Origin of the sequence: Campylobacter volucris (genome assembly GCF_008011665.1) — a bacterium.
Taxonomy (GTDB): domain Bacteria; phylum Campylobacterota; class Campylobacteria; order Campylobacterales; family Campylobacteraceae; genus Campylobacter_D; species Campylobacter_D volucris_A.
In genome coordinates this window covers 1-57,113 of sequence record NZ_VOWJ01000016.1, presented here as the reverse complement: position 1 = coordinate 57,113, position 57,113 = coordinate 1, and the positions used below count along the sequence as shown (strand labels likewise).

Below are 57,113 nucleotides of genomic sequence, written 5' to 3'. Positions count from 1 at the left end.
ATTTTTAAGTAATTTTCTATAGCTTGGGTTTGATTTTCTAAAAATTGTGCAATTTCAAGTCTTGGTTGAATTTTGTATTTTAAATTTAGCCAATTATAAAGCAAATAAGAAAAAGCTTTATACCTATGAGCTTCTTTACCTATAAGCAAAGCTGCATCTTGTCCATCTAGTTTTATCAAAACACAATTTTCATCCCAAACACTCACTTGTATCACTTTAATATCAAAATCAAAAGTAGAAAGTAATTTTTCGAGTGAAATTTTTATCTCATAAATATACAAAGATATATCTTTTTTTTCATTGGCTTCTTTGTGAAAAGAAGTAAAGATAGCATCGTCTTTAACTTTATAATACTCTTTTTGTGGAGTTTGATGAGGTTTTGTAGAAATAGTTTCTTTGTATTCTTTTTTTATTTCATTTTTTTCATAATTTTTATTGTGGGTATGTTTAGTTTTTTCATTAGAATTTTTCTTATTATTATAGTCTTGCGAAGGATTTTTTTTGCGACCTTTGACAAAAATCACTGCATTTTTTTTAAATAAGCCAAAAAATCCAATTTTAGAATGCTGAATTACTTCATATTCTAAATCTATGACAGAGCACTCAAAGTGTTTAGATGCTTCTATAAGTGCTGTTTGTAAATCTTTAGCTTCTATGTTCATGTTTAGTTATTCCCTCTTGCTTGTGATTTTTAAAAAGTTTATTAACAATTACTTGTTGGATTAAAGAGCAAATATTATTTACACACCAATATAGTGTTAATCCAGCAGGGAAAGTTAAAAAGAAAAATGTGAAAATCAAAGGTAAAAATTTCATAATTTTTTCTTGCATAGGATCTTGTATAGCCATTGGAGTTATGAGTTGTTGTAAGAACATTGTAAGTCCCATAAAAATTGGTAATATAAACCAAGGATCCATCACTGATAAATCTGTAATCCAAAAAGCCCAAGGAGCAGCCTTTAGCTCTATAGCATTAAGTAAAACTCTATAAATAGCAAAAAATATTGGAATTTGTATGAGTATAGGTAAGCATCCACTCATAGGATTAGCACCATGTTTTTTATATAGTTCCATCATATGTAAATTCATTTTTTGAGGATCGCCTTTATAGCGTTCTCTAATTTCTTTCATTTTTGGAGCTAAATCTTTGAGCTTATTCATAGATATCATTGATTTGTAAGTTAATGGGAAAAGAATAATACGCACAATTAAAGTCATAACTACAATAGCCCAACCCCAATTTCCCATATATCCATGTAAGAAATTTAAAAATTCAAACATAGGTTTTGCTATAAAGGTAAACCAACCATATTCAACTACATCATCTAAATTTGGATTAATATTTCTTAAAACATCATGTTCTTTTGAACCTATGTAACCACTCGCTTTGAAATTTCCATTAGCACTTGCAAAAATGATAGAATTCTCATTAGTATCTTTTGTTGCTACTGCATTGAGTGGGTTTTCAAAATTATAAAATAAAGCAGCATAATAGCGATCAAAAGCTGACATTAAAGTAACATTTGAAAAACTCTCATCATTTTCTACATCACCATCTTCTAAAATGGTTATTTTATCTTCTTTATTAAGGATTAAAGCACCATGGACGGTGTAGCTATCTACTGCTATATTTGGGCGATAACCAGGGGTTATAAAATATGGTATTTCTTTGCTTAATTGCACTTCTATATCATAATTTCCATATTTATAAAATGTAAGTTTTTTGGTGATTATTACATCGTTTAAATGCTGAGTTAGTATAAGAGTGCTATTTTCGTCGCTTACTTGTATTTGTTTTTGATTTGCTGTATAAGAAGTGTTAAAAGCTTCTTGGTTGATCTTGCTATCGCTAAATCTTATTTCTAATGGTAGTGGCGATAAAGAAGTATCTACTAGATTGATATTGTTTCCATTTTCATCTTTGTATTTTTCATCACTTAAATAAAATTTAGAAATTCTACCTAAAGAATCAATATGCGCTTCAAAATGCTCACTTTTAACAACAGCTATTTGTTCTTTTTGATTGATACTTAATTCTGTTTTTAGTGCTTGTTTGGTGTTGGTACTAACTGAAATTTGTGGAGCTGAATTGTTTTGTTCTATTTGCGTTATATTTTGTTCTACGATAGGAGCTTTTGGAATAAAAAAATAATCATAAACTACAAAAAATAAAAATGATAAAACGACAGCAATTAATATGCGTTTTTGTTGAGATAAATTATCTGACACGGATTGTCCTTTGAAAATATAATCTTAATGAGAAAAAATTGATTATCCTTACAAGGGATATATAAATATTTTAGTTGTTTTAAGGCATTGATTTTAGGTTTAAAGCAAATACCTGAGTCAAAGTGTTTGTTAATTTTTGGATAATCAATGCCACCTTTAAAAAATGGATTGCATTTTAAGATTCTTAAACAAACTGCACCAAAAGCTTTAAAGATATTATTTTTTTTAAATTGCCATAAAGCATATTCAGAGCAACTAGGATAATACCTACAACATCTTGGTTTTAAAGGGCTTATGAAGAGTTGATAAAATCTGATGAGTTTAATACAAATTATTTTATGCATCCTATTTTTTTAAAACCCCATTTTAAATTTTTTTCTAATTTTGAAAAAGAAATCTCATTAATACCTATTTTGGCAACAAGTATGTATTTTCCGTTTTCAACTTGATTTCTAAGCTGAAAAAAAGCTGATCTTAGCAGTCTTTTAGCTCTATTTCTTACCACAGCTTTTCCAACTTTTTTACTAGCTACTACAGCAAATTTTTTTTCTAGGCTAGGTGTATAAAATATAATTACACCTTCGCAATGCCATTTTTTACCATCTTTATAAATCGCTGAAAATTCACCTAAACTATTTATGCTTAGAAAATTTTTTATACAGCTAATTTTTTTCTACCTTTAGCGCGTCTAGCATTGATAACTTTGCGTCCATTTTTTGTTTTCATACGCACACGAAAGCCGTGAGTTCTTTTTTTAGGAGTATTGTGCGGTTGGTATGTTCTTTTCATATTTTTTCCTTAAACTTAAATTAAAAACAAATAATAAAGCTCATATGCTATCAAATTCTTACTTAAATCTGCTTTTAATTAAGAGTTGTTTTTAAAAGTTTTTGATAAATTTTTGCGTTTATTTTTTGGAGGTTTTAAAAATGGGATTTGAAATTTGTGAAAGCAAAAAAGAAGATTTAGAACAAATTTTAGAGCTGATTAAAGAACTTGCAATCCATGAAAATATGCTTGAAGATGTAAAGTGTAGTGTAAAAGATTTAGAGCAGTCTTTTTTTGAAAATAACTATGCAAAGGCTTTAAGTTTAAAAGTAGATGGAAAAATCATAGGCTATGCGATGTATTTTTATACTTTTTCATCTTTTTGGGGTTTGGGTGGATTGTATTTAGAGGATATTTATATACAAAAAGATTATAGAAATAAAGGCTATGCAAAAGCTGTATTTAAGTATCTTGCAAAAATTTGTAAAGAAAAAAATCTCAAACGCTTAGAATGGGTATGTTTAAATGATAATGATTTAGGTATAAATTTTTACACAGCTTTAAATGCCAGACATATGAGCCAGTGGAGAACTTATCGTTTAGAAGGAAAAAATCTAGAAGCTTTGTTTTGATGGATAAAAGAAATTTACATTATCTTAAAGCTTTTGGCTTTGAGTATATAGAAGAAATTAAAGATGTTAAAAGATTAAATTTAAGTTTCAAACAATTGCAAAATGTGGTGAAAAACTGCACTCTTTGTAATTTTTCAAAATTAAGAAAACATTCTTTAATGGAAGAAGAAGCTAAAAAGGCTAAAATTTTGATTTTTCAAAATTATGCCGATAAAGAAGAAAATGAAAGTGGAAAACTTTTTGCTTCTAAGTTAAAACAGGATTTTTTGCATAATTTTCAAGGAATTTTAAACTTAAAAGAAGAAGAAATTTATTTTTCTTATATGTTAAAATGCTTTAGTAATTTTAAATTTGATGAAAATGCTGTGAAATTTTGTTTGCCATATTTTTATAGCGAGCTTGAAATTGTAAATCCTAAGATGATTTTTTGTTTAGGTGAAGAAGCTTTTTTAAGCTTAGGATTTGAAAATTTTAAAGTGCATATTGGCCAATGGCTTAGATTTAATCAATATTTTATCATGCCACATTATGATTTAAATTATTTGAGTAAAAATCCTAGCTTGTATGCTAATTTTATAGAAGATGTTAAGAAAATTAAAGGTTGTTTATGAAAAGAATTTTTCTTTGTATGATGGTGAGTTTTACGCTAGTTTTAAATGTTTTTTCAAAAGAACAAAAGCTTTCTTTTGTGGAACCAAGCGAGGCGTTTTATCCAAATTTGGAATTTCAAAATTGTGACAATGAGTGCTTATTTACTCTTTTAGAATCGGGATTTTATTTTAATTTTTTATCAAGATTTAATCCACAAATTAGCAATGAACTTTTGGTAAATATCTATGCTAAGCTTTTAAATTCTATCGTTGATTTTGAAAAAAAGATACAAAAAAATGCAAGCATAAAGCTTGCTATTATCATACCTGAACAAACTATAAAAAGCTATTCAAATACCATTATAAATTCAAGTATAGCTTATCTTTTAAGACAAAGAGCACAGATTAAAGTTAAAGTATTTTTAATAGGCACTGAAGAAGATAAAAAAATTGCAAAAGCTTTAAATGACATTCAAAGTGAAAAATTTAATTATGTCATCGCAGGTTTTACAGAAAAAGGAACAGATATCTTGCTTAAACAAGATTTGCCATCAAGTGTCAAATTTTTCATCCCTACAACCCATAAAAAACACTTTGATGCACAAAAAGAAAATGTGTATTATGGAAGCATAGATTATCAAAAACAAATTCAAAAACTTTTAGAGTATTCTAATGGTAGAAATATTATTTTTTCTGATGGTACTAGCCTTGCAAATCGCCTTGATAAAGAAATTTTAAATATGGGCAATGGTAATGAAAAAATTTATACTATAAATACTGCAAAATTTGATTTTAGAAGTGTATTGCATAAAAATCAAAGTTTTAACAATGCAAGTATATTTTTAAATACTTCTTTGATTAAAACAGCTTTGGTCAGCTCTCAAATTCGTAGCTATGATTTAGAGCCTTATGTGCTTTTATCTACTCAAATAAATTATAATCCTGTGTTATTAAGTTTGACACAGATTAATGATAGAAAAAAACTTTTGCTAGCTAATTCTATATCTAATGAAGATCAAACCTTGTCTTATCTAAATGAACTTTTTTCGCAAAATATTAATTATAATTGGATAGCGTATGCAACTAGTGTAGGGCTTGATTATTTTTATACACAATTTTTAGAAAAAGATGCTCAAAGTATTTTTGAAGAAAAGCTTAATGAAAATCAGTTTGATTACAAAGTAAAAATCATTAGCTCAAAAGGATTAGGTTTTAATCCTTTATAAAAGTAGTAAGAATTTTTATAAATTTATCTTCGATAGGAGCTACTTTGCCAGCTTTGATAAAAGCAAGGGTAAATTCAGCTTCGAAGATTTTGTCTTCATTTTTGTAAATTTCTTGTTTGATGATCATAGAAGCTTTTTTTAGTTTGACAAGATGAGTTTTTACTTCTAAAATATCGCCTAAAAAAGCTGATTTTAAAAAATTACAATTAGCCTTTGTCAGTAAAAAGTGCCCCAAATCTTTGTCAAAAATTTGCGTATCGTTTTGAAAAAAAATCTCACTTCTAGCTCTCTCACAAAATTTTAAATAATTACTATGATATACCACTCCACCCGCGTCAGTATCTTCATAATATATGCGTATTTTCATACAAACTCCTTTTATTTTGGAATGATAGTATTTTTTCTAGCAGTTTTTTGCAATGAAAAAAGCACTAAAATAACAAAAGCAAAGTATATTACCGATAAACTAAGCATTAAAGGATAGTCTCCTTTGATATTTTTTTCTAATAAATTTCCTAAAATTGGTATCAATATACTGGCTTTGACAAGTAAAATTAAAACACAAGAAATATAAGCACTTATTACTACACAAATTCTTGCTAATTTATTTTTTTGGATATTTAGCATAGCAAAGGTTAAAATAAAAGCTATCAAAAGACTGATTACAAAAATATGGGCAAATAAATTAGATAGATTAAAGCATTTAAATAACAAAAAAGAAGCATTGCTAAATAAAAATAATTTTACAAAAATATCAAATCGCATTAAAAGCATTAAAACCACCAAAGCACTAATGATGAAAAAATTCACAAAAGTTTCATTTTGTAAAATATGCTCTAAATTTGTAAAATCTTTTTTTATATTAAAATCTAAAAAATTATAAGTGATTTTACTTGCATCTTTGATGATGTATTTTTCATTAAATGTCGTATCTATAATGCTGTATTTAGCTTGTTCTTGGAAATTTGGTATTTTAAAGTGATTAATAGCAAAAGAAAAAAATCCAAAAAGCATAAAGATTATAAGTAGATTGTGAAATGCTTTTAGTAAATCTGTGTGATGATCGCAAAGTTTTCTATAAAACATTAATTGGAATTTATCCATTTTTTCTTTTATAGTCCTATTTTTTTTAGCTGAAAGCTCTATCTCTTTACAATAAAGCTCGTATTTGTGAAATTTGGAAGCATCTAAAAGATTATTATCTTTTATGAGAGCATTTTTAAAGGTTTTAAAAGAATCCCTAAAGTCGTTAGCTCTATACTCGATTTTAGAATTTAAATGGATATTGTTTTGATTATAAATATTTTCTTGTAGCTTATCAAAGGTAAAGTCTAAATTAGTATTTGTGGTGTTTAAATTTTCTTTGATATTGTTTTGGAAAAAAACAAAGCATTGTGAAAATATACAATTATAAAAAGATAAAGATTTTTCAAAAGAATTTTTAAAAAATACACATTCTCTCTCAAAATTGTTTTTTGCAAAATAGGCATTTTCTTTGAAGATATTGTTGTAAATGCTAGTATTTTTTACTTTATTTTCTTCAAAACAAAAATTTAAAAATTGATTTTCAAATATAGAAACATTTTGGAAGTTATTTTGCCCGATGTGTATTTTACGTAAAGGTTTTTCTACCCATAAAATTTGAAAGTCTTTGTAAAATATACTATCTTTTATGATTACACTACCACTGAAATTTTTCCTTATCAAAAAGCTATCTTTAAATTCGCAAAGTTTAAATTCTATAAAGTGTATAGGGTTTTCTAAAATGAAATTTTGTATTTGACAATTATAAAAAAACAAATGATATTTTTCAAAAATTTCTATGTTTGTTTTTTTGATAGCACAATTTGTGATTTGATATAAATCAGAATTTTCTATATATGAAATTTCATTTTTAGCTATGTTTAATTTTTGTGCGATTTCTTCTTTGATTTGCTCGTGATTTTGCATTATTTTCCTTTTAGTTTGGCACGATGGAATTTTTTCTAATCGTTTTTATGAAAGAATACACAACAAAAGCAAAAAGCAAAGTATAAATTCCACCAATCGCACTTAGTGGGTCTAGCAAAGCCCTTTTGTCTGTGAAAATTCCTATTGCTTGTATGAGAATTTTTGGAGAAATTATCATAATGCAAACAATCACTAGGTAAGATAAAACTATAAAAATCTTTCTCATAAATTTAACGCACAACGCCAAAATAACCAAAAACAAATATGCAAAAATTATCAGCAAATTTGTAAAAAATATAAATAGATAATGATTTTGTATCAAAGATTTTATGTGCTTATCATAAAAATCTAGTGAAAAATACAAATGATTTATGCTAATTTTATATCCAAGATAATGATTAATGCTAATAATCGTTAAAAAGCTTAATATACCAAAAATTCCTATGATAATAATGAGCGAATTTAAACTTTGTAAGATATCAGTATGATGATCGCAAAGTTTGCGATAAAAGAAAAGTTGCCATCGCTCGATTTTTTCTTTTAAGCTTTTATTTTCTTTATGTTTTAGTTCTAATTCTCTAGTGTAAAGCTCTTGAGCTCTTAGTTCTGAAGCGTCGATTAGATTATGATGGGCTATACGATTGCTTTTTAATTTTCTAAATAAATCTCTAGCATCAAGCAATGCTTTATATTTATCAGTGATATTATTTGTTCTATTTTGTAAATCTTGAAAATTATATTCTATATATTTATGCTCTATATTAAATTGATTAGAAAAAGTGCAGTTTTCAAAATTTGGTTTATTGTTAAAATTAACTTTATCAAAAGTTACAATATTTTCAAACACAACATTATAAAAAATCAAATCATTAATATTTAAATTTTCAAAATTTGCAATACTTTTAAAAGTGGAATTTGAGAAATAATAAGAGTTTAGTCGTTCAGCGGTATTGACAAATTTTACTCTATTAAATTCTACTTGATTAAATTCAAGTATATTGTTAATGGATAATATATTTGCAAATAATGTTTCGCCCTTAAATCTTGAAACAGCAAAACTAACCTTTCCTTCAAATTCAACTTCAGAAAAATAACATTTGTTTTCAAAATGTGTTTCTATAAAGTTATTTTTTACTTCTGTATTATTTACATCAGTTTTTGCTAAAAATTTAGTTTGCATAAATCTTGCTTCATTTTTAAATTTGGCTATATAAAAACTAACTCTTCCCTTAAATTCAACTTCGGAAAAATAACATTCACTTTCAAAATGTGCTTCTTTAAAATTATTTTCTACTTCTATATTTTTTATATCAGCCTCTGCTAAAAATTTAGTTTGTATAAATCTTGCTTCGCATCTAAATCTAGCAATAAAAAAACTAACTCTTCCTTTAAATTCAACTTTAGAAAAATAACATTCACTTTTAAAACACACTTCTTGAAAAATACTTTGTGCTAAAAAATTAACTTGTGTAAATCTTATTTCAGATTTGAATCTTGAGCAAGAAAAATTTGCTATTTTGTAAAATGTTATTCTTGAAAAATCAATCATATTTTCAAAAATACAATGTATGATTTTAATTTTTTCTTTAAAAGATAAATCCCTAACAGCTAATTGATTTTTAAAAATACAATCTAAAAAAATAATTTTTATATTATTTTCTTTTGCAAAATGAATGTTTGAAATTTCACTATTTTTTATTTCAATTATTTTGATTGTGGTTTGTAATTTTTCAAAGTCAATTTTTTTTATAGTAGAATTTTTTATGCTAAGTTTGTATTTTTTTATAATAGGATTATCATTTATTTCATCTATATAAATTCCAATTTTTTTTAGTTCTTCTATTTTATTTTTTTCCATTACTTTCCTTCAATGATTTTTATTTCTTCTTCGGTTAGGTTGTAGAGTTTATAAACTATAGAGTTTATTTTGTTTTCTTGTTCTTGGGTGTTTGCGTTTTTATTTTGCTCTTTGGCTTTTAAAATTTCATCGACTAAACTTACTAACTCATTTGCTAATTTTTCATTTTTGGAATTTATTTTTGGTATAGGAAGTTTTTCTAAAAATGCTTTTTTATATCTAAACCCACTTTCACCCAAATTTCCACCCGCATAAAATGATTTAAAGATAAAAGCTACAAAATCATTATTTAAAAAAGCTATTAAATATTTTAAATTTTCACCCGTTAAAACAAAGCTAGTAGCTTCTGCGTAAAAATTTAAATTTATATCTAAATAAAATTGTGGCTTTCTTACTATTTCACTATATACAATCTTTTCCTTTTCAAATTCTTCATAATAAGCTATGTTATCTTGAGTTTCAAACCATTTATTACTTGTTTTCTTACGACAGCCTTTTTCTCCACTTTGCTCTATGCGTGGTAAAAAATTAGATAGATAAGATTTTAATGATGGATATTGCTCTATATCGATTTTTAAACTAGGGAAAGTTCCTATCACCCAAAGTCCTGCCCATTCATAGCTGTATCTTTTTATATCTCGTCCGCGTAGCATTTTGCGTATGAGTTTTGCGGTGCGTTCTTTTTCGTCTTCGTCTTTACAATTAGCTAAAATTTCATCTTTTTTCTCGGTAGTGATGATGAAGGCTTCGTTTAAACCTGTTTTAATGCCATAGTTTATATTTAATCCGTGCCAATCTTTAAGCGGAGTGCCGAATTTTTCTATCTTGGTTTTTAGTGCATTTGTGCTTTCATCATTGAAAGTAAAGCTTTCTTTGCTAAGTGAGTTTTGAGAGATATTTAAAAATTCTTTTATAGCTGAAATTTCAAAGTCATAGTCTTTTAAAAGCTCGTTGTTTAAGCTTAGATATTTAAAGGTATTTTCTTTGGTTTTTGATTTTTCAAAGCTAAGTATGGAAGTATCTACCGTAGCACTATCGAAGACTTTTATGCCGTTTAAGTCGATGTATTTTAAAATGCAAGTATTTTTTAACAAAAATTCACGCAAAGGTTCTCCATAACCTGCACGGGTGTATTTGTTTGAAGTGATGAAAGATAAAATTCCATTTTCTTTTAATACATTAAAGCCTAGCTCGTAAAAATAAGTATAAATATCTGCTGTGCCTTTATAGACTTTATAGTTTTTGTTTAAAGTGTTTTTTAGCTCTTTTATCTCTTCTTGTCTTATATAAGGTGGATTGCCAATGATGAGATCAAAACCTTTGAAATTTCCACTCTCATCTAGCACTTCAGGAAATTCAAAACGCCACTCAAAAGGCTTTGAGCTTTCGAGATTAAAGATGCTATCGTAAGTTTTTTTAAGCTCGTTAAATTCTTTTTGTGCTTGTTTTTTGTCAAAGTCTAGTTCAAATATATTTTTAGAAAATAAAGATTTAAATTTAAGATCGCTTTCATCTTGTGCTAGGTAGTCGCCGTATTTTTTAGAATACTCATTTGCGTTGTTTGTGAGAGTTTTTATCTCTTTTGCAAAGGTATCTTTTAGGCAGAAATTTTTAAAACTTTCTTTGATATGGAGTATTTGTTTTGCAAGTTTGCTTTTGTCTTCATAAAATCCTTCTTTATAGTCTTTTACTACTTGTTTGTAATGGTTTATGCCTTCTTTGATGTTTGGATAGTTAGTAAAATCTTTGTTTGTGTTAAAATAGCTTATGAGTGAATTTCCGCATTTTATGTTTATATCGATGTTTGGTAGGGTTTGGAGTGAGTTGGTGTTTGTATCATTTTCAAAGATATAAAAGCTGTATTTTAAAAGCTCTATCCATAATCTTAGCTTAGTGATCTCACAAGAATTTGGGTTTATATCTACTCCAAAAAGACAATTTTCTATGATGAGTTTTTTGCACTCAAAAAGCTCTTGTTGAATTTGGTGTAAAGGATCGTTTTGAAAATTTGGCTTTTGGTAGTGAAAAATTTCTTTATCATTGACAAAAACTATAAATTCATCGTTTTCAAGTTTTGCTTTTGATCTAAGTAGAGCATTGATTAATCCTAATTCATACACTATAAGCATAAGCTCATTTAAAGCTGAAACTAAAAAATGCCCACTTCCTACAGCTGGATCGCAAATTTTTATACTTAATATAGTGTCTAAATACTCTTTTTGTTTTTGGGTAGAAAAATTTCTATCTATAAGCATTCTTAGTTCTTGTATGCTTTTGGCTTTAAAATCATAAATTTTTTCAAATTTGTCTAAAACTACTTTGCTAATGCTTTCTTTGCACATATAAGAAGTGATAAAGCTTGGGGTATAAAAAGAACCTTCTTTATAGCCATTTAGTTTTTCAAAGACATTTCCTAGGACGCTTGAATTTATAAGCTTGTCGTGGTTTGTTTTTAAATTTGCTTGTATGTCTTTGTTTGTGGTGGTAAAGTCATAGGCTTTTAAAAAGGCAAAAAGATATTCTAAAAGCAGCAAGGAGTTTTTGTCTTTATAGAAAGGATCTTTTTTAAGTATGGAATTGGTAAAGATTTTTAAAGGCTTAGAATTTAAGAGTTTGATTTCTTTACCTTGGGCTTCTTGTGGTGTTTTGTCAAACAAAGATGAATTTAAATAAGGCACAAAAGCAAAATCGCTAATATTTCTTTGATCTTCTTTTTTGGCTAAAACTTCAAAGAAAAGTTCTGATAATTTAGCAAAATTTGGAATTTTTTCTTCATCTAAGAAAGGCTTTTTTATGTGATTGAAACTTAATAGCATGGATTCAAATAATCTTAGAAATAAAATTCTATTATTCCACGCGATTAAAAGAGCAAAGATGTCATCAAAGCTTATATCTGGGTAGCTTTCTTTGATGGCGTGACTGATTGTATTTGGTTCTTTAGAAAGAATGATTTTTCTATCATTTTCTTCTAAACCTAAGATGTAGAGTAATTCTTCGTAAAATTTTTTATTAAGTGCGTTAGCGTCGTAGTTTTGCTTTTGATTTAGCAAGGTAAAGGGTGATAAAATTTGATAAATATAAGACAAGCTTTCTTCGTCTAAATTTTCTTTTAAAATAAAATGAGTGTAGTTTATACTAGAGTCTAAAGTGGCTAGATAATCATAAGTTTTGTCAAAAAATTCTTTTGTTTTGGTGCTGGTGCCTTCTTTTTGCTCGCAATTTTTAAAATAAGTTAAGATGGTTTTGTCATTGGTAAATAATTTTTCAAATTCTTTTGCGTTTATGATGAAGTATTCACAAGCATTACAAATGATGATGTGTTTGATGGAATTATTTTTTAAAATTTTTCTTTCTCTTAGAAAATACAATATGCTTTCACAAAAGGCTTTGGAGAGTAAATTTTGGCTTGATTTTGGAAATTCAGTTTTGTTTATAGTGGATTTTACTTCAAAGATGACATTTATTTTTTCATCTTCATATATGGCTAGGTCTATTTTGTTTTTAATGTTTAAATCGTAATGATAAACGCTTTTTAAAAAATTTGAAATTTCATTTTTTTGATACTCTTCTTGGGTTTGTTTTAAGGCTTTGCTTAAAAAATTTGAAATTTGTGTTTTAAAATTTTCTATGGTGATTTTTGATGGAATTTTTATAGAGTATTTTTCGATGAATTCTTTGGGTGATAAACGATTAAAATGCATATTTTTCCTTGATTTAAATAATAAATATTTTATCTAAAATGCTATAAGAAAATCATAAAACAATACATAGTAAATACTTTTAATATAGTGCAATTTTTTACAAGTGTATGTTAAGATTATAATTTAAATCATTAAAATTAAGGAAAACAATGAAAAATTTTAAATTTTGTTTGAAGTTTGTCGTGATTTTGGCTTTTGTTTTTAGTGTGAGTGCTCATGCACTTAGTGAAGGTAAAGAATATATAGTGCTAAAAAATCCTATACCAAATGCACAAAATTCTTTGATAGAAGTTTTTTCTTATCGTTGTATTCATTGTTTTACTCATCATAAGTTTAATACTTTAGCTCAAGTAAAAAAAGCTCTTCCAAATTTAAGGTATGAGATATTTTCAGTGAGTTCTATGAGTGAAAATGGATGGGCTTTAAATGAGATGCTTGCTTTGGCTTCTTCTCGAGAAAAAGCTTTGGGTAAGGATAGTGCCAGTGAAGATAGTTTGACTCATAGTTTGGCTGATGTGTATTTTGTAAGTCATTTTGAGCAAAAGCAAGATCTAAGCGATGTGGATTTTTTTTATAAATTAGGTTTGAATGCAATTAGTGCGAGTAAGCAAGAATTATACGAGTTTTTGCAAACGCAAGAAGCTAAAGAAAAATTAAATGCTTACGCTTTGGCAAATGAAATCGCTAAAAATTATGGCACCCCTGCATTTGTAGTAAATGGAAAATATCAAATTAATCCTGAGTATATCACTTCTTTGGAAGATTTGATAAAAATTACACAAGAATTAAGCAAAATGTGATTTTGGTTGGTTGATGAAATTTATAAACAAAATAGCCACTTGGCAAAATACCACTACACCATGGATCATAATAGCTTTTGTTTTTATAGTTTTGGTTTTTATAGCGCATTTTTTCTTTCAAGAATTTCTTTATATGAAGCCTTGTGAGCAATGTGTTTATATAAGATTTGCAATGTTGATTGTGGCTATTGGTGCTATTTTAGCTATGATTAGCCCTAAGAATAATGTTTTAAAAATATTTGCCTATGTATTTGCTTTTTGGGGTATATGGCTTGGGGTTGAATATAGCATCGTTTTAAATCGTATTTATGATGCGGTGCATTCTGAAAATCCTTTTTCTGGGATTGTTGGATGCAAAGAAGTGCCTGTGTATCCTTTTAATCTACCATTATATGAATGGGCTCCTAGGTGGTTTTTACCTACGGGTGAGTGTGGTATGGATATGCCTGTAGTTCCACAAGAAGTTTATAATAATCTAAATGCTGTGCAGAAATTTTTTATAGGCACTCCGCCAAAATTTGAAGATGGATTGTATAGCAATGGATGGTATTTGATGCCAAATACGGAATTTATAAATATGGCTACTTTTTGTCTTTTGATTTTTATAGTGTGTTTGGTTGTGATAGGGGCGATGTTTTTTTCGTACATTTTGTTTCAACCTAGAGCGAAAATTTGTGCTTTGGTGGTTGTGATTATAGTTTTGACTTTAAAATTTTTAGGATAATAAGCATATAATTTAAAGGGCTTAAAGCCCTTTTTTAATTTATATATCCTACGCCTAAAGCTAAGAAATATCCTGCTATACAAGAAGTTATAACTCCTATTAGTCCTGGTAATATAAAACTATGATTGATGACATATTTACCTATTTTTGTAGTGCCTGATCTATCAAATTGTATAGTAGCTAGATCACTTGGATAAGTTGGTAATATATAATAACCATAGCAAGCTGCTGCAAAAGCCACAATTACTCCCGAATCTACTCCAATACCTAAAGCAAGTGGCACAAAAGCTGATATAGCCGCTGCTTGAGAATTTACAAATTTAGATATAAGTAAAAGCATCAACGCATAAGTCCAAGGGTGCTCTTTTACGATATCTCCTAGGGTTTGTTTCATCATAGGTGTATGCACTGCAAACATAGTATCTGCCATCCATGAAATTCCAAAAACCGCAACAAGCGCTATCATACCTGATTTGAAAATTTCATTTTTAGCGATTTTACTAGGATCTAATTTTGTAAAAATTATCAAGGCTGAACCTGCTAAGAGCATAAACATTTGTATGGTGGTTACCATACTCATAGGTTTAGTAATGCCTTTTGTGTTTGTAAATTGTGGTCTAAGTTCTGGAAATGCACCTAAAATAGCTACTATAACAATAGCACCTAAAAATATCCACATGGCAAGCCATTGAATTTTAGGCAATTTTTCTCCAAGTAAAGTTTTGCTTTCTCCATAGATGTATTTTTTAATTTCTGGATTTTGTAATTTGGTTAAAAATTCTGGATCTTTGTTTAAATCTTTTCCTCTAAACCATGAAAAAATTCCAATAGCTAAAACCCCAATTAGCGTAGAAGGTATGGTAATGGCTAGTAAATCCACATATCCATCAAATCCTACTAAAGGATGTTTGTTGATTTCTGGATTTAAAAGTAGGGCTGTTAAGCTAACCACTGCTACTGAAACTGGACTTGCTATGATACCAAGTTGGCTTGAGATGCTTGAAGCTGCCGTTGGTCTTTCTGGGCGAATTCCGTTTTTAATAGCTATATCATAAATGATTGGCATCATGGTATAAACTACATGGCCTGTTCCACAAAGCATAGTCAAAAAGCAAGTGGTAAATGGTGCTAGGATAGTCAAAAATTTTGGGTTTTTTCTCAAAACTTTTTCGGCTATTTGAAGCATTACATCTAAACCGCCGCTTGCTTGTAAAGTTGCACTTGCGACAACTACTGCTAAAATAGTAAGCATTACATCAATAGCAGGTTTTCCTGGTGCTACAGCAAAACAAAAGCTTAGTATCAATAACCCTATACCGCCTAATAAACCCAAAGCAATTCCGCCTTTTTTTGCTCCATAAAAAAGACAAATCAAAACAACAGCTAGTTGAATGCTAAATTGCACACCCTCGCTAAGACTAGTTAGCACTTGCATTTTTACTCCTTGACTTGAAATGAATTAAAGTATAATGCAAGAAATATTAAGAGTAAATAAAATATAAATTATTTTAAATATCTATATTTACCAATATTTATTATAAATATTGGTAAAAAAGTTATTGGTATTTTTTTAGGATATTTTTTAGAATTTTATCGATCTTTTCAATTGACGCTATTTCGCATTTTTCATCTGTAGAATGAGGACTAAAAATATTTGGTCCTATGGAGCAGCATTCTAAAGGTTGTTTAGCACTTAATATACCACATTCTAAACCTGCGTGGATAGAGTAAAGTTTGGCAACAGCATTTTCTTCTTCAAAACATTTTAAAATTTCTTCTGCGAATTTAGTATCTGTGTTTTCCCAAGGAGGATAAAAATTTGCACTACTAATTTGACAATTTTGCATTTTAAAATAAGCCAATGTTTCAAATTCTATATTTTTTAATTCTTCAAGATTATTTGATCTTGCAAAAAGCTCAAAATGAAATTTATCTTCTTTTTCATAAGCTAAAGAAAGATTAATACTAGTTTGAACTAAATTTAATTGAGAATTAAAACTCCTAACACCTTGTGAAAAAGCATTGATGAGATTTAGAATATCTTTTGAATTTTTGTAGTATTTTCTTTTGATTTTTCCTAAATTTTTGATTTTAAAGTGCTCATTTTCTTGTGGTTGATTTTTAAAAAATACAACAGCTTTTGCATGTTTTGGAATAGAATTAATTCTTTCTCCACCATTAAATTCACAAATTTCACCATCGTTTTGACTAATAAATTTAGCCATTTCTTTTATGGAATTTTTTATATTTTTGACTATATCAATTCCTGAATGCCCGCCTTTAAAATTAATCGCTTCAATCTCATAGCAATTTTCTTCTTTTTCGTCAAAAATAATGGCTAAATTTGCAAAAATATCCACTCCACCAGCGCAGGAAATGACAATCTCGCTATCGTTTTCATGATCTAAATTTAAAAGTTTTTTTGAAAGGAGTTTTAACTCTAAATTATTTGCTCCATTTAGTCCAACTTCCTCATCGTTTGTAAAAAGACATTCTATATTTTCATAATCTTTCAAAGCTTGCATCATCAATGCTACACCTATGCCATTGTCTGCTCCAAGACTTGAATTTTTTGCTTTTAAAAATCCTTGATCTTCATAAACTTCTACTTTAGGAGCTTGACCCATGCAAACCATATCATAATGACTTTGCAAACAAATTTTTGGTTTGCCTTTGTAGGCTTGGATATTGCCTGCTTTATCTACATTGACAATGCAATTTTGCTCTTTTGCATAGGAAATTAAAAAATCTTTTAATTGTTCGTTTTCATAGCTACAATGTGGTATTTTAGAGATTTGCTTAAAATTTTGTATAATTTGTGTCATATTTTCTCCTTTTTTGGTATTATGACATATTTTAGGTGTAAAATGAGAATTTCAAAAACACAATTAAAACTTATATTGGATTTGGCAAAAGATCCTAGAAAAATTTTAATCATAGGCTTTTTGATTCTTTTTGCTTATGTGTTAAATTATGATCCAAATTCTTATGTAAATACAAAAGTGATTAGAGTGGTTGATGGTGATACCATTGAAGTTAAAATGAATGATAAAGAAGCTATTGTAAGATTATTTGGTATAGATGCACCAGAAAAAAATCAAGCTTATGGACAAATGTCAAAAAAATTTTTAAGCGCTATTGTTTTAAATAAAGATATAGTTTTGAATGTCAAAGATGAAGATAAATATGGTAGAATTTTAGCTATAGTTTATCTTAATGATAAAGATATTAATCAAGTTATGGTTGCAAATGGTTATGCTTGGGCGTATGAGCATTATAGTGATTTATATGTTAAAGATCAGCAATTAGCCCAAAGTGCTAAAAAAGGATTATGGGAAGAAAAAGATCCTATAGAGCCATATAAATGGCGCAAACAAATAAGATTTAATCAGGAATGATATGTTAAAAATAAGTTTATTAGTGGTGATTGGGTTGTTTTTAAGCGGATGTTTTGTCAATGAAAGAGGTATTTCAAATCGTTTTTATGATGATTGCAAAGAATACTATGATGCTAGTGGGACATATCATAAAGAATGTCCGCAAAATTGGGTTGATTTGCCATTAACCCCCGAGGCTTTTAAGGACGGCATTTAATTCTGCAGTTTGTGAAGCATCTTGTTGAGAATTTTCTTGAGCTTGTTGTGTATTGGTGTTTGAATTTACTTGGGTTTTTAGTTTGAAAATATGCTCTTCAGTGGTAATCACTTGAAATGAAGCATCAAAGATTTTAATTTCATTTACAAAACCTACTACCTTTACTTCCCTTTTTTTAGAATCATCGCTAAATAAAGCGCTTGCTTCAAGATTTAAAATATCTCCAACTTTTAAAGGTGCATAAAAAAAACTTCTTGAGCCTATTAAAACACTAAATTCTTTATTTATCGCAGCTTGTGCAATGTAGTTTGCAGCATTAAAAACAAAACCACTATGGACTAAACCAAGTTCATCTACAGCCATATCTCCAGTGGTAATTAATATACCTTTGGCAAAATTTTTTTCTATATGAGATATGCTCCCTGCTAGGTTGTTATTAATATTTGGACAAGTAATGAGCTCAGTTTTGATACGATTTAATTCTTCAGGATCTATTAATTCTTCTATATTAACTATACTCGTACTTTTTGCCATTTTAAACCTTTAATCTTACATAAACTCTTTTAGGTGCAGGATAGCCTTCGCAAGTTAAATTTGAATCTTTTTCATCTAAAAACTGATCTAAAGAGTAAGAATCAATCCATTGAGTTTTTCTTTGTTCTTCTAAATCTGTTTGTTTAGTAGCTAAAATTTCAAATTCACTAAAACCAGCTCTTTGACACCAATTTCTTAAACCTAATATCGACGGAATGAAAAAAATATTTGGTATTTTTGAGTAAGTTTTTTTAGGAATGAGTGCAATTTCTCTTTCATCTTCTATATACATAGTGTCTAAAAATACTATACCATTTTTGTTTAATGATTGTTTGAGTTGTTTAAGCATCATTACAGGATCACTTCTGTGATAAATCACTCCAAGACAAAAAATAACATCAAATTTTATAGGATAATTTGGCACATCAGCCACTCCTAATAATTCATATTTTATAGAGGTTTTTGCCAAAGAATTAATCAATAAAAATTGCAAAAAATATTTTATAGATGGATCAAAACCTATGATTTTAGCAGGATTAAATTCAAGCATTTTAAACATATAATAGCCGTTATTGCATCCAATATCTGCCACTATTTTGTTTTCAATGCAATGCATATATTCTTTTAAGATATTAAATTTTATAAAACTTCTCCATTCTGTGTCTATAAAAAGATCATTAATTCTAAAAGGTCCTTTACGCCAAGGTTTAAGTTCTATGGCTATATTTTTAATTTCTTCATTAAATTTTTCACCACAAAATATATCAAAACTATCGTTAATCTTTATTGTTGAGTTTGAAATTTTATGGTGTAAGTTTTGAATTTTTTGATAAAGCGGATGGATTTGAGCTTGTTTAAGTAAAATATTTTCTTGCATTTTTTACCGGATAAAAACTCCATTATGGAGTTTTTATTATTGGAGCAAACTTGCTATTTTTGTTTGTAAGACTACATTTGAGTGAGCATTAGCAAATAAGTATGCATTTTCCTTTAAATAATTTGCATTAAAATCATTTATATTTTTAGCTAAGTCGTTGTTTTGTAATTTACTCTCTGCCTCTTTTGTGTTGATACTAGTTTGCAAAGATGAATTGATATTAGAGTTGATCCCGTTGATTCCTGCACCTATATCTGCACGCAAACTTCCAACTTGATCAAGAAAATTACGAATTCCGCTTTGATCATCAAGATTTAAATTTGCAGTGCTTGGTTGGTTTAAATTTATGTTTTCAACACCAGATCCAACAACGAAATCCATGCTTTGGAAAACATTTTTTCCATTAAAAGTTGCACCTGCAAAGGCATCATTTATAGAATCAACTAATCTTGTAGCTTCAGTATTTAACATGCTTTTTTGTCTTTCATTTAAAGCAGCACTATTTGAACGCACCGAAAGCTCATTGAGTCTATCTGCTGTTGCTGAAATGTTATTGAGTGCTGAATCTGCAATTTGTAATACACCTATAGAATCATAAGCATTTAAAATACCTTGATCTATAGTGCTTGATTGACTTCTTAAAGAATCAGCTATTGCTAAATTTGCTCCATCAGTGCCATCAAGAGCACGGAGCGCTGCTATGTTTTCTAGAGCTTTTTCTTGATTTTTTTGAGCTTGACTTGCATATTGATTTGCTTGAATCGATCCTATATCATTTATTTTCATCTTTGACTCCTTTTAAAGACTTAAATTATTATACTATAGTTTTTTTAAAATTTAGGAAAAACAAAACAACTTGAGCAAACATAATGATTTTCATCACTATTTCGCTAGCTCCGTGAATTTTTATAAATTCTTGGGTTTGAGTTGCTTCTTCTCCTAAAGCTTGTGCTTGTAAAACATAAGCACTAAAGTAAAAAACAAAAAGCAAACTTAGTGCCAAAATGATTAAAGACAACATAAATTTAGAAAAATTTATTTTAAAAGTAAAATTTTTATCTTTAAAAGAAAATATTTCTATTAGCAAAGATAAAGCACTGATTGCAAGCAAAACATAACCAAATTGCACAAAAATATTTGTCATTAAAAGTCCACTTTGAAAATGACTTAAAACCCCTTCTCCTATGAATTTTTCAGGATAAAAAATGGTAGGAGCTAAAAAAGCACCAATGCTAATTTCTATACCAATTAAACTTGCAAGTAAAAATAAATATACGGCTTTCATACTAAAATTCTCCAAAATAAAATTATAATCTAACATTCTAAATTATATGCAACAAAAGTTCTATCAAAACCATTATAATCAGTAAAAAATTCGCACTTAAATTTATAAAAATTTAAAATTTGATTTAAAATTTCTTTTTGATCAAAACCAAATTCACAAGCTAAAATTTTACATTGTTTTTCTTTTGCAAAGATGATTATTTTTTCTAAAATTTCCCATCCTTTTTCTCCTCCATATAAGGCATTGTGTGGTTCATTTTTTACCCATTTATCTAAAGGATAGTCATTTTTAATATAAGGAGGATTAGAAAAGATAAAATCATAATTGTTTTTTAAATTTTGAAAATCACAAAGTTGAAAATCAATATTTTTTAAAACTTTATGATATTTTGCATTTGTAATAGCAAGCTCTAAAGCTAAAGGATTAATGTCGCAAGCTTGGATAAAAATATTTTGTAATTTTGCTAAAGTAATACTTAAAATTCCACTTCCAAAGCCAATTTCTAATATATTTTTAAAATTATTTGTATTTAAAATTTTTATACATTGTTCTAATAAAATTTCACTATCAAAACGAGGGATTAACACGCCTTTTTCAACAAAAAAATCCAAACCATAAAAATTTGTTTTTTTAAAAATATACTCAAAGGGTTCTCCATCTAAAAAACGATCAACAAAAGCAAAGAAAATACCTTCATCAATAAGAAAATCTGAATTTAAAAAAATCCAAGCTTTATCTTTTTGCAATAACTCACAAAGTATAAAAACAATATATTCTTTTTGAGAAGGATCTTTTTGGTAAGCTAGGTTTAAAGCTTTTTGAATTTGCATCATTGCAAAGCTTTAATTCTATCATCGATACTAGGGTGGCTTAGGTGAAAAAATGCATAAATTTTGCTTGTTTTAACAAAGGCTTTATTTTCTCTTGCCAAAGCTATTAAAGCATTTTTCATATCTTCTTTAGAGCTAAGCTTGGCTCCGTGTAAATCAGCATTAAATTCATTTTTTTGACTCATTTTGTTAATCAAAGGAGAGATAAAAAAGGTAAAAATATTTCCAAATATTAACAACAAAGCAAAAACTCCAGCATTTACGCCATCTAAATGACTTTGTTCATAAAATAAATTTGGCAAATGTGCAAAAATAAAAAATAAAGCAAAGAGCATCAAAGCACTTGCTATAAGCATTTTGATTAAATCTTTATGCACAAAATGTCCAAGTTCATGGCCTAAAACGGCTATGAGTTCATTTTCTTTTAAAGCTTTTAATAATGTATCAAACAATACCACTCTTTTGCTTTTAAACAAACCTCCAAAATAAGCATTTAATCTCTTATCTCTTTTGCTTGCATCAATAATATAAACTCCATTAGCGCTAAAACCACATTTTTGCATTAAATTTGTGATTTTTTCTAATAAATTTTCATCTTCTAATTTTGTCATTTTATTAAAAATAGGTGCGATTAGAGTAGGGTAGATTAGATTAATAACAATAATAATACTAAAGCTTAAAGCAAATGCAACAATCCACCAATAAGCTCCAAAAAATTCACAACAAAAAACTAAAGCATAAATAATCAAAAATCCAAAAATAAGCATCAAAACTAAAGATTTTAGACTATCTTTTATAAATAAGGCTAAAGTCATATTAGAAAAGCCGTGTTTTTTGTCTTTGACAAAACTTTCATAATATCCTAGTGGTAAATTTAAAACACTAAGGATAAGCAAAAATGAAAGTAAAAATAAAGTATTTTCTAAAGTAGAATTTTCATTAATCCAAAATTCTTTTAAATATAAAAATCCAAAATTTAGCCAAGCTATATTGATAATGAGATTATAAACATTTGAAAATATTTTATATTTTTCATTTTCTATGGCAATATCTGCAGCATTTTTATACTCATTTTCATCTAAAATTACAGCTTTTTGTTCTTTTTCTTTTTTAAGAAATTTAATTTGTTCATAAGAGATATAAAGTATAAAAATCGTATAAATACATAAAATAGCTATTAAAGTCATTATAAATCCTTTTGATATTTTTTATTTTTTACTAAATTTAAGTAAATGTTTTACAAGTTTTGAGTTTTTTCTAAAACATTAAAGTATTCTTCTTCTAAGATTGTTAATTCTTTCTCTAATGTATTTAGCTTTTCATATAAAACATTGATCCCTAATTCTTGATAGATTTTATGATCACTTAAAGCTAGTTTGGTTTCTTTAATTTCTTGCTCTAAAATGGCGATTTTATCAGGGTGTGAATTTAAAATTTCATTTTCTTTGTAGCTTAATTTTTTGCTTGTTTTTTCTTTGCTTTTGTTTTGAGTTTGATTTTGCTCCAAATTTTTAGAAAATTCTTTAAATTCTTGATATTCTTTTTGAATTTCTAAATACTCACTGTATGAAATTGCTTCTATATTTATAGTTGAATTTTCTTCAAATGCATAAAGTTTTGTGGCTATTTTATCTACAAAATATCTATCGTGTGAAACTAGTAAAATAGCTCCTTCAAAAGCAAGTAAGTATTCTTCTAAAATATTAATTGTAGCAATGTCTAAATCATTCGTAGGTTCATCTAAAATCAAAACATCATATTCTTGAGTAAAAAGTAAAGCTAGGGCGATTCTATTTTTTTCACCACCGCTTAAAACACTAACACTTTGATCTAAAAATTCTTTTGGAAATAAAAATTGTTTTAAATACCCATAAACATGCATATTTTTACCACGCACTTGGATATGATCGCCACCATTTGGACAAAAAATATCTAAAAGTTTTTTATCGGTATTTAGCAAACTTCTACTTTGATCAAAATAGCCTATTTTTACCTCGCCTCTTTTAATCTCGCCACTATCAAGTGGAATTTGATCTAGTAAAATTTTTAAAAAAGTAGATTTTCCACAGCCATTTTTTCCTACTATAGCTATGCGTTCACCTTGTAAAATTCGTGTATTAAAGTCTTTAAAAAGTGTTTTATTTGTGATAGTTTTGGTGATATTTTTAAGCTCAAAAAGCATTTTTTTGCGGTTTTGGCTTTGAGTTTGATTGAAATTTTTACTTGCTCTTTTTATTTCAAGCTCTAAGCGTTTAATGGCTCCTGGATTTTTTTTGGCTTCTTCACGCATTTTAAAAATTCGCTCTTTACGCCCTTCATTGCGTTTAAGTCTTGCTTTTACACCTCTTCTTAGCCATTCTTCTTCGCTTTTTAATTGTTTAAGTAAGGTTTCATGACTTTTAGCTAAAGATGCTAAAATAGCAGCTTTTTTCTCCAAATACTGCGTGTAAGCTCCCTCAAAAACACTTAGCTTACCTGCTTCTATTTCAACGCATTTTTGTGCTATAGCATCTATAAAATATCTATCATGAGAGATGAAAATCACGCACATTTTTGTAGCTTTTAATCTTTCTTCTAAAAAGCTACTCATATAAACATCTAAGTGATTGGTAGGTTCATCTAAAAGCAAAATATCAGGATTTTTTAAAAGCAAAGTACAAAGCCCTACGCGTCTAATCTCTCCCCCGCTTAAAGAGCAAAGTGGTCTATCTTTATAATCAAATAGGTTGAATTCTTCTAGTATTCTTTGAATTTTTTGATCTAAATTCCATGCGTCTTTAGAATCAATGAGTAAATTTAGCTCATCTATTTTTTTTAAATATTCTTTATTTTCTGGATCTTTTGCTAGTTTTTCATTGTATTTTTCAAATTCATTTAAAGCTTGGTAAATTTCTTCTAATTCTTTTTTAATAGCTTCAATCACGCTCAAAGAGCTTTCAAAGCTAACTTGCTGAGAGAGCATAGCTATGCTTGTGTTGTTTTGTCTTATGATTCTTCCACTATCTAGTTTTAATGTCCCCATCAAGGCTTTTAAAAAGCTTGATTTACCTTCTCCATTTTTACCAATGATGGCTATTTTTTCGCCTAAATTAGCGCTAAAATTTGCATTTTCTAAGATAATTTTTGTATTAAATTTTTTATTTGCATCGATTAAATCTATTAAAGCCAAAGATATTCCTGAAAATTTTTTGTGATTTTACTTTAAAAAGTATTAATTTTGCTTAAATAAAATTACACAATGAGAGTTGTTATATTTTTTGGTTTATTGATACTTTTTTTTGCATTAGCAAATTTTTATATTTACAAAAGATTTTTAAAAAGGATTGATTTTTTAAAGCCATATAAAAAATTTTTAATTTTTTTTATGTTTTTTATTTTTTGTATGCAAATGTTTTTTTTCATTAGTATGCGAGAAGACTTTCTAAGTGAAAAAATATATTATATACTTGCTGTTTTTCCAACCATTACTTGTTTTTTACTGATGTTTGCTGTCATTTTTGAATTAGGCACTTGGGCGTTTTTTAATGAAAAGACAAAAAAACAAGTTTTTAGCACTCAAAGAAGAAAATTTCTTAAGCTTATTTTTGATTCTTGGTTGATTATATTAAGCATAAGTATGATTTTCAAAGGTTTTGTCAATGCTGTTAGTGTGCCTAAGGTTAAAGAAATTGATTTAAAAATTGATAAGCTTAAAGAAAATTTAAATATAGTTTTGATTTCAGATGTGCATTTGGGAAAAAATTTAGGAGAGGAATTTTTAAAAGCTTTGATTGAAAAAATCAACGCCTTAAATGCTGATATGGTTATCATAGCTGGAGATTTAATCGATACAGACATTAGTAAAATACACTATTTAAAACTTTTGCAAAATTTTAAATCTAAATATGGCACTTTTTATGTGTATGGAAATCATGAGTATTACAATGGTATGGAAGAAATTAGTGCTAAATTAAAAAAAATACAAAATTTTAAAATTTTAGAAGATGAAGGTATAGAATTTGATAATTTTACACTTAGTGGGACTTTAGATCTTAGCGCTGAGCGTTTAGGATATAAAGCTAGTGATATTAATAAAGTAAAACAACATATTAATAATGAAAAATTTAACATACTCATCACCCATCAACCAAAATATGTAAAAACTTATGATGTAACTGGATTTGATTTAATTTTATCAGGACATACTCATGCTGGACAAATTTTTCCTTTTTCTTTGCTGGTTTTTTTAGAACAAGGTTTTGTTTATGGTTTGTATGAGCTTGGTAAGAATGCTTTATTATATGTAAGTAGTGGAGCTGGTTTTTGGGGTCCTGCTGTAAGGTTTTTAGCACCTAGTGAAATAGCTTTTTTAAAATTAAAAGGAGAATAAATGCCATTAAGCAATAATGTATCAAAAATTTTTGGGATGATAGCTGGATTTAAATTTCCAAAAATGATACAAAAAAATATCAATAAAGCTTATATCAATGCTTTTAATATAGATATGAGTGAATTTAAAAATTATGAAGAATATGAGAGTTTAAATGCTTTATTTACAAGAACTTTGCAAAATGAAAGAGTATTAGAAGATGATTTTATAAGTCCTTGTGATGGAAAAATTTTAGAACTTGGCTCTAGTTTTCAAAATGATTTAAAAGAAAATATTGCTCTTAGTATAAAAGGAACAAGTTATAGTATAGAAGGACTTTTAAAAGATTGTGCAACAAATTGTGAGTTAGAAAATGGTGCTGATTATGTAAATATTTATCTTTCTCCAAAAGATTACCATCATTATCATGCTCCATGTAATATGCAAATTTTGAGTGCTACTTATGTAAGCGGGGCTTTATTTAGCGTAAGTGAGGCTAAATTAGCAAAGATAGCAAATTTATATGTTAGAAATGAAAGAGTGATTGTAAAAGCTTTAATAGATAATCAATTTATACTTTGGATGGTTTTTGTTGGTGCGTTAAATGTAGGCAAAATGAAATTTGACTTTGATACTAGCATACAAACTAATGCTGCTAATTTTGATTTTACCCATACTTATGAAAATCTTTTTGTGCAAAAAGGACAAAAACTTGGAAATTTTGAACTTGGATCTACTATAGTTTTAATAGCACAAAAAGGAAAATTAAAATGGACAAAAAAAGCTTATGAAAGTGTCAAATTTGCTAAAAAGATGGCTGATTTTCTTTAGTAGTGCCTTCATTAGCTACTTTGTATAAAAATGCAAAGATTTCTGCTACGGCTTTATACATATTAGGCGGGATTTCATCACCTAGATCAAGTTTGCTTAAAACCTCTACTAAGTCTTTATCTTCTTTTATGGGTATGCCATTTTCTTTTGCTAAAGAAATGATTTTAGAAGCATTTTCACCTTTAGCGTTAGCTAAAATTTTCGGTGCATTTTGTTTTTCTTTGTTATAGCCTAGTGCAACTGCTTTTTTAATCTTTTTAGTCATATTTATGCTCTTGTATCAAAACCCATATTAAAATCATTGTATTCATCTTGATTTTGAAATTTACTTTTTGCTATATCACTGATGAAAAAATTGGAGCTTAAAAGTCCTACTTTAACTAAAGCTTTTTTTAGCTCATGTGCTCTTTCATATAGTTTTTTTCTAAATTCAAGATTTTCTATCATCATATTTATATCTATATATTTATCATTGCTTAAAGATAAAAACACATTAATTTTGCCTAATTTTTCAAATTCAAGATTAATTTGTGCATAAAATTTATCTTTTTTTCCGCGTTTAAATATTACATTAGATTTTTCCAAATCATCCCAAAAAAATGGTAAAAAAGTATGTATGCTATTGTTAGCTAGTGATAAAAGTTGATTAAATTCAAGTTGAGCTATAAGCCTATTGGTTTGATTTAAAATACTCTCATTGTCTAAATTTTTAGCTAAATTAGAAACTTGTAAAAGAGTAGATTTGATATCTTGTTGTAAATCTGTGCTTATTTGATTTGAGTCTTTTGGGGTGATTTTGTTTAATTCTTTAATGGAAAGTTCTAGTTTTTTTTCTATATTTTTAATATCATCTAAAGAATTTTTAGCTTCGTAATTTTTAGGATCTAAAGCTTTTAAAATTTCATTAAGTTTTTTACTTGTTTGGGTTAGTTCTTTACTAAGATTACTTAAAAGATCTTCTTGTAAATTTTGAGAAAAATTAAGATTTTTACTCACAGTTTGTTTAAAAATATCTTCAATATTAGCTTTAGTTTCATTTTTGCTTGTAAATGTATTATTAGTTTTATTGGTATTTTGTGTATCTAAAGGTTTTGAATCATTTTTTATATCTGAATTTTTTATATCTGTTTTAGTTTCATTTTTTGTGTGATTTTCTTCTTTTGTGTTATTTTTAATGTCTTTGGTTAAATGTTGTTCTTTATTTTCATTTTTAATATCGTTTTTGGATAAATCTTTATTTGTAGGTTTTTTAGATTCTTCTTTGGGATTATTTTGAATTTTATCTTCATTTTTAGCTTCATTAGGATTTTTATCATTTTGCGTGTGCTGATTTGTTAGATTATCTTTTTGTGGTTCTTTTTTAATGTCTTTTGTTTTTTGTGTTTGATTTTTGATATTATTTAAAAAATGGATTAATTCTTTGATATTTTGACTTAGTTCTTTTAAGATGTAAGTATTTTGAATTTTAATGTTTTCAGGCTTAGCTAGTTCTTTGTTCATCAAACCAAGATTTTTATTTAAATCTTTAATGAAATTATCTGCTAAATTTTGTATTTTTTCTTTGTTGATATTTTGAGAATTTTTACTCAAGTAATTTTTAAAATTTTCAATTTTATCAAATAGTTTAAATAGAGTTTTATAATTGGTATTTTCTAGCGATGTTTTATTATCTTGCTTGTGATTTTGCAGGATATGGATTAATTCTTTTAGTGTGCTTGTCGCATCTAAATTTTTAAGATCTAACTGAGCTATGTCTTGTTTTAAATTTTGATTACTTGTTGATTTTATGCTATTTAAAAGATTAAAAAAACTTTGAGGAAGGTTTTGTTCTTTCAAAGAATAATTTAATTTTGCTTCTAAAAATACTCCTGAATTTTTGACCAAAGAAGAAAGATTTTTTGGATTTGCTTCTTTAGCCGGTTTAATTAGTTCTTCTAAAATTTTTAAAAATTTTTCAAATTCAGAATTCTTGGAAAGTTCTGTTTGGAGTTTTTTTAATTCATTTGCAATATTGGGTGCAAAATTTAAATTTTTGTGATTTTTTAGTACTGCCAAACTAGGATCTTTTTGAGTTGTGATTTGATCTAAAAGTTTATTGAGTAATTCTTGTAGTTTTTGATCTACTTTGCTCACATAGTCTTTTGGAAGCTTAGCTTCAGTTTTAGAAAGAAAAGGATTTTTTAAAGCCTCATTTAAAGATGTTTTCTTGTCTAGTTTTTCTTTGTTTTCTTTATTTGCATCTTTTGTGCTTTCGTTTTTAGCAAATTGGTTTTGATTGATAATATTAGTTATCATCTAACATCACCATATTTCCAGGTTTTCTTTTGAATTTGGTAAAGTTTTTAAATTTAGGTTTATCAATGGCAAAGAGTATTAAAATTCCAAGTAAGCAAATATAAAAATATATAAACCCATAAGCCTCAAAATAATGCATCAAAGTCCCTAATATAACAGGTGCAAATAAAGCTCCACTAGAGTAGGTAAATAATACTGCTCTACCAAGCTCAACTCTTTTGCTAGGATTATCTAACATATCATTAGCTCTTGCAAGAGAAAGTGCATATAAGCAACACATTCCCATACCTAATAAAAATCCAAAAAGATATTTAAGATAGATATTTTGTCCAAAAAATAATATACAAATCATTGCACTTAAGGCCGTAAAAGCACATAAAATAATGGCAAATTTTCTACTGATTTTATCCGAAAGCGTGCCAATAAAAAGTTGAGAGATAAATCCTCCCAACATGGTGCAAAATATAAATACAGAAGCTTCTTTTGTTCCAAAACCTTGTATAAGCACAAATAATGAAGCCATTGAAAAAAATCCATTTAAAAGCATCCCTGCTATAAAACTTGTAGCTAAAGCCAGTGGAACGATATCAAAAATCTTAGGTATAGAAATTTTTGTTTTTTGAGGTAAAACAGGCTCTTTAATTTTAATTAAAAATAAAGGTATAGAAGCAAACATAATAAAACTAGCACTAAGTATAAAAATTGTATGACTTGGAAGATTAAATGATATTAATAAAATTCCAAAACCAGAAGAAGAATAAAACACAACTTCATAAAATGCTATAACTCTTGATCTTATAGCATTTTTTGCCTTTTCATTTAGCCATGATTCAATAACCATCAAAAGAGCATAATAACAAAATCCTAGTAGAAATCTTAAAACCATCCAAAAATATAAATTCGAATTTAAACTATGAAGCATGGTTGCTATGCCAAAGATAATAGCAAAAATCCCAAAAGATCTTATGTGGCCCACTTTTGATACGATTCTGTGAGCACTAATTGTGCTAACCATAGCCCCTAAAAAATAGCAACTTCCTATAAGTCCGATATAAAAATTACTAACATAATTTTGTTTGAGAATGATAGCTATGGAATTAACAGTTAATGCGCTTCCTATAAAAACAAAAATCATTCCTAAAAACAAAGCAGTTAGTGATTGTATAGTTCTTTTTGAGCTTAGCATTTTCTTATTAAAAAATTATAAATTAACACCGCCAAAGGCGTGATAAACATCGCACAAAACAAGGCAAAAATATCTAGTAAGCCTTGAAACTCTAAAGCTAAAAATCCTAAGATTAAAAATACATATGCTAAAAGCTTCAATATAGAAAAAAAAGCTAGTGCATGTTTAAAAATATTTTTAAATCTACTTTTTTCCAAATCGTCTTTTAAAGCTATAAATTTTACAATTTTAGGAAAAAAATGTATTTTTTTTACAAAAATTTGTAAAGGTTTTTGTGTAAATTGATATGTTTTTACATTTTTAAAAATAAATTTATTATAACTTATGAAAGAAAAAAAAATAATTAAATTTTGAGCCAAAAAGCCAAATTCAAAACTTATAAAAGTGCTTAAATTTGGATCCTTGTAACTTAACACTCCTGCTAGGAAAATTAAATTTAATCCTAGTAAAAGCAAGAATAAAATTTTAGGTTTTAGTATCATTTTTAAATTCTTTATAGCGGTTTTCTTCTTTAAATTCCTCATAGCTTTTAACTTGAGCCTTATAGGCTTTAAAGACATTTAAAATTGCTGCAGCCACTCCTATAAAAACTCCAATCCAAAAAAGCCAAGAAATTCCAAATGATTTTTTTAAAAAATAACCAATTCCAATACCGATTAAAACAGCCACAACTATAGAAATTCCAAGGCTTAACCCATCAGCTGCTTCTATGCTTTTGCGTATGATTTTTTTTCTCATAGGGCTTTAAAACTTTCATGTGCTGCTTGTATGGTTTTGTCTATGATTTTTTTATCCATACATTCGCAAATAAAACCTGTTTCAAATTGAGAAGGAGCAAGATAAATTCCTTTACTTAGCATTTGAGTATGAAATTTTGCAAACAATTTTGTATCAGATTTTAAAGCATCTTGGTAATTATAAACAGGGTTTTCACAAAAGAAAAATCCAAACATAGAACCTATGCTATTTACTTGCAAGGCAATACCATACTCATTAGCAGCTTCTTTAAAGCCTTGCATTAGTCTAGATCCTAATTTTTCTAAATTTTCATATAAATTTTCATAAGCTCTTGCTTTTTTAACATTTGCATATCCTGCTGCCATTGCCAAAGGATTTCCGCTTAAAGTTCCTGCTTGATATACTCCGCCTAATGGGCTTAATAAATCCATTATTTCAGCTCTTGCGGCAAAAGCAGCAGCAGGCATACCTCCGCCTATAACTTTGCCAAAAGTTACTATATCAGCTTTAATTTGATTTATACCAAAGGAGCCAAGATAAGAAGCTCTAAAACCACTCATCACTTCATCAAATATCAATAAAATTCCATATTGATCACAAATTTTTCTTAATTCTTGTAAAAATTCAATTTTAGCTGGAACTAAACCCATATTTCCTGCAATAGGCTCAATGATAATGCAAGCTATATTTGTATCTTTTTCTACTAAATTTTTAACACTATCAATATCATTATAAATTGCAACAAGAGTATTTTTAGCTACATCTTCTAAGACGCCAAGTGAGCTTGGGGTGTTAAAAGTAGCAGCTCCGCTTCCTGCACTTACCAATAATGAATCAGAATGTCCATGATAACATCCTTCAAATTTAATAATTTTATCTTTTTTAGTATAGCCCCTTGCAAGACGAATTGCACTCATAGTAGCTTCTGTACCGCTACTTACAAAACGGATTTTGTCTAAGTGATCCCAATCTTGTAAAATAAATTTTGCAAGTTTGGTTTCAGCTAGTGTTGGTGCTCCAAAGCTAGAGCCGTTTTTTAAAGCTTTTTTGCAAGCTTTTTCTATATCTTTGTCACAATGCCCAAAAAGCAAAGGACCCCAACTTTGAACATAATCAATATAAACATTATCTTCAATATCAGCAATATAAGCACCTTTGCCTTGTTTGATAAATAAAGGATTGGTTCCTACACTTGCAAAGGCACGAACAGGGGAATCAACTCCTCCTGCGATAAATTCACAAGCTTCTTCGAAAGCTTTTTTGTTATTTTTCATTATTTATCCTTTTTATTGTTTTGTATGTATATATAAAGTGATTTGATCTCATCTTCTGTGAGTGAATAAGTGGGCATAATGCTTTTTGAGCCTTGTTCTTGATTTAAGACATTTTTAAAATGAGTATAGTTTATATCTTGAATGCTTGGCACGATAAATGGAACCTTTTGTCCATTTTGAATGTAATATCCTAAAATTTGCTTTTGGCCATTTCCATGACACTTTGCACAGCTTATGCCTCTTGGATTTTGATAAAGGGATTCTTGGTATTCTTTAGGTGAGATAAAATCTTCTGCGAAAATATTTATCACAATTAAAAGCAAAATAAATATAAATTTCATTAAGCACCTTTAACAAAAAAGAAGTTTTGTTATGATACAATTTTTTAAGTTAAACAAAGCTATAAAAGTTTAAGGAAAAAAATGACACTTTTAGATGGTAAAAAATTAAGTAGTCAAATAAGAGAGAATTTAAAAGATGAGGTTTTGAAGCTTAAAAACAAAGGCATAGAACCTTGTTTGGCTGTGATTTTAGTCGGAGAAGATAGTGCAAGTGCTACTTATGTATCATCTAAGGCTAAAGCTTGTGAGCAATGTGGCATTAAATCGCTAGTTTATCGACTAGATACAAATACTACTCAAAATGAATTACTTGCTCTAATCAATACTTTAAACCACGATGATAGCGTGGATGGAATTTTAGTTCAACTTCCACTTCCTAAGCACATTAATAAAGATATCATTTTAGAAAGTATTAATTTTAATAAAGATGTTGATGGTTTTCATCCTTTTAATGTAGGAAATTTAAGCTTAAATTTAAAAGGAGGTTTTTTACCTTGCACTCCCTTGGGAATAATGAAAATTTTAGACTTTTATGATATTAAACTAAAAGGAGCTGATGTTGTAGTTATAGGCACTTCAAATATAGTTGGTCGTCCTATGGCTACAATGCTTTTAAATGCAGACGCTAGTGTGAGTATTTGTCATATTTATACCAAGGATTTAAAAGCTTATACAAAAAATGCAGACATTGTTATAGTGGCTGCAGGTTGTCCTAAGCTTATCAAAGAAGATATGATTAAAGAAGGTGCTGTAATTATAGATGTGGGTATAAATAGGGTAGATGGTAAAATAATAGGAGATGTTGATTTTGAAAATGTCAGTAAAAAAGCTAGTTTTATCACCCCTGTGCCTGGAGGGGTTGGACCAATGACTATAGCAATGCTTTTAGAAAATACAATAAAATCTGCTAAAAATAGGATACAACTATGAATTTTTTAAAGAAAATTTATAATTTTACTCAATCTTGGACTGGAACTTTGGTTGTAGTTTTATTAGTGATATTTTTTTTCATACAAGGCTTCACAATACCAACTGGATCCATGAAAAATACTTTACTTGTGGGGGATTTTTTATTTGTAAAGAAATTCTCTTATGGTATTCCAACTCCACATCTGCCTTGGATTGAAATTCCGCTATTGCCTGATTTTAATAAAAATGGACATTTAATTAGTTCAGAAGGACCAAAAAGAGGTGATATAGTTGTTTTTAGATATCCTAATGAGCCTAGAATTCATTATGTGAAAAGATGTGTTGCTAAAGGTGGTGATGAAGTTGTAGTGGCCAATAAAACCTTATATGTTCGCATGGTGGAAGGCGATGAATATATGAAAGATTTTTACCCAAATAAAACCAAAATCATTAATGGTAAGATATATGTGAAAGAGCCTTATGCTAAAAAAGGTATTCATTATGATAGTAGGGTAGATATTGAAAGTACATTTTTTAAATATTTACAACTAGGTCAATTTGCTATGAAGCCTATGTCTTTTAAAGAACTAGGACCCAATAATATCTATGGATATAATGCATATTATTTTAAAGTCCCTGAAAATGAATATTTCATGATGGGAGATAATCGCGATCATTCTAGTGATAGTAGATTTTGGGGAAGTGTTGAATATAAATATATTGTTGGACAACCTTGGTTTATTTATTTTTCTTGGGATGAGGATAAAAAAGTAAGATGGGAAAGAATAGGACGCTTGGTAAGTACTTTGGAAAATGATGATAAATATATCCATCATAACCAAAGCGATATGGATGCTTTAGAATGATTACCTAAAGAAACAAAATATTTTAGTGTAGAAAAAAATGTATAGTTTCTACACAAATTTTTAAAAATACTTCTTTATGAACTTCTTAATATATTTTTTTTAAGCTCCAAACTGTAACAATTACTAGGAAAAATTTAAAGACACATAAAAAAGGATAAAAAATGCTAAGTCAAAGATCTCAAAACCTTGGAGAATCTCTAACTTTAGTTATGACTGATATTGCTAAAAATTTAAAAGCAAATGGTGAAAAAGTGATTAGTTTTTCAGCAGGAGAGCCTGATTTTGACACTCCTAAGATTATAAAAGATGCAGCCATTAAAGCTATAGAAGATGGTTGTGGGGCTTATACACCTGTTATAGGCATTAAAGAAGTAATAGATGCTATTAAATATAAATTTAAAACAGACAATAATCTTGATTATAGTTCTAGTGAAATTATCACTAGCGTAGGTGCAAAACATTCTTTATTTAGTGCGATACAATGTTTAGTTGAAGAAGGTGATGAGGTGATTATCCCAAGTCCTTATTGGGTTAGTTACCCTGAAATGGTAAAATTTGCAGGTGGAGCCCCAGTATTTGTAGAGGGAGAAGCTAAAAATGGTTTTAAAATCACTCCAGAACAATTAAAAAATGCGATTACTCCAAAAACTAAAGTTTTGATGTTTAATTCTCCTTCAAACCCTACAGGATCTATATATTCGAAAGATGAAATTTCTGCATTAGCTAAGGTTTTAGAAGGAACTAAGATTGTTGTTTTGAGTGATGAAATTTATGAAAAATTAATATATGATGGAGAATTTTGTGCTTTTGCGCAAGTTAGTGAAGATGCCTTAAGTAGAACAGTAAGCATAAATGGGCTTAGTAAGTGTGGAGCTATGCCAGGATGGCGTTTTGGATATATGGCTAGTAAAATGGGTGATTTTAATACAGCGATTAAAAAACTTCAAGGCCAAAGTACTTCAAATATTTGTTCTATAGTTCAATATGCTGCTTTACCTGCTCTATTAGGAAAAGCAAATGAAGATATCGAAATAATGAAACAAGCATTTTTAAAACGTAGAGAATTAGCTTGTGAGATTTTATCTCAAAGCTCTAAATTAAAACTAGAGCAAATTCCTCAAGGGGCTTTTTATTTGTTTATTTCTTGTCAAGATGTAGATCAAGATTCTATGAGATTTTGCAAAAGATTACTAGAAGAAGAAAAAGTTGCTTTAGTTCCTGGTATGGGATTTGGTATGGAAGGATATTTTAGACTTTCATATGCTACTAATGAAAAAGATATCCAAGAAGGTTGTCAAAAAATTGTTGATTTTGTAAAAAGATATTAAACCACTTTAATAAAGACATTTTTTAATAAGCAAGCTTTTGATATAATTTTGTAAAAAATATAGGAATTTAAATGGAATTTAAAATTGAATATAAAAGTTCCAATGCAAGAGCTTGCTGTATTAAAACTTCTCATAGTGAAATTTTAACCCCTGTTTTTATGCCTGTTGGGACTTTAGCTGCTATTAAAAGTTTAGATGCAATTGATATGAGTGAAATTTTAGATGCAAAAATAATTCTAGCAAATACATATCATTTGTATTTAAGACCAGGTTCTAAGATTATTAAGCAAATGGGTGGCTTACATGGATTTAGTAAATTTAATAGATCTTTTTTAACAGATAGCGGAGGGTTTCAAGCTTTTTCTTTGAGTGCAAATTCTAAGCCTGATGAAGAAGGGATTAAATTCAAAAGCCATATTGATGGGAGTTTGCATTATTTTACTCCAAAAAGTGTTTTAGATGCTCAATATGATTTTAATTCAGATATTATGATGATTTTAGATGATTTGGTTGCTTTGCCTGCTTCTAAAGAGCGTATAGATCTTTCTTTAAAAAGAACTATAAAATGGGCAAAAGAAGCTATTGATTATCATAAATTTAAACAATCTCAAGGTATAGGTATAGAGCAAAATATTTTTGGCATTATACAAGGTGGTACAGATTTTGAAGCTAGAAAAATTTGTGCTCAAGCACTTTGCGAGATGAGCTTTGATGGCTTGGCTATTGGAGGTTTAAGTGTAGGTGAAGAAAATGAAGCTATGTATGATACGGTTGAAGCTATGATGCCTTATGTGGATGAGAATAGACCAAGATATTTAATGGGTGTTGGTACACCAGAAGATTTAGTAGAAAATGTTTCAAGAGGCGTGGATATGTTTGATTGTGTGATGCCAACTAGAAATGCAAGAAATGGAACATTATTTACCAGTTTTGGTAAATTTAACATCAAAAAAGCTGAATTTATTACTGATAATTTACCTATTGATCCAAAATGTTCTTGCTATACCTGCAAAAATTTTTCTAGAGCTTATTTAAATCATTTATTTAAAGCAAAAGAACTTACTTTTTTTAGACTTGCAAGTTTGCATAACTTGCATTATTATTTAGATTTAGCAAAACAAATGAGACAAGCTATAATAAAAGATGAATTTGAAAATTTTAAAAGAGAATTTTATAGGCAAAGAACATGCTAAATGAAGCTTTAAAACAATTTATTAATAGTATAAATATTTCCAATGCTTATTATGAATTTGAAGATAGCGATATTTTTATTCTTGATAATGAGGATTTTAAATATATTTTTGTTTTTGAAAATGAGCAAATTTACTCTTATAAAGATAGCGAAATGATTTTGTTTTCAAAAAATGATTTTATAGCTGTTTTGAAAAATGTTTTACAGGCTGAAAAAGATAAAATTAATTCTATTAATTTGTCTATAGAAAAGCGAGAAATGTTAATTTTAGAAAACAAAAGAGTCAAAAATTTTCTTGTAAAATATTTTATGTTAAAAGTTAAATTAGGAAAAAGCCATAATTTTGTTTCATCGATTTTAGAATCTTGTAAAATATGCTATAGTAAACAGCATTTTTTAAAAAAGAATTTGAAAACTATTCTTATAAATTTAGGTAATTTAGAGAGAAATATCAAAGAGAATATTGCGCGTCTTGAGAGTATATATACTTATATTAATACAGTAAGAAATGAAAAAATAAACAAAAATATATATTTTCTAAGTATTATGTCTGCTATTTTTTTACCTTTAAATTTAATTGTTGGTTTTTTTGGAATGAATACAAAAAATTTATTTTTATCCGAAAACGACTATGGGACTTACTATATTTTAGGTGTAATTTTAACGATATTTTTTATTTTGTTTTTGTGGTACCAATTTAAAGATAAAAAAGAATTAGATTTAGATGAATTTTCTACTAAAACTAGAAAAAATAAAAAGTAGTGGTACGCCCAAGAGGATTCGAACCTCTGACCTTTTGAACCGCAATCAAATGCTCTATCCAGCTGAGCTATGGGCGCAAAAAATAAAGAAGTGAAATTCTATCAAAAAAATCTTAAATTTAGCAAAAATAAAAACTTTAGAGAATTTTTATATTTTTATGCTAACCTTTTCTAAAATAAAATTACTATAAATAAGGTAAAGCAATGATACATAAGATTTTAATAGCTAATAGAGGTGAAATAGCAGTTAGAGTGATTCGTGCTTGTAGGGATTTACATATAAAAAGCGTGGCTGTTTATACTGAACCTGATTATGAGTGTTTGCATGTAAAAGTAGCTGATGAAGCTTATAGGATAGGCACTGATGCTATTAGAGGATACTTGGATGCTAAGAGAATAGTTGAGATTGCAAAAGCTTGTGGGGCTGATGCTATACATCCAGGATATGGATTTTTAAGTGAAAATTATGAATTTGCAAAAGAATGTGAAGAAGCAGGGATTATTTTCATAGGGCCAAAATCAGATGTTATCCGCAAAATGGGAAATAAAAATATTGCAAGATATTTAATGAAAAAAAATGGAATTCCTGTGGTTCCAGGCACTGAAAAACTTAATCATTGCACTTTAGAAGAAATAAAACTTCAAGCATTAAAAATAGGCTATCCTGTGATTTTAAAAGCAAGTGGTGGTGGTGGCGGTAGAGGTATCCGCGTAGTGCATAAAGAAGAAGATTTAGAAAAATCTTTTGAAGCTTGCAAAAGAGAAGCACTTAGCTTTTTTAAAAATGATGAAGTTTTTATGGAAAAATATGTAATCAACCCAAGACATATTGAATTTCAAATTCTAGCAGATAATTATGGTAATATCATCCATCTTTGTGAAAGAGATTGTTCTATACAAAGAAGACATCAAAAAATCATTGAAATAGCTCCATGCCCTAGTATTTCTGAAAAACTAAGAAAAACTATAGGGGTTACTGCTGTTGCTGCTGCTAAGGCTGTTGGGTATACTAATGTTGGGACAGTTGAGTTTTTGCTTGATGATTATAATAAATTTTATTTTATGGAAATGAATACAAGAATTCAAGTAGAGCACCCAATCACAGAAGAAATTACAGGAATTGATCTTATCACAAGGCAAATCCGTATAGCAAATGGTGAAATTTTAGATCTTGAACAAAGTGATATTAAGCCAAGAGGCTTTGCGATTGAAGCAAGGATTACGGCTGAAAATGTGTGGAAAAATTTCATTCCAAGTCCTGGAAAAATCACAGAGTATTTCCCAGCTTTAGGTCCTTCAGTGAGAGTAGATAGTCATTTGTACAAAGATTATATCGTTCCATCTTTTTATGATTCTTTACTTGCTAAGCTTATTGTTAAAGGATCAAGTTATGATAGTGCTGTTAATAGACTTGAAAGAGCTTTGAAAGAATTTGTGATCGATGATATTAGAACCACGGTTCCATTTTTGATTGCGATTACTAAAATTAGAGAATTTAGAAGAGGGTATTTTGATACTTCATTTATAGAAACACACATGGAAGAGCTTTTGGAAAAAACAGAAGATAGACACCAAGAAAATAAAGAAGAAGTTATAGCTGCTATTGCGGCAGCATTGCAAAAAATCAAAGAAAGTAGAGAATAATGAGTTTTTTAGATGAGTTAAAAGACATAAAAAAAGAGCTTCAAAAAGAGCAAAATTTAAATAAAAAACAAAAAATAAAATCTAGCAAAAGTGGTGTGAGTTTGAAAAATGCTGATTTAAATTCGCTTAAAAAAGAATTATCATCAAAAAATGAAGAAAAAAAGCAAAATCAAGAATTTGAAAATATATTTTTAAAACAAGAGCGTCTTGTGGATGAATTTATGGATTTTATAAAAAACAGTGATATTAAAAAGATAAAATGAATATTATAGGTTTTTGTACCTTGGAAGAAGAATGTCCTTATCTTAAAGATAGGATGTGTAGAAATGAGTATAATTATATCCCATTGATTACAAAAGAGCAAAATCAAGAGTTAGTTTCAAGGGGGTGGAGACGCTTTGGGTCGTATTTCTCAAGACCTATTTGCAATGATTGCAATGAGTGTCAAAATTTAAGAATTTTAACTCAAAATTTCCATTTTAGTAAAAGCTATCGCAGGGTTTTGAAAAAAAATATGGCAACTAAAATCATTTTACAAAAACCATCATTAAGTGATGAACATTTATTGCTTTATGAAAAATACCATCATCATCAAAAAAATAAAAGATCGTGGAAAATTTATGATTTAAATTTTAGAAAATATTATAATCTTTATGTAGATAATGCTCGAAATTTTGGTTATGAACTTGATTTTTATGTGGATAATAAATTAGTATGTGTGGATTTGATCGATATTTTAGATGATGGAATTTCTAGTATTTATTGTTTTTATGATCCTGATTTTTCGCATTTAAGTCTTGGAAAATACTCTCTTTTGACAGAGATTAAACTTGCTCAACTTAAGAAATTAAAATACATTTATTTGGGATATTTTGTAAAGAAGTGTCAATCTTTATCTTATAAAGCCGATTATAGTCCAAATGAAATTTTAGAATACACTAGTGCTTTAAATGAACAAGCATTTTTGTGGCGTTAATTTTATCGAGAGGATTTTATGCAAGTTGTTCAAACCTTAGAATCAGTTAGTGTTAATACTGATGATTTTTTAATGTTTAAATATTTCCAAGATCTTATCCGTAAAAATTTTTCTAAAGTTATAGGAAATAAAAATAAAACTTTATCTTTTTTTGTTGAAAATGAAATTCCTCAAAGAAGGTATTTTTTAAAACTTGTAAATCATAAATATAAAAAAGATACAGGAAATCAAATCGATAATCTTGCGTTTGCTCATTATAAAACCTTTAAATTAAATTTAGCTCAAGCAAATACTTTAAGACCTGTGATTTTTGCAAAGATTGGTTTTGCTCAAAAGAATATTTTAATTACTTTAAGTTCTAATGAAAAATTGTTTGCTGTATATTTAGAGCAATATTTTAAAGATCATAAAAGCTCGTACGATGAGAAAAATTGTATTTTTTCAGTAGAATACAAAGATGATAATACTTTAAATTTGTTAGAAATTCTAGCTAGTGTTAATGAGCATTTAAAATATTGTGTTGATTTTACTATTAATGAAGTCCAGCTTTTAGATTTTAGAAACAAAATGAAAAACAAAACCAATAATAACTGGAAATTTAATTCCCTAGCAAAACTTTTTGAAAATTATTTTCAAACTTTAGGATGTAATAGTAATGATGATTTTTCAACGATTAGACAAAATTATCTTAATCTAGTAAAAATTTACCATCCTGATAGACATCAAGGTAAAAGCAAAATCGAACAAGGCTATTGCAGAGAAGAATTTGAAAAAATTCAACTTGCTTATGAGAGCTTAAAATCTTTATATAAAAACAATACCTAAAAATGATTTATAAAAAACATTTTTATATTTATCAGTAAGTAAAATAACATCATTTTAAGTTGGAATTTATTAAAATTAAATTTTATTTTAAGTTCTAGGAAAATATTTGGTTGCTGATAGAAGATTGTTTTTTTTAAGTTGTATTTTAATCACTATAGGGATACTTTTTTCTTATTCTTTAAGTGCTTTTACTGTGCTTTATTTAGAATACAATGAATTTCATTTTTTTATCCGCCAGCTTTTTTTTGGACTTAGTGGTATTGGTATTATTTATAGCATTTCAAGATTAAATCCTGATAGCAAGCAAGCTCATTATTTAATGATGAGCATTTTATTGATTTCCTTTATATGTATTGCCATTTTACCTTTTTTACCAAATTTTTTAGCTACTGCTGCAGGTGGTGCTAAACGATGGATAAGACTAGGACCTCTTTCTATTTCTCCGGTTGAATTTTTTAAAATAGGCTTGATTTATTTTCTTGCGTGGTCTTATACTAGAAGGATTGATGATAGCAAAAAAGCTATTAAACATGAGGTTTTAATACTTATTCCATATTTTATATTAGCTAGTATTGTTATTGGTTATATTTATATGACGCAAAATGATTTAGGACAAAGTGTTATTTCATTTTTTTTGGTATTTGCATTAGCTTTTTTTGCAGGAGCTAGCAAAAGACTTTTTGCATTTGGTATTGTTATAGTTGGGATGATTGGTGTTTTAGTTATTTTAAGCAACCAAAGGAGAATTCAACGCATTGCAGCTTGGTGGGGGAATATTCAAGACGCCTTTTTACCTTTATTTCCAGATTGGATAGCAAATGTTTTAAGAGTTGGGCATAATAGCGAGCCATATCAAATTTCACATAGTTTAAATGCTATCGCTCATGGAGGCTTTTTTGGAGAAGGGCTTGGGCTTGGTACTTTTAAATTAGGATTTTTAAGTGAGGTGCATACAGATTTTGTATTATCTGGCATAACAGAAGAAATAGGCTTATTTGGTTTAGGAATAATTTGTCTTATTTATCTACTTGTAATACTTAGAATTTTTAGAATAGCTGGAAGATGTGAAAATAAAGTTCATTTTTTGTTTTGCTCCGGAGTTGCTTTATTGCTATTGTTTTCATTTTTTATGAATGCTTTTGGAATCATTTCTTTGACTCCTTTAAAAGGCGTTGCCGTGCCGCTTTTAAGTTATGGTGGTAGTTCTATGTGGTCTGTTTGTATTGGCATAGGCTATGTGTTGATGATTAGTAAAAAAGTAAAAATTTAAAAATATTGATAAAAATATATAAAAATAATCTTAAATAAAATATTTTTTATTTTATCTTTGAAAAATACATTTTTTTGATATAATTGCGTAATTTTAATACAAAGGAGAGATTATGGCAAAATACAGGCGTTTAAATAGATTTTAATTTATAAAAATGAAAAAAATATTATTTTAAAGGAAAAGAAAAATGAAAAAAATATTATATTTTGTTTTAGCATTATTTAGTATGTTGGCTTTAGGTGCTTGCTCAAGCGAAAAAAATCAAGCTAGTGTTTCTGAAGAAAAAGTTTATAAAGTAGGTATAGCAGCTAATTATCCTCCTTTTGATTTTATAAAAGATACAAAAATCACAGGTTTTGATGTGGATTTGTTAGAGGAAATTGCAAAAAGAGAAAATTTAAAACTTGAATGGGTAAATATGAGTTTTGATGGTTTAATTCCTGCACTAAAAGCTGGTAAAATAGACATGATAGCTTCTGCTATGAGTTCTACCCCACAAAGATTAAATAGCATGGATTTTAGCAATACTTATTTTAATACTAAAAATTTATACTTAAAATTAAAAACAGATTCTAGCATTAGTGATAAACAAAGCTTAGAAGGTAAAAAAATAGGTGTTCAACTTGGAACTATACAAGAAAATGCCGCTAAAGCTATACCAAATGCTCAAGTGGTAGCTGGCGAAGAAATGTTGGCCGCAATTTTAGCTTTAAAAGCTGGTAAAGTCGATGTTGTTTTAACAGATAAAGATATCGGTAAAGGTTATTTAAAAACTAATGAAGAGCTTGAAGCGTTTTTAGAAGAAGATGATGGAAGTTCAGGTTTTTGTATAGCTTTTGATAAAGGCAAAGATGCTGAACTTGTTCAAAAAATCAACTCAGGTTTAGAAAAAGTTAAAGCAGATGGTACCTACCAAACACTTATAGAAAAATACGATTTACAATAATTAGCTCAAAGCCTTGATACTTGATTTCAAGGCTTTGAAAAAATAATCCACATCTTCTTTTGTATGTGTATAATGAAATCCTACTCTTAACCAACCTGGTTTAAAATCTAATTTTTGATTATCTTTTAAATTTAATAAATCATGTCCATATGGTCCAGCACAGGCACATCCTGCTCTTGTTTCTATTTTATAATTTTTGCTTAATTTATAGGCTAAATCAAATGGAGAAAATCCTTTGATATTAAATGCAAATATAGGTAATCTTTGAGTGATATTTTTTGCGTATAAGATTATATTTGGAATTTCTTGTGCTTTTTGAAAAAAGTAATCGCATAGTATTTTTTCTTGTTTTTGTATAAAACTAAATCCGACATCTTCGCGTACTTTAAAAGCAAAACTTGCTCTGATTAATTGGATTATGCCAGGGGTTCCACCTTCTTCTAAATTTTCAACATCACAAAGATATTCTTGAGAGCTTCTTGAAACATACTCCACAGTTCCTCCGGCTGCAAAACTAGGTTTTTCTCCGCATAAATGCTTTTTTATTGCTAATAAGCCACAAGATCCAACCCCACCAAGTAGTTTATGCGGGCTAATAAATATTGCATCGTAAAAATTAGGATCTAAATTTGCATAAGGAGCTAGTGTTGATACATCAAAAGCAACGATTCCATTATATTTTTTAACTAAGGTATAAATTTTTTTATAATCACTAATGATGCCAGTGACATTAGAAGCTGCATTAAAACTTGCAATAATTTGTCTATTTTGGAATTTTTTAAGGCAATTTTCTAAAAAAATAAAATCAATTTCTCCGTTAGAATTTAATGGCACTCGCAAACATTCACACAAGGCCTCTCTAAAAGAAAGTTCATTAGAGTGATGTTCATATGGCCCTACTATCACTAAAGGTAATAAAGATTTATCTATAGATTGAAAATATTTTTTTTTAACAAGAGGTGGAATGTATAATCCTAATAATTCTTGAAATTTTTTAATAGCTGCTGAAGAACCACTCCCGCATCCAATTAATGCAAAACTTTCATCAAGTAAAAGATATTTTTTTAAATTTGCTCTTGCATTTTCATAATATTGTTGAGTTACAAAAGAATTTAAGGAGCTATCTGAATGAGTATTAGCATAGGTTGAGAGAATTTTTTTAATTTCTTTTTCTATATTTTTTAATGCTAAAGCACTAGCTGTAAAATCAAAATAATATGTATTTTTTTTTAAAATAATATCTTTTTTTAATTTTTCAATATCCAAAAAAATCCCCTAAAAATTTGTTAAAATTATAGCATAAGTAATAATTTAAAATAAGGATAGAGTATAAAATTTAGTGATTTTTCAAAAAAATGTTCATGTTTTGATATTGCTAAAAAATTTGATTTTTATAGTGTTTTTGATGAATTTAATTTTGATATTAATAAAGATTTATCCTTTAATATTTTAGAAAATTTCATCAAACAAAGCGATTTTATATTAAAACGATTAAATTTAAACGAACATTGTTTAAAGGCTTTGTATGTTTTAAGCAAAAATGATAGAAAAAGATATTCTGTTAATAAATTTATTCCGCATTTTAAAGCCCTAGGTGTCATCAATAAGCTTTTGGAAAAAGAAATTTTGATTTTAGAAAAAAGTCAAGAAAAACCTTTGATAAAAAATAAAAGACAAAAAATCAAAAAAGAGTTAAGAAAATACAGCATCCAAGATAAGCTAATTTTTAAAAATCAAGGCTTGAGATTTTTCTTTTACTTTATTTATCCAAATTTAGCTTTGGTGTATCAAAATAAATATGAAGAGTTGTTAAAAATAATTTTTTCAAATTTAGAAAATTATCAAGGATTTGCTTTTGAATTAGTATGTAAAGAATTTTTAGCAAAAAAATTACAAGTAGAGCAAGTTTTTAGTTTTTGGAATTATTATTGCGAGCTAGATCTTTACTATAATGAAGGTAATTTTTATGTCATAGGAGAAGCTAAATTTAAAGATAGAAAAATATGTAAAAATGTATTAAATATTTTAAGAAACAAAGCAAAAGAGCTAAAAATAAAACCAAATTTATATGTACTTTTTTCAAAAAGTGGCTTTAGTAAAGAAATTATTACAAATAAGGAGCATAATTTGCTTTTATATACTTTAGAAGATTTTATTTTTTTAACAAAAGGGTAAAAATGGATGAGAACATTTTAAAAAGTTTGGATTCTAGTGAAAAAGAAGATTTACAAAAAGGATTAAAATTTCTCATAGAGCAAACTTATGTGGTGGAAAATGCCTATAATCAATTAAATGAAAATTATACAGCTTTAATGCAAACTATGAATGAAGTTATAGAAGTTTTGCCTATGGCTTTGTGGATTTTAGATACTGATAAAAAAATCACACTTCAAAATAATCTAGCCAAGCAACAACCACAGCTTTTAGAAAATATTGATCTTACAAAAACTCATTATGAGTTAGAATTTGAACATAAATTTTATCTTATAAAGGTGACTTCACATGCTGATAAATTAATCGCCACTGCAACAGATATTAGCGATGAAAAGCGAAATGAAAGGCTTGCTAGTATGGGAACTATAGCGGCGCATTTAGCTCATGAGATAAGAAATCCAATTGGTTCCATTTCTTTATTAAGTTCAACTTTATTTGAAAGAAGTGAGTTAAAAAACAAGCATATTGTTTTAGAAATTCAAAAGGCGATTTCTAGAGTAGAGCGTATAGTAAATTCTACTTTGCTTTTTACAAAAGGAGTACATGTAAATTTAAATTATTTTAATTTAACAGATCTTAAAGAAGAATGCGAACAAGCTATTAATGCTTATAATTATTTGGTTAATATTGAATTTATTTTTAAATTTTTAGATGTGAGAATTTATGCAGATAAGGCTTTATTGGCTTTGGTTTTACAAAATTTAATTTATAATGCTATTGATGCTATTGAAGAAGATGACAAAGAAAATGGTGAGATTAAAATCATATGCGAAGAGGATGAGGATAAAATTTCCATTAAAGTATATGATAATGGGGTTAAAATCAAAGATAAAAATAATGTTTTTGAAGCCTTTAAAACGACTAAATTAAAAGGCAATGGCTTAGGACTTTCTTTGTCAAAACAAATTATTGACGCTCATGGTGGGATTTTAGGATTTTATAGTGAGCCAAAATGTTTTTTCATCGAGCTTAAAAAATAAGCTCGATAAGATAAATTTTAGTTTAAATAATTATAATTTTTATTTTTGTCCTCATAGCTCAGCTGGATAGAGCACAGAATTCCTAATTCTGAGGTCGCAAGTTCAAACCTTGCTGGGGACACCATAGATATTTGAGTATAAATTGAGTAAAAAATTATTGATAAATGATTCAAATTTAAAAATCCTAGAAATAAAAAACAATGCAAAACAACAAAATGACAAATTTACCGCAGGATTGGGAAGTTAAAAAGCTTGGTGATATTGTTAAATTAAAAAATGGTTTTGCATTTAAAAGTAATTTATTTTGCAATGATGGAATTCCTATTATAAGAATTAAAAATATACAAAATGAAAATATTATTTTGGATGATTTGGTTTTTTGTAATCCTAATGATTATAAAAATAATTTAGATAATTATTTAATATTTAAAAATGATATACTAATAGCTATGAGTGGTGCTACTACTGGGAAAATAGGATTATACAATTTAAATAATAAAGCTTATTTAAATCAAAGAATTGGTTTGCTAAGAATTGATAACAATATTTTAAGAAAATATATTTTTTGGTTTTTATATTGCAATAGTGAGAAAAATCTTACAAATGCTTTTGGCGCTGCTCAACCAAATTTAAGTACAGAACAAATACATAATATCCAAATCCCATTACCACCTTTACAAGAGCAAAAAAGGATAGTGGGAATTTTAGATGAGAGTTTTGCAAATATAGATGAGAGTATAAAAAATTTAGAGCAGGATTTGCTAAATTTAGATGAGTTAATGCAAAGTGCTTTACAAAAGACTTTCAATCCTTTAAAAGACACTACTAAGGAAAATTATCAACTTCCGCAGGATTGGGAATGGAAAAGTTTGGATGATATTGCAAATATTAAGGGTGGTAAAAGACTCCCAAAAGATGAAAAATTATTAGATTATAAAACTCCTTTTCCATATATTAGAGTATCAGATTTTCAAGATGATGGAACAATAGATTTGCATAATATTAAATTCATTAATGAAAAGACTTATAATATTTTAAGTAATTATCAAATTGATAATACAAATTTATATATAAGCATAGCTGGAACTATTGGTAAAAGCGGTATTATACCAAAATCATTAAATGGTGCTATTTTAACCGAAAATGCTATTAAGTTGGAATACAAAAATTATAATATTTATAATAAATTTATGTATTATTTTACAACTTCATCTTGTTTTAAAAATCAAGCAATAGAATCCACAAGAATTGTGGCTCAACCCAAGTTAGCTATTAGTAGATTAAAAACTATTCAAATCCCACTACCACCTTTACAAGAGCAAGAACAAATCGCATCATATTTAGATAAGCTTTCTTTAAATATCAAAGATTTAAAGCAAAATTATCAAACACAGATAAAAAATTTACAAGAGCTTAAAAAATCATTGCTAGATAGAGCTTTTAAAGGAAGATTGTAAAAAATATCATTTTAAGGATAAAATATGTTTCATATAGTTTTAGTTGAGCCTCGTATTCCTCAAAACACTGGAAGTATAGGTAGGATGTGCTACAATTCAGGGTTTAATTTGCATATTATCAATCCTTTGTTTAACATAGATGAAAAAGCCGTAAGAAGAGCTGGGCTTGATTATTGGAAAAAATTAAATCCGATGTCTTGGGATTGTTTGGATGATTTTTTAAATGAAAATATAAAATTTCAAGATAGATTTTTCTTTGCAACTACAAAAACAAATCAAGCTTATTTTGATGTTCGATTCCAAAAAGGTGATTTTTTGTTTTTCGGAAGTGAAAGTTTTGGTCTACCAGAGCAACTTATGCAAAAAAATTGGCAAAATGCTATCACTATACCTATGAAAGATTGCGGTAGAAGTTTAAATTTAGCTACTAGCGTGGGTATTATAAGCTATGAAGCATTAAGGCAAAATTTTCACTCTTTTAGTAAGAATTAATGATTTAAAACTTGATTTAAAAATTCTTTTAAACGCTCGTTTTTAGGATTTTCAAAGGCTGTTTTAGGATTTTCATCTACTGCTATAATTCCTTTGTCCATAAAAAAGATTCTATTGGCTACATTTTTAGCAAACCCCATTTCGTGAGTTACTACAAGCATTGTAAGACCTTCTTTTGCTACTTCTTTCATAATGTTTAAAACTTCACCAATCATTTCAGGGTCTAGTGCTGAAGTTGGCTCGTCAAATAAAATCACATCAGGATTCATCATTAAAGATCTTGCTATGGCGATGCGTTGTTTTTGTCCGCCTGATAGTTTGTGCGGGAAATAATTTTCTTTATCGCTTAAACCTACTTTTTTTAACAAATTTCTAGCTTTTTTTACTGCTTCTTCTTTGCTCATTATCTTGGTTTGCACAGGAGCAAGACATAAATTTTCTAAAACATTTTTATTGTTAAAAAGATTAAAATGTTGAAATACCATACTAACTTTTTGGCGTATTTGATTGATATTTGTTTTTTTGTCAAGTATATCAATATTATTTATAAAAATATTTCCACTATCTGGAGTTTCAAGTTTGTTTAAACAACGCAAAAAAGTGCTTTTACCACCACCGCTTGGACCTATGATGGCTATAATATCCCCTTTATTTATAGTTGTAGTGATATTTTTTAGTACTTCTAAATTTCCGTATTTTTTTACCAAATTTTCTATTTTAATCATGTTTGTTTAATCTTTCTTCTATGATTCTTGCAAAAAGAGTAAAAATCTTAACACTAACATAATACACAAGTCCTGTAAATATGATAGGTTTTGGATTATAATAAATTGCTTGTAAGCTTTTGCTTTGCATAGTTATATCCATAACGCTGATATATCCAACTATAGAAGTTTCTTTAAATAAAGAAATAAATTCATTCATTAAAGAAGGAAGTATGTTTTTAATAGCTTGAGGAAAAATGATCATTCTCATCGAAGTAGAATAGCTAAGCCCCATAGCTCTAGCAGCTTCCATTTGTCCTTTATCAACGCTTTGAATTCCACTTCTTACGATTTCAGCTACATAGGCTGAACTATTTAGTCCAAGAGCGATAATTGCGACATAAAAATTATCACTCCAAGTAGCAAATATAACAACAGAAAAAATTAACAATTGCAAAAGTATAGGTGTCCCGCGTATAATATCTATGTATTCATCTATAATAAAATTTAGGCTTTTAATTTCTAAAAATCTTAAAAAGGCGATCAAAAAACCAAGCACTATACCTATGCAAATACCTCCTATAGTAAGCCCTAAGGTAGTAAGATAACTTTTAACATAAGCTTGGGCTTCTATGGTGTATGCTAACTCTCCGGTGGCTAAGCCATTTTGATTTTTGATTTGTAAAATTTCTATAGGAAAAGAAAAATAAGCCCAAAAAATAATAATTGTAAAAAATACAAACAATTTCATCGTATTTTGTTTCAAAATATAACCTTATTTTTAAAATGTTAAAATTGATAAGTGTATAAAAATAAAGTTTTCTTTTTACTTAAAAGTAAGTTTGTATATAAAAAATAAAGAATATTTTGAGTTAAATTTATACATAGCTATAAAAATAAAAATAAAATAAAAATAAATTTATATTTTTTGATGACAAATTCATTTTTTTATGTTAAATTTAATTTGCTTTAAAAATGACATAAGGAGTTGGTTATGGATTTAATATCTCAACTGATTGATTTGATTAATGATAGGTATTATTCTATTTTAGTGTTTTTGCTTATCATTACAGGCTTTTACTATAGCTATGTAACAGGTTTTGTGCAATTTCGTATGTTGCCTTATGTGTTTGATATTTTAACCGAAAAACAAGAAAAGCATGAAAAACATCATATATCGCCTTTTCAAGCTTTGATGATTTCAACTGCTTCAAGAGTGGGTATAGGAAATATTGCAGGTATAGCAGTAGCTATAGTTTTAGGTGGTCCAGGTGCGTTATTTTGGATGTGGGCTATGGCGTTTTTTGGCGGAGCTTCAGCTTTTGCAGAAAGCACTTTAGCGCAAGTTTATAAAAGTCGTGATGGAAAAGGTTTTAAAGGTGGTCCAGCTTATTATATAAGTAAAGCTTTGAATCTAAAATGGCTAGGAGCTATTTTTGCTGTGATTTTAATCATTACTTATGCTTATGGTTTTAATGGTCTTCAAAGCCAGACTATGACTTCAGCTTTTGAATTTTATTACAAAGGTATGGCTGAAGCGAGCGAAGTGAGTTTTGCTCAAAGTTGGTGGCCAATTGTTATAGGTGGAATTTTAGCTATTTTTGCTGCCTTTATGTTTTTTGGAGATCATACAAAGATTGGTAAAGTAAGCTCTATAATCGTTCCAGTAATGGCTATGATTTATATTGGTCTTTCTATTATTGCTATGATGATGCATTATGAAAAAATTCCTGAAGTTTTTTCTATGATATTTAAAAGTGCATTTGATTTTGAAGCTATTTTTGGTGGTTTTGCAGGTTCAGCTTTGGTAATTGGTATAAAAAGAGGTTTATTTTCAAATGAAGCAGGTATGGGTTCAGCTCCAAATGCAGCAGCAGCAGCTCTTACAACACATCCAGCAAAACAAGGTGTTATACAAGCATTTTCTGTATTAATTGATGTTATTATTTGTACGAGTTCTGGATTTTTGGTTTTATTTTCTTTAGCTTATGCAAATAATATTGGAGTTGATGGCAAACCAATTTTAACAGCTTTACCTTTGGTTCAAGAATCTATGAAAGAATATTATGGAAATTTAGGAGTGCATTTTACTACTGTGAGTATAGTATTGTTTGCTATTACTTCATTGATAGGTAATTATTATTATGCACAAGCGAACATTAAATACTTAACTCAAAATCCTTTTATCATAAATATTTTTAAAATTAGCGCGGTGCTTATGATATTTATAGGCGCTAATATGGATTTAAAATTTGCATGGAATTTAGCTGATGCAACTATGGCTTTTATGGCTACAATTAATATCATTTCTATTTTATTGCTTGGCAAAATAGTTAAAAAAGTATTAAATGATTTTAGTGAGCAAAAAAAGCAAGGAAGAGATCCTGTGTTTAGTGCTTCAAAATTAGGCATTAAAAATGCAGAGTGTTGGGATTGATGAGTGATTTTATTATAATTGTTCTTTTTGTGTGTTTTATAACTTTTCTTGTGCTTGGCTTTAATCGCCAAATGCAAGAAAAGGCTAAACAAAGAGAGAAAAAACAAAAAAGAAAGAAAGATTTTTAAAAAAAATTGCTAAAATACTCTAAAAATTTTTAATCTTAAAGAGTTTGTATGAAGTTATTAATCGAAATAGGTATTGAAGAATTACCTGCTATACCTTTACTTAAAGAACTACCAAATATTACAAGAAAATGGCAAAATGTATTAAGTAATTATCATTTAAATTCTAATTTTAATTTTTTTTACACCCCTAGAAGATTGGTTTTTATTCATAAAAATTTCAAAGCAAAACAAGAAGATTCTTTTATAGAGTTAATTGGTGCTCCAAAAAATATAGCCTATAAAGATGGAAAATTAACACAAGCTGGGATAAGTTTTTTGGAAAAAGCGGGTTTAAGTGAAAGCGAAATCAGCTTTAAAGAGATCAAAGGAAAAGAAGTTTTATATTGTCAAAAACAAGTACAAGGCTTGGAAAGCAAAGAAGTTTTACCTAAAATGATAGAGGAGTTTTTAAAAAGTTTAAATTTTGGTAAAACTATGAGATGGGGCGATGGTAAGTTTGAATTTATTAGAGCTATTAGATCTTTATCTTGTGTGCTAGGTGATAAATTAATTGAATTTGAAAGTTATGGTGTCAAAAGTGCTATGAGTACTTTTGTCCATAGAAGTATAAGTTATGATTTAGTCGATTTTGAGAGTATTGATGAATATTTTAAAATTTTAGAAAAAAATTATATTGTATTAGATCAAAATTTAAGAAGAAAAATTATTATAGAACAACTTAAAGAGCTTGAAGATAAACACAATATTACGATTTCAGAAGATGAGGAGTTGCTAGCTGAAGTTGTTGCTATCACAGAATTTCCTAAAGCTTTACTTGGAAGTTTTGAAAAACAATATTTAGAAATTCCAAGTGAAGTTATCATTACTTCTATGAGAGAAAATCAACGCTATTTTGCAGTATTTAAAAATGGTGTTTTAAGCAATCATTTTGTTGTAGTTTCTAATGCGGTTTGTGAGGATTATTCTAAGATTATACATGGTAATGAAAAAGTTTTAAGAGCAAGATTGAGCGATGCTGAATTTTTTTGGAAAAATGATTTAGAACAAGGCTTAAACAATGAAAAAATTAGTAAAATGGTTTATCTTGAAGGCCTTGGAACTTTAAAAGATAAAGTTGAAAGAGAAAAGCAAATAGCACAAAAACTATGCGAAGTATTTTCAAATTCCAATAAAGAGCAAATTTTACAAGCTATTGAGTATTCTAAAGCAGATCTTAGCACGCAAATGGTGTATGAATTTACGAATCTTCAAGGAGTAATGGGTTCATATTATGCAAAAGCTATGGGTATGAGCGATGAAATAGTTTTGGCTATAAAAGAGCAATATCTTCCAAATGGAGATGATTCTGATTTGCCAAGTAATGAAATTTCATCCATAGTAGCATTAGTTAATAAATTTGACACCTTAATGGGGCTTTTTGCTATGGGTAAAATTCCAAGTGGAACTAAAGATCCTTACGCGCTAAGAAGAGCTGCAAATGGAGTATTAAAAATTATTTTAAATTTGAAAAAAGAATTTAATATAAAAGATTTTTTAAATCATATTACACAAGGATACAAACAATTTGATTTAAACATTTTACTTGATTTTATCTTAGAGCGTTTATATACATTTTATGATGTAAATGCTTCATTTATAAAGGCTGTTTTAAATTCTAAAAATTATGATATTATGCATATTGACTCATCTATAAAAGCTTTGATGGAAATTGTTAATGAAGGTAAATTTGAGCAAAATTTTGCAACTTTTAAGCGTCTTGCAAATATTGCCGTTAAGAATGGTGTTAAAGTTGATACAACTCTTTTTAATACTCAAGAAGAGCAAGATCTTTACAGTGCGTTTATAAAATGTAAAGAATGTAAAGATGATATTAGCATCTATTTGAAAAATCTTTTTGCGTTAAAACCACAAATTGATTCATTTTTTGATAAGGTCATGATTAATGATAAAAATGAATTTATTAAAAATAATCGCCAAGCTTTGGTATATGAAATTTACAAAGAATTTTTACAAATTGCTGATATCAAAGAAATTAGTCTATGAAAAAGATTTGTATTTTATTAATTTTGTTTTTAACCCTTAGTGCAAAAGAAATACAAATCACTAACGGACAAGCAATCTTTTTAGAATTTGATAAAAATAATTTCGCACAAGCCATTGAACAAGATAAGAATTTACCATATTTTATTTATAAAGATAAAATCATATTAGCACTTGCTATGTCTTATAAAAATCCAAAAGATAGAGAATTGTTGATTAAATTTAAAAATAATACTGAAGAAAAATTTTTTATCAAAGTCATTGAGGGAGCTTATAAAAAAGAAACTTTAAAGGTTGAAACCTCAAAAGTTAATCCTCCAAAAGATGTGTTAAATCGTATTAAAAAAGAATACGATATAGCGATGAAAATTTATAATACTTATACCAACGAGCAATTGTTTGAAGGAAAGTTTATTTATCCTTTAGATACTAAAATCACAAGTGAATTTGGAAAAGCAAGAGTATTTAATGACATGCTAAAAAGTTACCATAGTGGCACTGATTTTAGAGCAAATACTGGCACTAAAATTCAAGCAAGCAATGATGGTATTGTAAGGATAGCATCTAATAGATATTATGCTGGTAATTCTGTGGTAATTGATCATGGATATGGAATTTATTCACAATATTATCATTTATCTAAGCTTTTTGTAAAAGAAGGTCAAAGGGTTAAAAAATCTGACATTATTGGGCTTAGTGGCGCTAGTGGAAGGGTCACTGGGCCACATTTGCATTTTGGTGTTTTAGTAAATGGTGTGCAAGTTGATCCTTTGGATTTTATCAATAAATTCAATAAACTTTAATGATTACTTTTAGTCAATTTTTTAAAGATTGGAGCCAAAAATATTATTCTCAAGCTGTTAAAGTAGGTAAAGAAGGAGATTTTTATACAGCTGTAAGTGTGGGAAATTTATTCGGCGTTTTACTAGCTAATCATTTTTTAAAACTTCTTGATAGTAAAAAGATATCCTTGCCTATTGATATTATCGAAATTGGAGCTAACGAAGGGTATTTGATGCTTGATTTTATACAGGCTTTATATACTTTAAGAACTAAGGTATTGGAAAAAATTGAATGTCATATTATAGAACCTCATAAGAATTTACAAAATATACAAAAAGCTTTATTTGCAAATTATGATTTAGATATTAAAATACATAATTCTTTGAAAGAGTATTATTTTAAAAATGCTTTTTTTTATGCTAATGAGCTTTTGGATTGTTTTGCTTGTGAGCTTATTAAAGATGATCAAATGGCTTATATTAATGAAAAATATCAAATTTGCTTTAAAAAAGCTAATGAAGATATTTTAAATAAATGTCGCAAATATAATATAACTAATTCTGAATTTTGCATAGAATATCATTCTTTTTTAAAAGATTTAAAAAATAGTTGCAAACAAATGAGATTTTTATGTTTTGATTATGCTAAAAAACAGGAAAAAATAAGCACAAGAATTTATAAAAATCATCAAATATATGGTATTTTAGAAGTAAATTTGCAAGAATATTTTGGAAAAAGCGATATTACTTATAATGTGAATTTTGAACATTTTATGCAAAATTTGCAAGAAGAAAATTTTACTATTTTAGAGTTTAAAAACCAAAATCAAGCCTTGCTTGACTTTGGTTTAGAAGAGATTTTAAATTTAACAAAAGAAAAAGATGAGAAAATTTATAAAAATTTTCTCAAACAAAGTCAAAATTTGATTTTTAACTTTGGAGATAAATTTAAATTTTTAGAGTTTAAACTCTAAAATCGCTATTAGTTATATCTAAACCAAATCCTTTTAAACCTATAAATTCTTTATCATTATTTTGACTTAGTAATTTGATTTTTGAAATATTTAAAAATCTTAAAATTTGAGCACCAATGCCATAGTTTTTAAACTGCAATCCTTCTGTTTTTTCATTATTCATAAAGATGATAATGCCACCTTTTTTGCTTAAAAATTCGATTTGCTTTAAAAGTTCATTAAATTTATTTGAAGTTAAAAGCTCAAAATCACTACCGCTAAGATAAAATTTGACATTTTCATGTTGTTTAGGTTTGCCAAATACAAAAACAATATGTTCGTTTAAATTATGATCTTTAAAGACCATCTTTGTGGCTTCAAACCCCGCTAGGGAACTTTTTTCTTCTTGCATAAGCTCAATCAAACTTTCATTTTTTAAACGATATTCAATCAAATCAGAAATTGTAATCATATTTATTTGGTGTTTTTTGCAAAATTCTTCTAAATCTATTCTTCTAGCCATATCTCCATTATCTTTGACTATTTCACAAATTACACATGCTTCTTTTAAACCAGCTAAACGACACAAATCAACCGTGCCTTCAGTGTGACCGGTTCTTTCTAAAACCCCACCTTTTTTAGCAATTAATGGGTTAATATGTCCAGGTCTAACAAAATCTTGAGCACTTGCATTTTCATCTGCAAAAATTTTTATAGTCATATTTCTTTCCAAGGCACTTACCCCAGTTGTAGCATTTTTAGCATCAACTGTAACAGTAAAAGCAGTTTCATGGTTTGATGTGTTATTAGGCACCATCAAAGGCAAATTAAATTTACTCGCAAGTTCTTCACTTAGTGCAACACAAACTACACCTTTTGCATGAGTAATGGTAAAATTTATTTTTTCTTGCGTGCTAAATTGTGCAGGAAATATCAAATCTCCTTCGTTTTCCCTATCTTCTGCATCTACCATTACAAGCATTTTTCCTTCTTGTATTTCTTTAATAGCTTGTTGAATACTTATAAAACCCATAATTTTAATTCCTTGATAAATTTTATAAAATTATATCATTATTTCCTTGACAAAGAATATAAAAAAGTATATAATTTCAACTCAATTTTTAATTACTGGGGTATCGCCAAGCGGTAAGGCAACAGGTTTTGGTCCTGTCATTCAGGGGTTCGAATCCCTTTACCCCATCCACAATTATTTTAAATAATAATGTCGCGAAGTAGAGCAGTGGTTAGCTCGTCGGGCTCATAACCCGAAGGTCGGGAGTTCAAATCTCCCCTTCGCAACCATATTTGATTTTTTAAATTATTAATGTATATTTTAAAGTAATAATCTAAAAAGTTTTTCTGACACTTTAAGGTGTTTTTTATTTATTAAATATTATTTAATACATTCTATATTTTATAAAATCACTTTTGAATTCTTCGTTTCTTTTTGAACCTTTTAATTTTCTAAATATTTTGATAATTTTTACACCATGATATATTTAATTTTTATTAAGGTAACTCTTTATTTTTTAATTTGTATCCTCCTTCTCTTTTCTTCCACCTAATAAAACTTTAAGCTTATATAGATATAATTTCAT

The 57,113-nt window shown here is 27.9% G+C and carries 57 protein-coding genes and 4 tRNA genes (1 of these 61 running past the window's edge); 31 read left to right on the top strand and 30 right to left on the bottom strand.

From position 1 onward, the window contains the following. The 5 genes in view from FPD38_RS02825 to rpmH are tightly spaced (each overlapping or abutting the next) and all read right to left on the bottom strand, a layout consistent with a single transcriptional unit that may run on beyond the window. Positions 1-662, bottom strand: partial view of a Jag N-terminal domain-containing protein gene (locus FPD38_RS02825; protein ID WP_147555282.1) — the 5' portion only. 178 nt of this gene lie to the left of the window's left edge; only the first 662 of its 840 coding nucleotides appear in the window; it begins with the start codon at positions 660-662; its stop codon lies off the left edge, out of view. Beyond that, positions 646-2,229 carry a membrane protein insertase YidC gene (gene yidC, locus FPD38_RS02820; protein WP_147555281.1) on the bottom strand — a complete coding sequence of 528 codons (1,584 nt, stop codon included), beginning with the start codon at positions 2,227-2,229 and terminating at the stop codon, positions 646-648. The genes FPD38_RS02825 and yidC overlap by 17 nt, the downstream gene beginning before the upstream one ends. Beyond that, a complete protein-coding gene (yidD, locus tag FPD38_RS02815; RefSeq protein ID WP_147555280.1) occupies positions 2,193-2,573 on the bottom strand; it encodes a membrane protein insertion efficiency factor YidD in 381 nt (126 codons plus the stop codon). The genes yidC and yidD overlap by 37 nt, the downstream gene beginning before the upstream one ends. Continuing rightward, positions 2,561-2,887: a ribonuclease P protein component gene (gene rnpA, locus FPD38_RS02810; protein ID WP_147555279.1), complete on the bottom strand. Its 327-nt coding sequence runs from the start codon at positions 2,885-2,887 to the stop codon at positions 2,561-2,563. The genes yidD and rnpA overlap by 13 nt, the downstream gene beginning before the upstream one ends. Continuing rightward, a complete protein-coding gene (gene rpmH / locus FPD38_RS02805; protein WP_147555278.1) occupies positions 2,884-3,018 on the bottom strand; it encodes a 50S ribosomal protein L34 in 135 nt (44 codons plus the stop codon). Before rpmH ends, rnpA begins: the two co-directional genes overlap by 4 nt. A gap of 140 nt (positions 3,019-3,158) precedes the next feature. Here rpmH and FPD38_RS02800 point away from each other — a divergent pair, with 140 nt between their 5' ends. The 3 genes from FPD38_RS02800 to FPD38_RS02790 are packed head-to-tail and all read left to right on the top strand — an operon-like array spanning position 3,159 to position 5,445. Then, positions 3,159-3,629, top strand: a complete 471-nt coding sequence (locus FPD38_RS02800; protein ID WP_147555277.1) for a GNAT family N-acetyltransferase — start codon at positions 3,159-3,161, stop codon at positions 3,627-3,629. Continuing rightward, positions 3,629-4,240, top strand: a complete 612-nt coding sequence (locus tag FPD38_RS02795) for a uracil-DNA glycosylase family protein (protein WP_147555276.1) — start codon at positions 3,629-3,631, stop codon at positions 4,238-4,240. Before FPD38_RS02800 ends, FPD38_RS02795 begins: the two co-directional genes overlap by 1 nt. After that, the gene (locus FPD38_RS02790) at positions 4,237-5,445 is read left to right on the top strand and encodes a hypothetical protein (protein WP_147555275.1); all 1,209 of its coding nucleotides are present in this window, start codon (positions 4,237-4,239) and stop codon (positions 5,443-5,445) included. Before FPD38_RS02795 ends, FPD38_RS02790 begins: the two co-directional genes overlap by 4 nt. Here FPD38_RS02790 and FPD38_RS02785 read toward each other — a convergent pair. The 4 genes from FPD38_RS02785 to FPD38_RS02770 are packed head-to-tail and all read right to left on the bottom strand — an operon-like array spanning position 5,432 to position 12,954. Further along, entirely contained in the window at positions 5,432-5,812 is a 381-nt protein-coding gene (locus FPD38_RS02785) for a YbgC/FadM family acyl-CoA thioesterase (protein ID WP_147555274.1), read from the bottom strand. The genes FPD38_RS02790 and FPD38_RS02785 overlap by 14 nt on opposite strands. 11 nt (positions 5,813-5,823) lie before the next feature. Then, entirely contained in the window at positions 5,824-7,395 is a 1,572-nt protein-coding gene (locus FPD38_RS02780; RefSeq protein ID WP_147555273.1) for a pentapeptide repeat-containing protein, read from the bottom strand. Between the two features lie 10 nt (positions 7,396-7,405). Next, a complete protein-coding gene (locus FPD38_RS02775) occupies positions 7,406-9,253 on the bottom strand; it encodes a pentapeptide repeat-containing protein (RefSeq protein ID WP_147555272.1) in 1,848 nt (615 codons plus the stop codon). Next, a complete protein-coding gene (locus FPD38_RS02770; protein WP_147555271.1) occupies positions 9,253-12,954 on the bottom strand; it encodes a DUF7149 domain-containing protein in 3,702 nt (1,233 codons plus the stop codon). Before FPD38_RS02770 ends, FPD38_RS02775 begins: the two co-directional genes overlap by 1 nt. Positions 12,955-13,103: 149 nt before the next feature. On the opposite strand from FPD38_RS02770, the gene FPD38_RS02765 reads away from it, so the two are divergent. Both FPD38_RS02765 and dsbI read left to right on the top strand, forming a co-directional pair. Next, a complete protein-coding gene (locus FPD38_RS02765; protein WP_147555270.1) occupies positions 13,104-13,754 on the top strand; it encodes a thiol:disulfide interchange protein DsbA/DsbL in 651 nt (216 codons plus the stop codon). Positions 13,755-13,767: 13 nt separating this feature from the next. Then, positions 13,768-14,478: a protein-disulfide oxidoreductase DsbI gene (gene dsbI / locus FPD38_RS02760; RefSeq protein WP_147555269.1), complete on the top strand. Its 711-nt coding sequence runs from the start codon at positions 13,768-13,770 to the stop codon at positions 14,476-14,478. A 34-nt stretch (positions 14,479-14,512) separates the two neighbouring features. Here dsbI and FPD38_RS02755 read toward each other — a convergent pair whose 3' ends face one another. Then, complete coding sequence (locus FPD38_RS02755; RefSeq protein WP_147555268.1) at positions 14,513-15,913, bottom strand: anaerobic C4-dicarboxylate transporter; 1,401 nt, start codon at positions 15,911-15,913, stop codon at positions 14,513-14,515. A gap of 121 nt (positions 15,914-16,034) precedes the next feature. Next, complete coding sequence (locus tag FPD38_RS02750) at positions 16,035-17,303, bottom strand: M20/M25/M40 family metallo-hydrolase (RefSeq protein WP_147555267.1); 1,269 nt, start codon at positions 17,301-17,303, stop codon at positions 16,035-16,037. 42 nt (positions 17,304-17,345) lie between these two features. Between FPD38_RS02750 and FPD38_RS02745 the strand changes: the two genes are divergently transcribed. Both FPD38_RS02745 and FPD38_RS02740 read left to right on the top strand, forming a co-directional pair. After that, positions 17,346-17,876, top strand: a complete 531-nt coding sequence (locus FPD38_RS02745) for a thermonuclease family protein (protein ID WP_187153087.1) — start codon at positions 17,346-17,348, stop codon at positions 17,874-17,876. 1 nt (position 17,877) lies between these two features. Continuing rightward, the gene (locus FPD38_RS02740; protein WP_147555265.1) at positions 17,878-18,072 is read left to right on the top strand and encodes a hypothetical protein; all 195 of its coding nucleotides are present in this window, start codon (positions 17,878-17,880) and stop codon (positions 18,070-18,072) included. Here FPD38_RS02740 and FPD38_RS02735 read toward each other — a convergent pair. Genes FPD38_RS02735 through abc-f form a run of 7 tightly spaced genes read right to left on the bottom strand, consistent with a single transcriptional unit; the run spans position 18,040 to position 24,767 of the window. Further along, positions 18,040-18,606, bottom strand: a complete 567-nt coding sequence (locus tag FPD38_RS02735) for a hypothetical protein (RefSeq protein ID WP_147555264.1) — start codon at positions 18,604-18,606, stop codon at positions 18,040-18,042. The genes FPD38_RS02740 and FPD38_RS02735 overlap by 33 nt on opposite strands. A gap of 1 nt (position 18,607) precedes the next feature. After that, on the bottom strand, positions 18,608-19,483 hold the full coding sequence (gene cmoB, locus FPD38_RS02730; protein ID WP_147555263.1) for a tRNA 5-methoxyuridine(34)/uridine 5-oxyacetic acid(34) synthase CmoB: 876 nt from the start codon (positions 19,481-19,483) through the stop codon (positions 18,608-18,610). A gap of 36 nt (positions 19,484-19,519) precedes the next feature. Continuing rightward, positions 19,520-20,269 carry a flagellin gene (locus tag FPD38_RS02725; protein WP_147555262.1) on the bottom strand — a complete coding sequence of 250 codons (750 nt, stop codon included), beginning with the start codon at positions 20,267-20,269 and terminating at the stop codon, positions 19,520-19,522. A gap of 28 nt (positions 20,270-20,297) precedes the next feature. Beyond that, positions 20,298-20,768, bottom strand: coding sequence for a DUF4149 domain-containing protein (locus tag FPD38_RS02720; protein WP_147555261.1), 471 nt, complete (start codon positions 20,766-20,768; stop codon positions 20,298-20,300). A 29-nt stretch (positions 20,769-20,797) separates the two neighbouring features. Next, on the bottom strand, positions 20,798-21,598 hold the full coding sequence (locus tag FPD38_RS02715) for a HemK/PrmC family methyltransferase (RefSeq protein WP_187153088.1): 801 nt from the start codon (positions 21,596-21,598) through the stop codon (positions 20,798-20,800). Then, positions 21,598-22,785 carry a M48 family metallopeptidase gene (locus FPD38_RS02710; RefSeq protein WP_147555259.1) on the bottom strand — a complete coding sequence of 396 codons (1,188 nt, stop codon included), beginning with the start codon at positions 22,783-22,785 and terminating at the stop codon, positions 21,598-21,600. The genes FPD38_RS02715 and FPD38_RS02710 overlap by 1 nt, the downstream gene beginning before the upstream one ends. Positions 22,786-22,835: 50 nt before the next feature. Beyond that, entirely contained in the window at positions 22,836-24,767 is a 1,932-nt protein-coding gene (gene abc-f, locus FPD38_RS02705; protein ID WP_147555258.1) for a ribosomal protection-like ABC-F family protein, read from the bottom strand. A 312-nt stretch (positions 24,768-25,079) separates the two neighbouring features. Here abc-f and FPD38_RS02700 point away from each other — a divergent pair, with 312 nt between their 5' ends. Continuing rightward, entirely contained in the window at positions 25,080-25,967 is an 888-nt protein-coding gene (locus tag FPD38_RS02700) for a metallophosphoesterase (RefSeq protein WP_187153086.1), read from the top strand. Next, positions 25,968-26,777, top strand: a complete 810-nt coding sequence (locus FPD38_RS02695) for a phosphatidylserine decarboxylase (RefSeq protein WP_147555256.1) — start codon at positions 25,968-25,970, stop codon at positions 26,775-26,777. Here the strand turns inward: FPD38_RS02695 and FPD38_RS02690 are convergent. The 7 genes from FPD38_RS02690 to FPD38_RS02660 are packed head-to-tail and all read right to left on the bottom strand — an operon-like array spanning position 26,752 to position 32,611. After that, positions 26,752-27,042, bottom strand: a complete 291-nt coding sequence (locus tag FPD38_RS02690; RefSeq protein WP_147555255.1) for a FlhB-like flagellar biosynthesis protein — start codon at positions 27,040-27,042, stop codon at positions 26,752-26,754. The two genes, FPD38_RS02695 and FPD38_RS02690, sit on opposite strands and share 26 nt — an antisense overlap. 2 nt (positions 27,043-27,044) lie before the next feature. Further along, entirely contained in the window at positions 27,045-29,072 is a 2,028-nt protein-coding gene (locus FPD38_RS02685) for a flagellar hook-length control protein FliK (RefSeq protein ID WP_147555254.1), read from the bottom strand. After that, complete coding sequence (locus FPD38_RS02680; RefSeq protein ID WP_147555253.1) at positions 29,062-30,258, bottom strand: MFS transporter; 1,197 nt, start codon at positions 30,256-30,258, stop codon at positions 29,062-29,064. Before FPD38_RS02680 ends, FPD38_RS02685 begins: the two co-directional genes overlap by 11 nt. After that, complete coding sequence (locus FPD38_RS02675; protein ID WP_147555252.1) at positions 30,252-30,740, bottom strand: hypothetical protein; 489 nt, start codon at positions 30,738-30,740, stop codon at positions 30,252-30,254. Before FPD38_RS02675 ends, FPD38_RS02680 begins: the two co-directional genes overlap by 7 nt. Next, a complete protein-coding gene (locus FPD38_RS02670; protein WP_147555251.1) occupies positions 30,724-30,996 on the bottom strand; it encodes an AtpZ/AtpI family protein in 273 nt (90 codons plus the stop codon). Before FPD38_RS02670 ends, FPD38_RS02675 begins: the two co-directional genes overlap by 17 nt. Next, complete coding sequence (gene hemL / locus FPD38_RS02665) at positions 30,993-32,270, bottom strand: glutamate-1-semialdehyde 2,1-aminomutase (RefSeq protein ID WP_147555250.1); 1,278 nt, start codon at positions 32,268-32,270, stop codon at positions 30,993-30,995. The genes FPD38_RS02670 and hemL overlap by 4 nt, the downstream gene beginning before the upstream one ends. Further along, a complete protein-coding gene (locus FPD38_RS02660; RefSeq protein ID WP_147555249.1) occupies positions 32,270-32,611 on the bottom strand; it encodes a c-type cytochrome in 342 nt (113 codons plus the stop codon). The genes hemL and FPD38_RS02660 overlap by 1 nt, the downstream gene beginning before the upstream one ends. 81 nt (positions 32,612-32,692) lie before the next feature. Between FPD38_RS02660 and folD the strand changes: the two genes are divergently transcribed. The 5 genes from folD to FPD38_RS02635 all read left to right on the top strand — a co-directional run bounded on the left by folD (position 32,693) and on the right by FPD38_RS02635 (position 37,668). After that, the gene (gene folD, locus FPD38_RS02655) at positions 32,693-33,541 is read left to right on the top strand and encodes a bifunctional methylenetetrahydrofolate dehydrogenase/methenyltetrahydrofolate cyclohydrolase FolD (protein ID WP_147555248.1); all 849 of its coding nucleotides are present in this window, start codon (positions 32,693-32,695) and stop codon (positions 33,539-33,541) included. Next, positions 33,538-34,386, top strand: a complete 849-nt coding sequence (gene lepB, locus FPD38_RS02650; RefSeq protein WP_147555247.1) for a signal peptidase I — start codon at positions 33,538-33,540, stop codon at positions 34,384-34,386. The genes folD and lepB overlap by 4 nt, the downstream gene beginning before the upstream one ends. A 161-nt stretch (positions 34,387-34,547) precedes the next feature. Next, the gene (locus FPD38_RS02645; RefSeq protein WP_147555246.1) at positions 34,548-35,714 is read left to right on the top strand and encodes a pyridoxal phosphate-dependent aminotransferase; all 1,167 of its coding nucleotides are present in this window, start codon (positions 34,548-34,550) and stop codon (positions 35,712-35,714) included. A 71-nt stretch (positions 35,715-35,785) separates the two neighbouring features. Beyond that, entirely contained in the window at positions 35,786-36,907 is a 1,122-nt protein-coding gene (gene tgt, locus FPD38_RS02640; protein ID WP_147555245.1) for a tRNA guanosine(34) transglycosylase Tgt, read from the top strand. Continuing rightward, positions 36,901-37,668, top strand: a complete 768-nt coding sequence (locus tag FPD38_RS02635) for a CorA family divalent cation transporter (RefSeq protein ID WP_147555244.1) — start codon at positions 36,901-36,903, stop codon at positions 37,666-37,668. The genes tgt and FPD38_RS02635 overlap by 7 nt, the downstream gene beginning before the upstream one ends. Here FPD38_RS02635 and FPD38_RS02630 read toward each other — a convergent pair. After that, a tRNA-Arg gene (locus FPD38_RS02630) sits at positions 37,669-37,745 on the bottom strand. 126 nt (positions 37,746-37,871) lie between these two features. On the opposite strand from FPD38_RS02630, the gene FPD38_RS02625 reads away from it, so the two are divergent. From FPD38_RS02625 to FPD38_RS02600, 6 genes are all read left to right on the top strand, one after another. Continuing rightward, a complete protein-coding gene (locus FPD38_RS02625; protein WP_147555243.1) occupies positions 37,872-39,311 on the top strand; it encodes an acetyl-CoA carboxylase subunit A in 1,440 nt (479 codons plus the stop codon). Next, positions 39,311-39,574: a hypothetical protein gene (locus FPD38_RS02620; protein WP_187153085.1), complete on the top strand. Its 264-nt coding sequence runs from the start codon at positions 39,311-39,313 to the stop codon at positions 39,572-39,574. Before FPD38_RS02625 ends, FPD38_RS02620 begins: the two co-directional genes overlap by 1 nt. Continuing rightward, positions 39,571-40,287 carry an arginyltransferase gene (locus FPD38_RS02615; RefSeq protein WP_147555241.1) on the top strand — a complete coding sequence of 239 codons (717 nt, stop codon included), beginning with the start codon at positions 39,571-39,573 and terminating at the stop codon, positions 40,285-40,287. Before FPD38_RS02620 ends, FPD38_RS02615 begins: the two co-directional genes overlap by 4 nt. An 18-nt stretch (positions 40,288-40,305) precedes the next feature. Further along, positions 40,306-41,112 (top strand): adenylosuccinate lyase, encoded by an 807-nt coding sequence (locus tag FPD38_RS02610; protein WP_147555240.1) that lies wholly within the window; start codon positions 40,306-40,308, stop codon positions 41,110-41,112. Between the two features lie 106 nt (positions 41,113-41,218). Further along, positions 41,219-42,382, top strand: coding sequence for a putative lipid II flippase FtsW (gene ftsW / locus FPD38_RS02605; RefSeq protein ID WP_147555239.1), 1,164 nt, complete (start codon positions 41,219-41,221; stop codon positions 42,380-42,382). A 187-nt stretch (positions 42,383-42,569) separates the two neighbouring features. Next, entirely contained in the window at positions 42,570-43,328 is a 759-nt protein-coding gene (locus FPD38_RS02600) for a basic amino acid ABC transporter substrate-binding protein (protein ID WP_147555238.1), read from the top strand. Here FPD38_RS02600 and FPD38_RS02595 read toward each other — a convergent pair whose 3' ends face one another. Continuing rightward, positions 43,329-44,594: an aminotransferase class V-fold PLP-dependent enzyme gene (locus FPD38_RS02595; RefSeq protein ID WP_147555237.1), complete on the bottom strand. Its 1,266-nt coding sequence runs from the start codon at positions 44,592-44,594 to the stop codon at positions 43,329-43,331. A 255-nt stretch (positions 44,595-44,849) separates the two neighbouring features. Here FPD38_RS02595 and FPD38_RS02590 point away from each other — a divergent pair, with 255 nt between their 5' ends. The 5 genes from FPD38_RS02590 to FPD38_RS02570 all read left to right on the top strand — a co-directional run bounded on the left by FPD38_RS02590 (position 44,850) and on the right by FPD38_RS02570 (position 48,471). Beyond that, on the top strand, positions 44,850-45,503 hold the full coding sequence (locus FPD38_RS02590) for a DUF234 domain-containing protein (RefSeq protein WP_261798279.1): 654 nt from the start codon (positions 44,850-44,852) through the stop codon (positions 45,501-45,503). 2 nt (positions 45,504-45,505) lie between these two features. Beyond that, positions 45,506-46,522 (top strand): fla regulon two-component system sensor histidine kinase FlgS, encoded by a 1,017-nt coding sequence (locus FPD38_RS02585; RefSeq protein ID WP_147555235.1) that lies wholly within the window; start codon positions 45,506-45,508, stop codon positions 46,520-46,522. Positions 46,523-46,569: 47 nt separating this feature from the next. After that, positions 46,570-46,646, top strand: a tRNA-Arg gene (locus FPD38_RS02580). A 76-nt stretch (positions 46,647-46,722) separates the two neighbouring features. Further along, positions 46,723-47,979 (top strand): restriction endonuclease subunit S, encoded by a 1,257-nt coding sequence (locus tag FPD38_RS02575; RefSeq protein ID WP_147555234.1) that lies wholly within the window; start codon positions 46,723-46,725, stop codon positions 47,977-47,979. A 24-nt stretch (positions 47,980-48,003) separates the two neighbouring features. Next, positions 48,004-48,471 (top strand): tRNA (cytidine(34)-2'-O)-methyltransferase, encoded by a 468-nt coding sequence (locus tag FPD38_RS02570; protein WP_147555233.1) that lies wholly within the window; start codon positions 48,004-48,006, stop codon positions 48,469-48,471. On the opposite strand, the gene FPD38_RS02565 is transcribed toward FPD38_RS02570, so the two are convergent. Both FPD38_RS02565 and FPD38_RS02560 read right to left on the bottom strand, forming a co-directional pair. After that, a complete protein-coding gene (locus tag FPD38_RS02565) occupies positions 48,468-49,196 on the bottom strand; it encodes an amino acid ABC transporter ATP-binding protein (RefSeq protein ID WP_147555232.1) in 729 nt (242 codons plus the stop codon). The two genes, FPD38_RS02570 and FPD38_RS02565, sit on opposite strands and share 4 nt — an antisense overlap. Then, entirely contained in the window at positions 49,189-49,941 is a 753-nt protein-coding gene (locus FPD38_RS02560) for an amino acid ABC transporter permease (protein WP_147555231.1), read from the bottom strand. Before FPD38_RS02560 ends, FPD38_RS02565 begins: the two co-directional genes overlap by 8 nt. A gap of 228 nt (positions 49,942-50,169) precedes the next feature. Between FPD38_RS02560 and FPD38_RS02555 the strand changes: the two genes are divergently transcribed. From FPD38_RS02555 to FPD38_RS02540, 4 genes are all read left to right on the top strand, one after another. Beyond that, the gene (locus FPD38_RS02555; RefSeq protein ID WP_147555230.1) at positions 50,170-51,612 is read left to right on the top strand and encodes an alanine/glycine:cation symporter family protein; all 1,443 of its coding nucleotides are present in this window, start codon (positions 50,170-50,172) and stop codon (positions 51,610-51,612) included. 176 nt (positions 51,613-51,788) lie between these two features. After that, positions 51,789-53,783 (top strand): glycine--tRNA ligase subunit beta, encoded by a 1,995-nt coding sequence (gene glyS / locus FPD38_RS02550; protein WP_147555229.1) that lies wholly within the window; start codon positions 51,789-51,791, stop codon positions 53,781-53,783. Next, a complete protein-coding gene (gene pgp3, locus FPD38_RS02545; protein ID WP_147555228.1) occupies positions 53,780-54,583 on the top strand; it encodes a peptidoglycan metallopeptidase Pgp3 in 804 nt (267 codons plus the stop codon). Before glyS ends, pgp3 begins: the two co-directional genes overlap by 4 nt. Beyond that, on the top strand, positions 54,583-55,536 hold the full coding sequence (locus tag FPD38_RS02540; protein ID WP_147555227.1) for an SAM-dependent methyltransferase: 954 nt from the start codon (positions 54,583-54,585) through the stop codon (positions 55,534-55,536). Before pgp3 ends, FPD38_RS02540 begins: the two co-directional genes overlap by 1 nt. Here FPD38_RS02540 and FPD38_RS02535 read toward each other — a convergent pair. Then, on the bottom strand, positions 55,526-56,548 hold the full coding sequence (locus FPD38_RS02535) for a bifunctional 3,4-dihydroxy-2-butanone 4-phosphate synthase/GTP cyclohydrolase II (protein ID WP_147555226.1): 1,023 nt from the start codon (positions 56,546-56,548) through the stop codon (positions 55,526-55,528). The genes FPD38_RS02540 and FPD38_RS02535 overlap by 11 nt on opposite strands. A 96-nt stretch (positions 56,549-56,644) precedes the next feature. Here FPD38_RS02535 and FPD38_RS02530 point away from each other — a divergent pair. Together FPD38_RS02530 and FPD38_RS02525 are read left to right on the top strand one after the other, a co-directional pair. Further along, positions 56,645-56,719: transfer RNA gene (locus tag FPD38_RS02530), tRNA-Gln, on the top strand. 22 nt (positions 56,720-56,741) lie between these two features. After that, positions 56,742-56,817: transfer RNA gene (locus tag FPD38_RS02525), tRNA-Met, on the top strand. Positions 56,818-57,113: the final 296 nt, after the last annotated feature.

What these genes read in the sequence shown, in the direction of transcription:
- yidD (WP_147555280.1), bottom strand. Translation starts at nt 2,573, where the DNA reads ATGCATAAAATAATTTGTATTAAACTCATCAGATTTTATCAACTCTTC.
- rpmH (WP_147555278.1), bottom strand. Translation starts at nt 3,018, where the DNA reads ATGAAAAGAACATACCAACCGCACAATACTCCTAAAAAAAGAACTCAC.
- FPD38_RS02800 (WP_147555277.1), top strand. Translation starts at nt 3,159, where the DNA reads ATGGGATTTGAAATTTGTGAAAGCAAAAAAGAAGATTTAGAACAAATT.
- FPD38_RS02795 (WP_147555276.1), top strand. Translation starts at nt 3,629, where the DNA reads ATGGATAAAAGAAATTTACATTATCTTAAAGCTTTTGGCTTTGAGTAT.
- FPD38_RS02790 (WP_147555275.1), top strand. Translation starts at nt 4,237, where the DNA reads ATGAAAAGAATTTTTCTTTGTATGATGGTGAGTTTTACGCTAGTTTTA.
- FPD38_RS02785 (WP_147555274.1), bottom strand. Translation starts at nt 5,812, where the DNA reads ATGAAAATACGCATATATTATGAAGATACTGACGCGGGTGGAGTGGTA.
- FPD38_RS02780 (WP_147555273.1), bottom strand. Translation starts at nt 7,395, where the DNA reads ATGCAAAATCACGAGCAAATCAAAGAAGAAATCGCACAAAAATTAAAC.
- FPD38_RS02775 (WP_147555272.1), bottom strand. Translation starts at nt 9,253, where the DNA reads ATGGAAAAAAATAAAATAGAAGAACTAAAAAAAATTGGAATTTATATA.
- FPD38_RS02770 (WP_147555271.1), bottom strand. Translation starts at nt 12,954, where the DNA reads ATGCATTTTAATCGTTTATCACCCAAAGAATTCATCGAAAAATACTCT.
- FPD38_RS02765 (WP_147555270.1), top strand. Translation starts at nt 13,104, where the DNA reads ATGAAAAATTTTAAATTTTGTTTGAAGTTTGTCGTGATTTTGGCTTTT.
- dsbI (WP_147555269.1), top strand. Translation starts at nt 13,768, where the DNA reads ATGAAATTTATAAACAAAATAGCCACTTGGCAAAATACCACTACACCA.
- FPD38_RS02755 (WP_147555268.1), bottom strand. Translation starts at nt 15,913, where the DNA reads ATGCAAGTGCTAACTAGTCTTAGCGAGGGTGTGCAATTTAGCATTCAA.
- FPD38_RS02750 (WP_147555267.1), bottom strand. Translation starts at nt 17,303, where the DNA reads ATGACACAAATTATACAAAATTTTAAGCAAATCTCTAAAATACCACAT.
- FPD38_RS02745 (WP_187153087.1), top strand. Translation starts at nt 17,346, where the DNA reads ATGAGAATTTCAAAAACACAATTAAAACTTATATTGGATTTGGCAAAA.
- FPD38_RS02740 (WP_147555265.1), top strand. Translation starts at nt 17,878, where the DNA reads ATGTTAAAAATAAGTTTATTAGTGGTGATTGGGTTGTTTTTAAGCGGA.
- FPD38_RS02735 (WP_147555264.1), bottom strand. Translation starts at nt 18,606, where the DNA reads ATGGCAAAAAGTACGAGTATAGTTAATATAGAAGAATTAATAGATCCT.
- cmoB (WP_147555263.1), bottom strand. Translation starts at nt 19,483, where the DNA reads ATGCAAGAAAATATTTTACTTAAACAAGCTCAAATCCATCCGCTTTAT.
- FPD38_RS02725 (WP_147555262.1), bottom strand. Translation starts at nt 20,269, where the DNA reads ATGAAAATAAATGATATAGGATCGATTCAAGCAAATCAATATGCAAGT.
- FPD38_RS02720 (WP_147555261.1), bottom strand. Translation starts at nt 20,768, where the DNA reads ATGAAAGCCGTATATTTATTTTTACTTGCAAGTTTAATTGGTATAGAA.
- FPD38_RS02715 (WP_187153088.1), bottom strand. Translation starts at nt 21,598, where the DNA reads ATGCAAATTCAAAAAGCTTTAAACCTAGCTTACCAAAAAGATCCTTCT.
- FPD38_RS02710 (WP_147555259.1), bottom strand. Translation starts at nt 22,785, where the DNA reads ATGACTTTAATAGCTATTTTATGTATTTATACGATTTTTATACTTTAT.
- FPD38_RS02700 (WP_187153086.1), top strand. Translation starts at nt 25,080, where the DNA reads ATGTTTGCTGTCATTTTTGAATTAGGCACTTGGGCGTTTTTTAATGAA.
- FPD38_RS02695 (WP_147555256.1), top strand. Translation starts at nt 25,968, where the DNA reads ATGCCATTAAGCAATAATGTATCAAAAATTTTTGGGATGATAGCTGGA.
- FPD38_RS02690 (WP_147555255.1), bottom strand. Translation starts at nt 27,042, where the DNA reads ATGACTAAAAAGATTAAAAAAGCAGTTGCACTAGGCTATAACAAAGAA.
- FPD38_RS02685 (WP_147555254.1), bottom strand. Translation starts at nt 29,072, where the DNA reads ATGATAACTAATATTATCAATCAAAACCAATTTGCTAAAAACGAAAGC.
- FPD38_RS02680 (WP_147555253.1), bottom strand. Translation starts at nt 30,258, where the DNA reads ATGCTAAGCTCAAAAAGAACTATACAATCACTAACTGCTTTGTTTTTA.
- FPD38_RS02675 (WP_147555252.1), bottom strand. Translation starts at nt 30,740, where the DNA reads ATGATACTAAAACCTAAAATTTTATTCTTGCTTTTACTAGGATTAAAT.
- FPD38_RS02670 (WP_147555251.1), bottom strand. Translation starts at nt 30,996, where the DNA reads ATGAGAAAAAAAATCATACGCAAAAGCATAGAAGCAGCTGATGGGTTA.
- hemL (WP_147555250.1), bottom strand. Translation starts at nt 32,270, where the DNA reads ATGAAAAATAACAAAAAAGCTTTCGAAGAAGCTTGTGAATTTATCGCA.
- FPD38_RS02660 (WP_147555249.1), bottom strand. Translation starts at nt 32,611, where the DNA reads ATGAAATTTATATTTATTTTGCTTTTAATTGTGATAAATATTTTCGCA.
- folD (WP_147555248.1), top strand. Translation starts at nt 32,693, where the DNA reads ATGACACTTTTAGATGGTAAAAAATTAAGTAGTCAAATAAGAGAGAAT.
- lepB (WP_147555247.1), top strand. Translation starts at nt 33,538, where the DNA reads ATGAATTTTTTAAAGAAAATTTATAATTTTACTCAATCTTGGACTGGA.
- FPD38_RS02645 (WP_147555246.1), top strand. Translation starts at nt 34,548, where the DNA reads ATGCTAAGTCAAAGATCTCAAAACCTTGGAGAATCTCTAACTTTAGTT.
- tgt (WP_147555245.1), top strand. Translation starts at nt 35,786, where the DNA reads ATGGAATTTAAAATTGAATATAAAAGTTCCAATGCAAGAGCTTGCTGT.
- FPD38_RS02635 (WP_147555244.1), top strand. Translation starts at nt 36,901, where the DNA reads ATGCTAAATGAAGCTTTAAAACAATTTATTAATAGTATAAATATTTCC.
- FPD38_RS02625 (WP_147555243.1), top strand. Translation starts at nt 37,872, where the DNA reads ATGATACATAAGATTTTAATAGCTAATAGAGGTGAAATAGCAGTTAGA.
- FPD38_RS02620 (WP_187153085.1), top strand. Translation starts at nt 39,311, where the DNA reads ATGAGTTTTTTAGATGAGTTAAAAGACATAAAAAAAGAGCTTCAAAAA.
- FPD38_RS02615 (WP_147555241.1), top strand. Translation starts at nt 39,571, where the DNA reads ATGAATATTATAGGTTTTTGTACCTTGGAAGAAGAATGTCCTTATCTT.
- FPD38_RS02610 (WP_147555240.1), top strand. Translation starts at nt 40,306, where the DNA reads ATGCAAGTTGTTCAAACCTTAGAATCAGTTAGTGTTAATACTGATGAT.
- FPD38_RS02600 (WP_147555238.1), top strand. Translation starts at nt 42,570, where the DNA reads ATGAAAAAAATATTATATTTTGTTTTAGCATTATTTAGTATGTTGGCT.
- FPD38_RS02585 (WP_147555235.1), top strand. Translation starts at nt 45,506, where the DNA reads ATGGATGAGAACATTTTAAAAAGTTTGGATTCTAGTGAAAAAGAAGAT.
- FPD38_RS02575 (WP_147555234.1), top strand. Translation starts at nt 46,723, where the DNA reads ATGCAAAACAACAAAATGACAAATTTACCGCAGGATTGGGAAGTTAAA.
- FPD38_RS02570 (WP_147555233.1), top strand. Translation starts at nt 48,004, where the DNA reads ATGTTTCATATAGTTTTAGTTGAGCCTCGTATTCCTCAAAACACTGGA.
- FPD38_RS02565 (WP_147555232.1), bottom strand. Translation starts at nt 49,196, where the DNA reads ATGATTAAAATAGAAAATTTGGTAAAAAAATACGGAAATTTAGAAGTA.
- FPD38_RS02555 (WP_147555230.1), top strand. Translation starts at nt 50,170, where the DNA reads ATGGATTTAATATCTCAACTGATTGATTTGATTAATGATAGGTATTAT.
- glyS (WP_147555229.1), top strand. Translation starts at nt 51,789, where the DNA reads ATGAAGTTATTAATCGAAATAGGTATTGAAGAATTACCTGCTATACCT.
- pgp3 (WP_147555228.1), top strand. Translation starts at nt 53,780, where the DNA reads ATGAAAAAGATTTGTATTTTATTAATTTTGTTTTTAACCCTTAGTGCA.
- FPD38_RS02540 (WP_147555227.1), top strand. Translation starts at nt 54,583, where the DNA reads ATGATTACTTTTAGTCAATTTTTTAAAGATTGGAGCCAAAAATATTAT.
- FPD38_RS02535 (WP_147555226.1), bottom strand. Translation starts at nt 56,548, where the DNA reads ATGGGTTTTATAAGTATTCAACAAGCTATTAAAGAAATACAAGAAGGA.